This window comes from Microcoleus sp. BROC3 (genome assembly GCF_036702515.1).
In the GTDB taxonomy this organism is placed as follows: Bacteria; Cyanobacteriota; Cyanobacteriia; order Cyanobacteriales; family Microcoleaceae; genus Microcoleus.
Genome location: NZ_JAUBTQ010000038.1, coordinates 1 through 57,671 on the forward strand (window position 1 = coordinate 1; position 57,671 = coordinate 57,671).

Below are 57,671 nucleotides of genomic sequence, written 5' to 3' on the forward strand. Positions count from 1 at the left end.
AGTTAGGAGTTGGGATTCAATTAAATCTCAGCAAAACTTTTCATTATATCATAAAAATATTTTGCAAGAGATCTAATTAAATGTTAAACTATACCTGCGGAGTTTTTCAATCTAATTTGTAGAGTAAAAAAGAGTGTGACACGAGAGAATCGATAATAGCCATCGCGAGGCCGCACAATATGCTCAACAACACCATTACCATTCCCCAAACCTTCAGAGTAACTCACGAACAGTTCCAGCAAATTGCTGCCGTCAACCGTGACTTAAGGCTAGAGAGAACTGCTACAGGAGAATTAATCGTTATGACGCCCACTGGAAGCGAGACAGGCAATCGAAACCTAGATATTTCAGGACAACTCTGGCTGTGGAATCGCCAAACCAAGCTGGGAGTAGTATTTGACTCTTCTACTGGTTTTCAACTGCCCAACGGTGCCGATCGCTCCCCTGATGCTTCCTGGGTTAAATTAGAACGATGGCAAGCCCTCACACCCAAAGAACAAGAAGGTTTCGCTCCCATTTGTCCAGACTTTGTTGTAGAATTGCGATCTAAGTCTGACAACATGGAACCACTGCGAGAAAAAATGCGAGAATACATCGCAAATGGCGCGCGTTTGGGATGGTTAATCGATCGCAAAAATAAGAAATTCGAAATATACAGACAAAATCAGGATGTGGAAATATTAGATAATCCCAGCACTTTGTCAGGGGAAGATGTGTTACCAGGATTTGTCTTAGATTTAACAGATGTTTGGTAGTGACACCGAAAGATTCACCAACAGCAATATAATAAATTAGAGCAGTACATCAATCTCAAATCTCAAATCCCATGCCCCTAACGCTTTACAACAGCTTGACCCGTCGCGAATCACCTTTTGAACCCATCGAACCAGGAAAGGTGCGGATGTACTGCTGCGGCGTTACGGTATACGATTACTGCCATGTCGGCCACGCCCGCGCTTACATTGTTTGGGACATGGTGCGCCGCTATCTGATGTGGCGGGGATACGATGTGCGCTACGTGCAGAATTTTACAGATATTGACGACAAAATTCTCAACCGCGCCCGCGAAACCAATTCCACAATGGAAGCCGTGGCGGAACGCTTCATCGATGAATATTTCGTAGATATGGACAAGCTGAATATTCTCAGGGCCGATGAATATCCCCGCGCAACTCATACAATGGACGGCATTAAACGGCTGATTCACGAGTTAGAAAATAAAGGTTATGCTTATGCTTCCGGCGGCGACGTTTACTACAACGTGAGGCAGTTTGCCGATTACGGAAAACTTTCCGGCCGCAAGTTGGAAGAAATGCAGGCCGGGGCTAGCGGTAGATTGGAAACCGCAGAAATAGAAGCTCAAAAAAAGCAAGATTCCTCTGATTTTGCCCTGTGGAAAAGCGCTAAACCGGGAGAACCCGCTTGGGATTCATCTTGGGGAAAAGGTCGCCCCGGATGGCACATCGAATGTTCGGCTATGGTGCGCGATTGCTTGGGCGAAACTATTGACATTCACTGCGGCGGTTCCGATTTAACTTTCCCCCACCATGAGAATGAAATTGCTCAATCTGAAGCTGTGACGGGGAAGTCGCTTGCTAATTATTGGATGCACAATGCTTTTGTGACTGTCAACGGCAAAAAGATGTCGAAATCTTTGCACAATTTTATTACAATTCGCGATTTGTTGGATGGGAATTGGTCGGGTGATTTGGAATTTAACCCCCCCCAGCCCCCCCTTGGTAAGGGGGGGAGTAAGAATGAAGACTCCCTTGGTAGGGGGGGGAGTAACAATGAAAGCGAGAAGTCAAAAGCGGTGGAACCGATGGCGGTGAGGCTGTTTGTGTTGATGGCGCAGTACCGCAGTCAAATTGATTTTACCGAAGAGGCGATCGCTAGCGCTCGAAATGGCTGGAATACCATCAATGAAGGTTTGCTGTTTGGCCTCCGGTACGGTTCTCAACTGAGTTGGGACGTTGAGAAAACTGGACAGGATAGCAAAGCTGTGCAGGAATTTAAATCAGCGATGGATAATGATTTCAATACTCCCGGCGCTTTGACTGTTTTGTTTGAAGTCGCTAAGGAATTGGGCAAGGAAGGCAATGTTTTAGTGCATCAAGGCAAAACAGAAACTTCACCGGATTTGTTGCACCAAAAATGGGTAACTTTGGTGAATTTGGCAGGGGTTTTGGGTTTAGAAGTTCAGCCGGAAAGTGATAGCAATGATGCTGTTGACGGTTTGAGTGATGGGGAGATTGAGGCGATGATTCAGCAGCGGAAAGATGCCCGGAAAGCTAAGAATTTCGCTGAGGGCGATCGCATTCGCAACGAACTCAAGGAGCGGGGCATTACTCTGATCGATCAAAAAGATGGCACAACAATTTGGCATCGCAGTTGAAATTTAGAGTTTTTTAACCGCAGATGAACGCAGATAAAATTCCATCCGCGTTCATCTGCTGATATCTGCGGTTAAAAACTCCTATTGACAAACTCCGCAACAGCCTCGACAAATTCTGCGGTTGATTCGTAGGGCAAAATATTCCGCCCCGGCATTAATAAACCTTCCGCGTTGGGAAAATAAGCTAAATATTGCGCTAATCTTTCATCCGGTTTCTCTTCCTTACCCGCTTGACTGATGCTTGAGGCTTTTTCTCCCATCACAACGAGTGCGGGGCGATCGAACTTTTGAATCGTACCGCTATAATCCTGCCGCCAAAACCCCGCTAAAAACGAGAAAACCGCGTGACGGCTGTCAGGATTCGCCGCCCCAGCCTGCAAAGCATCCAACCATTCGCTGTCAACTTTAGCCGCATCGCCAAACAGTTGTTTCACAGAAAAAGAACGCAAAAACTCAGCGCGTCTGGCGTAGCGGTAAAAAGCGTTTCCCAAGGGAGAATTTAACAAATTCCAGACAATCCGTTGCTGTCTGTCTGTCGAATGTTTGTTCATTACCGCCCAAGCGGGAGGCCCCGCGAGGACTAACCCGCGAATTAAATTTGAGCCGCTTTCCTGCTGCATTTTTGCTAAAGCCAAGGCTACAGCTAGTAAAGCACCTTGCACGAGTACGATCGCAGGTTTTTTGACTACAGTTTCCAAGAAATATTGCAACTGTGCGGCCCAATCGTCAGGATAGCAGGCCACAGCCGGCATTTCGCAATCGCCGCACCCCAAAAGGTCGGGATTGTAAATCGGATTACTGTTCCCTGCTTGGTACCAACTCTCACAAAATCTATGCCAAAAGATTCTTGACAAACCAACTCCTATCGGATGAATTAATAACAAAGGGATGCTATCTTCGGTCGCAGTAGTTGGGTTATAAACTTCATAAGCACAGCGATAATTTTGCCATTCGTAAAACAGCGTTGGTGATTTTATAGACGACATGGTGGAAAAATTTTGGGTTGAATATTGCGGTTGCATATTATTTTTGTATGCCGATGTTACTTTTTATTATAATATGAGTAGGTGCGGGTTTTACCAGACATATATTTGGTAACTGATAAGATAAATAAACCCGCCCTGCGGGATGACATAAGCGCCAATACAAACCTTGATTACTTAATCATGTCAGAACAGCGGATTACCATTTCTTTACCTAACTTGCTGCTAATTGTAGCATCGTCCTTGCTGCTAGTGCTGCTTTGGCAATTGCGGAGCCTGCTAGTAATTCTGATGATATCAGTTGTGCTGGCAGCATCGATCGTCCCGATCGTTAATTGGGCCGAAACCATGCGGGTTCCCCGCTGGCTGGCGGTGATTATGGTTTATTTAACTCTCATCGGCGGATTTACCGGGACGGTAGTATTAATCGGCCCCACGGTCATCGAACAAATAGAGTTACTGCTGCGGCAGTTACCAGTTTATGTCGAAAGTTTGCGAACTGTGGCAACTAATGTATTGAGTCGGTTGAGCGACGATGCCCCAACCTTGGTGGGTCAGTTCGTGGACACTCAATCGCTGACTAATTGGCTGATTCGATCGAGCCAACAACTGGTTTTGCGATCGTACAGTTTAACTAGAGGCATTCTCGGCGGTTTCTTCAGTTTAGTTTTAGCATTATTTATTTCAGGTTACATGGTTGCCGACAGCGACACATTAATCAAAAGTTTGGTGCAGTTTTTCCCGAAACCTTGGGATGCAAGATTAGCCGCGCAAGCCACGCCAATCGGTCAAAGAATGGGGAGTTACATTCGCGGGCGAGTGTTAGTTTCGGGCATTTTAGGAATATTTATTACCACAGGTTTGAGCGTTTTGGGAATGCCGGAATTTGCTTTGGGCTTGGGTGCGATCGCCGGTGTTACCAACTTGATTCCCTTCATCGGGCCAGTTTTGGGAGCAGTACCAGCATTAATCGTAGCCTTTGCTAAAGGTGGCTGGCTATTTGTGTGGGTATTGCTGTTATTTGTAATCATCCAGAATTTGGAAACCTACGTGCTCGATCCTTTGCTGGTTGGTTCATCCGTTGGCGTGCATCCTTTATATCAATTGCTGTCTGTCTTGGGAGGCGTTCAAGTATTGGGAATTATCGGAGCAGTCATTGTGCCGCCTTGGTTTGCGGGAGTGGCAGCTTTGATTGAGAACTTGTATTTAAAACCCAAGCTGAGGGGCGAACATCGAGAGACAATAAATCAGGCTAAAAATAATTCTGACTTGCCGCCTGTTACACCTTCGGCGTGATAGCGGGGGAGAAGAAAATTCGGGAAGTGAAATATATAATTTATATCGTTTCTCTTGGCATCGGAATAATAATTTTAGGAGTGAAGTGCGAGCTTAATGCCTCGCGTTTAACACTTGCTCGCGGTGATGCTCGTACTGGGGTATAATTCCTTACTTACCGGGTTTGAGATTAAATTCACAACAAGAGTTTTAACATCCCAAAAGCCGTTTGACTCCAATTATTCGATCGCTACCATTGACACTTCAACACAGTATCTACAAGTGGGCCGACTGATGACTAAGGATTAATTGCCACTTCAATGCGGCGGTTGCGCTGCCGATTAGCATCAGAACTATTATCCACCGAAGGGCGACTTTCCCCATAGCCGATCGCCACCCAATGATACTTCTGACCGAGTACACCCGACAAATACTGCACCACCGCCTGAGCCCGCGCAAACGACACATTGCGATTGTCCGCCGCTTCCCCCGCGTCGTCAGTGTGGCCGGCAACCCGCACAGTTGCCCCCTCGTGATTGCCCAACTCCGCCACCAAATTGTCCAAAATCGCACTTGTTCCCGCGCGCAAAGAAATGCTGCCAGTATCAAACAAAACATCGCTGGGCAGAGTCACCATCAGCCCATCCCCCCCAAACACCGGATTATTCGCATTCTGTGGCGCAGTATTCACCGTTTCAGGGTTCAGACTCGGGCTGCTGCCCGCGATGGCTGGTAAAGCAGGAACAGGAGTTGCCGCCGTTTCCGGCCCTGCCAATTCCCGCGACATCAACTGCAAACGCTTTTCCAAAGTTTCCGTCGGGCGGCTGCTGCCCAACTGACTCTCCAAAGCAGCAGTGCGGCCGATCAGCGCGTTGAGCTCGCCCTGCAACTGTCTCAAATCCGACTGCAATTTCTCTCTCTGGGCAGGACTGACTTTTGACTGGGGAGTCGGTGTAGCGGTTGGTGTCGGGAGCGGCGGAATTTGCGTTGCTGGGGCGCGTTTCGGGCTGGAGGTCAAATTTTGAGTTACGCGCAGCAATCTCTCTGCCAGCGGCATCTCCGTCGCGCCTGACGGATAAATTTGAGCGATCGCCATCCCCAAAACCCACGCAAAACCGCTGCCTACCCCCAGCAGCAGCAGTCGAAAAATCAGCGACAGTACAAGCAAACCTTTTCCCCGCGACTTGGAGACGCGAGTCGGGGGGATTGAAGGTTTTCGGTTAAAAGATGGCGTCATGTTTCCTCCCTCTCGGTGTACATAGCAGATTAATTTCGATACTATCTTACCTATCCGATTTTAGATTTTAGATTTTAGATTTTAGATTTGTCCTGCCATCTAAAATCTAAAAAAGAAACCCGGTTTCTACAAATCAGGGGTTTGACTGCGAAGCATCGAGGCAGAAACCGGGTTTCTAATCTCCTGCGTGGAAGCCTGAATCTGTTGGATAATTCAGTAAAACTTTTGGAAAAAAAACCGATGACTGACCCTTTAAATAGCCCTTATCCCGTTCCTTGGGAATGGATTAGCGAGACTCACGCTAAAGTGAGCTCCACTGCCGGCACAGGCCTCCGCTACTATCGCAGCCCTTCCCTACTTTCAACTAACGGCCAATACGCGGCTTACAGTCGAATTGAGTTGCAAGTGCAGCCGGAATTCTCCCGGTGTCGGGTTAGCAGCGTCATGTTTGTGGAAAACCTCAAAACCGGGGAACTGCAAACAGTGGCGGCTGCTTCGCCGCTGGCCGAAAGCGGGATGTATGCTAGCGATGATACGGATATGTCCGGGACGATCGCGATTTTAGTGCCTGTTTCTTGGAATCAAGAGGGTTCCCGCGTTCTCGCCCGCGAATTTGAAGCGCTTTTCAACTCTTCCGATATGTCCGACTACGCTGTCATTTGGGACAAAAAGGATAATTACACTTATACCGTTGCTCCCGCTCGCAGTCTTTACACTCATGCTGTATTGTTGGGTTGGAGTCAAGTTTGTCCCGGACAAGTTTTGTTCCGCGCGGGCAATTTGGGCGATCGATCTTGGCCTCTTTGTGCAGTGGATATGAAAGGCCAAACGGTAGCTGTCACGGAAGACAAACCTCTAGTTTTCGGCAGTCAAGCCAGCACAGACTGGATCGAACCTAAAACTCGTTTTTAGATATTATGGCTACATTTTCTTTGAGCGGGTCAACAATTTTTTTAATCTCAGGTCAGTCTTTCGACCAATTGATTTTGACTTTGGGGCTGATTATTTTAGCTGTTGTTTTCGGTTTAACAGCATTTATTTTTATTCGCATTTTTTTCAATTGGTGGCAGGCGAAACTGCAAAAAAATAACCTTTTTTTTAGACGTTCATTCAAAAGAAAGACTGACTCTTCAACCGCTCATATTTCAGAACCGGAAAACGTTTTTTTAGAACCTGTCTTCGTAGAAAGTGACGCCAATTTAGCTAGTGCTATTTTTGGAGGCAAAAGCGATATTGCAGAATCGCTTGAGCCGGAGATTATCTGCGAAAATTCAGCAGCAGTTGCTTATCTCTACAAACCGATCGCTCTTTGGCACGGGCGCTTAATTTTGCCTTTAAACCAAGAGCGCCAGCCCTACGGTACAGTGTTTTTTGAAGTGATAAATGCGCCCAAAAAATATCAAAATTTCATTGGCAAAACAGCCTTTTTGAAATGGAGTACAAATCGCGCAGTACAGTTTTTTGTCCACGCAGTCAGTCAAGATATAAACTTCACCAAACAAACTCAAACAAGTCAAAAATCTGGCAACATCCATCCAGATAGATTGAACGGGTGGCGAAATGTCGGCCCTTTAGAAACTCTAGCAGGCAGCAGACTCGAAGACAGCGTGACTGTGATGCTGCGCAGGCCGGTGATTGCGATTAATTATAGCAGCAGCGATCGCCGCGAACTAACGATCGATCGCGAACCAGTACAAATTATCGGACGTTTGTGCGCCTTAGTATCAATTTTACAGCGAAAAGAACCCGATAGCGACAAATTTATTGTCCGGCATTTCAACAAAACATCTCAACAATTTGACGGCGCAGCCGAAATTATTCGGATTCCGCAAGTACAGCCAGACAAAAGTGGCGTAGCGAGGTCTACCAATCACCTGATCGAACAATCGCCCTTAAATCCAGACGGCTGGTACATTTACGGCGAAAGAGACGAAGACAGTATGTTTGTAGTGCAGGCTATCGAACCCCGCAAAATTGCTCAATTAATCCCAGATGAAACACATTTCGGTCTGAAAAAATCTCTGGCTTATTTAAGCAGCCAAAATTGGAAAAATACACCAGCCCAAAAAGGGCAAGCAAAAAGAGTATTGTTAGTGCCAAATGATGCTGCAGAAAACGCTTCTATATCTCCTTGGCAAGAAGGAGATATCGGGATAGTGATTCACAGTTTCGGCGGTATCGGCGGCAAAAAAGGCGAACGGCCAGCGCTGGGAATTGTCACCGGACATTTTGCTTTCGGAGTAGCAAAAGTAGTGCGCGATCGCTTTACCAGCGAACTGCGTTTTGACATAGAATACAAACAAGTTTACGCCCACAATCCCGACGGAATTGTCGCCGGTTCCAGCAAATGGCAAAGTTACATGGGAGACTTGCAGCGCGGCTGGTTGGGCGATCGCCCGGTTTGCGATATCATCTGTAAATTAGACTGCGTGTGTTGCGACTACGATTTTGACGGCATCACCTTGTCGCCTTTAACCGAATTAAACCAGCAACTAGATATCATGATGGCCCGCTACCGCAGCGGAGACGGCACCGGCGCAAGTTTAGTCACCCCAGCAACTTCTTGCGTGCAAGATTCAAGTCAGGCAATCTACGCTACAATTAAAAAAATCACTTCCGAAATAGAGTCAAATCCTCAGATTCAAGACTGGCTGAAAACAAATCCCACCGACGCACAAACTCAACGATTTAATCAGCTAGTAGCATTAGGAGAGAGTTTAGAAACAGTATTAATGCCCCTCGGCATTGTCCGTCCAGATTGGCGCAAAAATTCGAGATTAGCGGGGATTGATTCTGAACTGAAAAAAACCTTTTTTGGTGGTATAGCGAACCTGATAAAAGCTGCTATTAGTTACCGCACAATGTTGCCCAGGCGCACCCAAGATGAAATCGCCAAAATTTTCTTAAAACAGGGAGCATTTTTGTGGATAATTCGCACAAATCAAGTCGGAGGATTTGACCCAGACATTGAGCCGATCGCACCAACAGGACTTTGAGTAGATGATATCAAATCCGGTAGCATCGGAATTAACATTACCCGAAATCAGGACACGGCAGTGCCCTTGGACTACAAGGAATCGGGGTAGTCCAAGGGCACTGCCGTGTCCTCTATATTGTGTCTGAGTGCAACCGGAATCGATCGGCCCAGGCGGATCTAAATTTGACAGTCAAATTCGAGCAAATTCTTGTGGGGTGGGCGTCCCGCCCGCCCGAACAATACAATTTAGATGCGTAGCAGCTTGTGATTCGGCTATTCAAATCTCTAACTACACAAGCGAAGTCTGCCTCCGCAGACTAATTGGTCAGGTGCGCATTGCGCACCCTACTTTACCAAGGACTGACTTGAACAGTACCGTCTGGTGCCAAAACCACCCGAAAATCAGCCAGCGGTTCCGCAGGTGGCCTACTGCCAATCGGTTTGTAAAGCAACTCCGACAACGGCGTTTCGGATCTCTCGACTGCTGCCGAATTCTCCGACTTGTAACCGACAATCGCCCCGTCTTGGGCCACACTCACCCGATAAACCAACTCCGCACCAACCGGAGGCTGATTCTTGACAACTCCGTCTATTTGCTGGGAAAGTTTGCCCCTCAACACCTCAATTGCCGCTGGATCGGTAATTGCCACGGCTGCTGCCTCAGGGCTTGCCAAACCTTCAGCAACAGGACTGGGCGTGCTTTCCGGCAAAGTGTTCGACTGCGGTGTGGCGCTTGGTGAAGCCTCTGACTGCGGCGCGGGGCTCGGAGTCGGCGAAATCGATTCAGCGTTCGGAGTTTTATCCCCCGGCAACAAACCGTCACCTGCAGGCGTAGCATTGGGATCGGGCGAACCCGATCCGCCCGGATTCGGGGTTCCCAGATTCTGGCCGGCCCGATTGGGCTGCGGCACCGGATCTCTCGGGCGCTGGACTTCGGGTATCGGCACCAAGAAAAACGCCATCGCAGCCAAAGCCAAACTCGACACTCCCACGACAGCAGGCAAACTCCGCTTCGCCAAAGGTTCGGCCGACTTGATATAACGCTTGGAAATTGGGGTTAATTGCAGCGACAATTCCGGCAGCGTCTGCGTGTCGGCAAAAAACTGATCGATCGCCTCTACCAAGTCAAATAGCTGTACCGTCGTCAAATCTACTTTTGCCGACAGTTCTGTTTTTTGATCGATTTGGGTTGGGCTGCCTGTGGAGGCGGGTAGAACCGTCAACCGATGCAAATTCCCGTCAATTCTGTGCAACTGCACCATACCCAAATTCGGGCCGTAGCGATCGGGATAATGCACTCCGCTCATAAATTCTTGAGCGTAGCTGCTGACGGCCCTCACCAAGCTTTCAAAAAACTCCCGTCCCCCGCTTAGGGGCTCGCCGAGACCTGTAACATAGCATTCAGCGCTCATTAATATCGAAAGCACCGGCCGTATATCTAACTGGCTGGCTGCCGATCCATCGCTCAACCCTTCTAGAACCAGGGTGCAATTTGGCAGACTGTACTGACGCCTAATAGTCATCGTTATTCAACTTCTCCATCAAACAGGCTAACCCAGAAGCGCTGCATTCCGGCTGTGCCTGTACAAAATAGCAGTTTGCTCAACAAGTTCAAAGCTAGTTCGTTGAGCTTTTCGTCGGAATCGTAAGCTGCAACTAGCGATCGCTTGGGGTTCATGCGCGATCGAAAGTGAGCTCGAAAGCGTTCTAAATACTCGGCCAGTGGCAAGTGCTGGTTGAGGGGGATATTTCTCGATCGCAACTGCTGCGAATCTAGCAGCAACTGCCGAATTGTCGCGGTTAACTTGCGCGCCATATTGCAGGCGATCGCCACCAGCGCTTTTGCCTCCACCATGGTAAGGGAGCGGCGCTGGGTATAGCGTCTCAGCGGGTTAGTATTGCGCATCAGCCAAAGGGCAACCCGATTTTTGATTATTGATTCCAATTCCAGGTCCTTTGACACTGCCAGCATTTCTTCAGCACCTCCGAGATACAAGGCTTCGATCGCCAGCAACATCAAGTCAATTTGCAATCTAGCCCGGCGGGGACATCCCCCATCGGAGGGCGACAAGTCTGGCAAACTGTCTAAAATTAACGGGTTTGACTGGGTAAGCGAAGTTTCTGACGGCATTAATATCACGGCAACATCCATTCCAAACAAACTATACGGGCACGGGGGGTCTTGAGCAAGACAAATTCTCAACCAAGAACTTCTCTGGGATACTTTATTTTTATCATTAACTTTTAGGTATATTTTCAATTTAGCAGCAACCGACCGTCGCGGGCGAGTTCCGGCGGGAGTTCGCTCGGCCGCTCCCCCACCCCCGCCCCCGCTTTGTGATTCCTTGCTTCGTTAGGGGATAAGGGGAAAGTCGGAAAGCGACAAAGAATTACCCATTTCCCATTTCTTATTTCCTATTGGGATCGATCAATGTTCCTGCTTCTGGGGTTTCGCCGCTGCTTCTCTTTGAGCCGTAAAATCACTAGCCGCCGCCCCATCGGTAAGACTAATTTTTCCCTTGAGGCTTTCTTGTTCCACAATTCCTCGCAGTTTAACAGAACTGTTTTGACCGGTTGCTGTGGAGTCGCTGCAACCCGCTAAATTAGGAACCGCACCGGACAAACTCAATCCTTGAGTTTCCCACTTGCCAACTAGAGAAGGTGTCTCCTCGGCTGTTTTTTCCCTGCCCTCGCTGCTTCCCGATCGCAAATTACCGCTCAAATAAACACCCGATTGCTCGATTGTCAAGACCAAGGAATCAGATTTCAGACATTCGGGCAAACTTTTAGCATCGAAGCGATAATTTCCCCCAATTGCCGGAGCAGCCTTTAAATTTGTTTCGCCGTAAGCACTCACTATTTTAAACAGCAGCAAAACTGAGCCGATCGCAATTCCGTAAAATGCCAGCGATTTGAGGCTTAAATGATTCATAATCTTGGTAATTAATAATTGGGCATTGGAAATTTGGCATTGGGAATTGGGCATTGGGCATTGGTAGCAACTCACACATAACCAATAACCCATAACTAATAACAACTGCCAACAGTCAACAGTCAACTGACTACCTTTGAGGAAGTGCCGATGCCAAGTGCGATCGCACTTTAACGTAACACCGCGCAATCAGCAGCGAAGAATGACACTGCACAGCCAATTCATCAGTATACCGTCCCAAAGTTTGGCGCTCAATTCCCCACTCCCGACTCGTACCCGCAATAGTCAAATCAGCATTAGCAGAAGCCGCCACCACTGCTTGTATTGGCTCAGCAGCCTCCACAATCGGAGTTTCAATTCGCGATCGCACCTCAACCGACAACTGATCCATCACTCGCTGAAACTCATAACTCAGAGCATTTTCAGCTTCCCCGTCAACCGCCACCCGCAGCACAGTCAAACGGCGTTCCTCGCTATTAACTAACAGTCTCAGCGCCAATTCTAACCCCAAATCATCGTGAATGTTTGCCGCGTAAGGTACTAACAAGTTATTCAATCTTTCCCGGCCTCTGTCAACAAAAATTGCTACATCCACCTTAGCGTTGCTGAGAATTTGGCCGACACGTCCTCCCAAACGGTTGCTGCTAAAAGTAGGTCTGTGCCATCCTACTAAAATCAAATCCGCGCGATCGATCTCCGCAATTTGTGCCGTTTCCCGGGCGACATCATTAGTAATCCGAATGATGGGATGTACGAATTTGCGGGCCTCCGGCAGTTCCAAAGTATCAATCAATTCTGATAATTTCGAGCGACGCTCTTGAATAATGCGATCGGCTTCCGCAGGCGTACTTTCAAAAGCATAGTCATCATTTAATTCTATCAAACTCAGAGGATGAACCGCCGCCGACTGTAAATCATCACCACCCATACCAGCAGCCGGCTGCGCCAGCGCTACCGCTAGTCGCAGTAAACCTTTCTGCGTGCTGGGATTGGCAACAGGTACTAAAATTCGATAAGTGGGCAGCAATTTGTTAGCATTTTCTTCGCTGCTGTCAGCAATTTGTGAATCTTCTAATTCTGAATCCTCAGAGTTAACTTCTGAAATATCTAATTTAATTAACCGTTTTGGATAAGTCCACTCCAACAGCGGCGAAGTCATAAAAGTTGTCACTAACGCCATGATGACTAACATCGTAAATAGGAGCGGCGAAACTACGCCCAGCGAAAGACCGATATTGAGCACAATTAGTTCAGTCAAACCGCGAGTATTCATCAGCCATCCCAGCGCTGAAGCTTCGCGGTTGCTGATGCCACAAACTCTGGCCGCAACGTAAGTGCCGACATATTTCCCAATAATAGCCACTCCTAAAACTGCGGCACACAGCAGCCACAATTCTGGACTGTTGAGCAGGCCGATTTGAGTCCGCAAGCCGCTGTAAGCAAAAAATATTGGCAGCAGAAATATTAGTACAAAGTCTTCGGTTTTTTCTGCTAATTCTCTGGTTAATCCCGCATTTTTAGGCATGGCAGCACCCAGCAAAAATGCACCGAAAATTAAATGAATGCCGATCCATTCAGTAATTAAGGCAGAAGCTACAACTCCCATGTAAATTCCCGAAAGCACTAACTGTGTTAATCTACCCGTGCGGTTGTACTGCTTGGAAAGCCGCTGCAAGAACCAGCGGACTACAGTCAGCATGAAACCGATGTAAATTAAAGATGCAATAATTGTCGGCAAAGCACCGAGCATCGAATTAGTACGAGTAACTGCGATCGCCACCGCTAACAAACACCACGCCGTTACGTCATCTACCGCCGCGCAAGTCAGGGCCAGAGTCCCCAATTTTGTATTCTGCAAGTTGTGTTCTGTAATAATTCTTGCTAGCACCGGAAAGGCAGTAATTGACATCGCAGCGCCCAAAAATAGGGCAAAGGCTGTAAACGAAACGCTATTATTTGAAACTATGGGATACAGCAGTAGCGCTAGCAAGCTTCCTAGAGAAAACGGCACTAGAATGCTGACGTGGGAAGTTAAAATCGCTATATCTAAATTGCTTTTGAGATACTTTGGATTCAGTTCCAAACCAATCAAAAACATGAAAAATATTAGCCCCACCTCAGATAGCACGTTGAGGAAGGGAACGGCTTCGGCTGGAAAAAGTGCTGTTGCTAAATCTGGTGCAACTAAGCCAAACAGAGAAGGTCCCAGCATAATTCCTGCTACAATTTCTCCAATGACTTGAGGTTGTTTGATCGCTCGAAATCCTAAACCTACAAGTCTCGAAAGTGCGATGACAATTAGAACTTCAAGCAGGACGAGAATGGGTATGGGCATGGCGTTTTTAGTTTTGGGATTTTTGCGGATGGAGAGGGCAGGCTACTAAAGCTGACTGAATTGCCGATCGAAAAAAATCGATACTAGCTCGATCGAAGGTAGAAGGCACAAGAGGCCCACCAACAACGCCATTCTCTCACAAGCGAACCAAAGGCTTCGGCAACCTCCCACCGGCATTTTTCGTTTGTAAGAAGCGCTTGTGAGTAACTTTAACCGCAGCGTGCACACCCCGCACCCAACCCGCCCATTAAATCATCACCTCCGGGTGCCAAGCCAACCCTACCGATATCAGATTGTCAGAAAAAGTAGCGCGCTTTGTGATAAACTAGAAAAGTTGTTTAAATTCGCACATCCGGGTTTTCGGGTGTTTCTAGGGCGCAAACCTTCAGAAATACGACCGGGTGGAGGATTAACCCGAATTAGGAGTTAAAAATACAATGCCAGTAGTCAGTTTGGCTCAAATGTTAGAGTCAGGGGTTCACTTCGGACACCAAACCCGTCGTTGGAACCCGAAAATGTCTCCCTACATTTTTACAGAGCGCAACGGGGTTCACATCATCGACCTCGTGCAAACCGCTCAGCTTATGGAAGACGCCTACGAGTACATGAGAGTTGCCTCAGAAAAAGGCAAAAAGTTTTTGTTCGTGGGTACGAAGCGCCAAGCTGCCGGGATTGTAGCCCAAGAAGCTCAACGCTGCGGTGCTTATTACGTCAACCAGCGCTGGTTGGGGGGAATGCTCACCAACTGGACGACGATTAAGTCCCGCGTGGAGCGCCTCAAGGATTTGGAGCGCCGCGAGGAAATCGGCGCGCTCGATTTGCTGCCGAAAAAAGAAGCTTCTGTGCTGCGCCGAGAAATGGCAAAACTCCAGAAATATCTGGGCGGGATTAAATCTATGCGGAAGATTCCCGACGGAGTGGTGCTGGTAGACCAACGCCGCGAGTATAATGCGGTGTTGGAATGCCAAAAGTTGGGAATTCCGATCGTCTCTCTGTTGGATACCAACTGCGACCCGGATTTGGTTGACATTGCGATTCCGGCGAACGACGATGCTATTCGATCGATCAAGCTGATTGTCGGCAAGTTAGCTGATGCCATCTACGAAGGTCGTCACGGTCAGCAGGGCGGCGACTCTGATGAAGACTACGACTACGAGGGTGGTTACGAAGGCGCTGAATATGATGTCGAAATCGAAGAATTGGATGATCCCGATTATGTAGATCCCGACGACGCCGCTGACGCTGACGGCGAAGAAACCGAGAGCTAGTATTGCCCTCGAAATCTGACACCAGGAAATTAAAAATTAAAGATTGAAAATTAAAAATTATTATTTTTTGTTGGATATTTTTAATTTTTAATTGTACATGGCACGAGTCTAAGTCATTAGTAGAGTTCGGGCAAAAGCATTCATTGTGTCAGAGCCAGAATTAATTCTGGCGCTACACCTACAAAGTCGGTACTAATATCGACTGGGTATTTCTTCACTCTGGTCTAATCATTAACATTAAAATTAGTGACTAATGACTGATGACTAATGACTGATGACTAATGACTAATAAGTAATTTTGATTGGGAACTTAAAGAAGATGGCGGACATATCTGCAAAACTTGTTAAAGAACTGCGCGAAAAAACGGGCGCGGGCATGATGGACTGCAAAAAAGCCCTCGTTGAAAACGAAGGCAATATGGAAACATCCATTGAGTGGCTGCGGAAAAAAGGTCTGGCTTCGGCAGGTACCAAAGGTGGACGAGTTGCCTCAGAAGGTATAGTAGGCAGCTACATTCACACCGGCGGCCGCGTGGGAGTTTTGGTGGAAGTTAACTGCGAAACAGATTTTGTCGCCCGCCGCGAAGAATTCCAAACTTTGGTGCGGAATATTGCGATGCAAATTGCAGCTTGCCCGAATGTGGAATATGTGAAAGTTGAAGATATCCCCGCCGAAGTTGTCGAAAGAGAAAAGGCAATTGAAATGGGCAAAGATGACTTGGGCAACAAGCCGGAAAACATCAAAGAAAAGATTGTTCAAGGGCGGATTGAGAAGCGCATGAAAGAGTTATCTTTGATGGATCAGCCTTTTATTAAAGATCAGAATATCTCGGTGGAAGAGTTGGTGAAACAAACGATCGCCCAAATTGGAGAAAATGTCCAAGTGCGCCGCTTCGTGCGTTTTGTCTTGGGCGAAGGCATTGAAAAGGTAGAAGCTAACTTTGCCGATGAAGTGGCAGCCCAAATGGGTGCTAAATAATCCCAAATTAAGATTGAGAATTAAAAATTAAAAATGTGAAAACTTGATTTTTTGCATTTTTAATTTTTAATTTTTACAGGACTCCCGGACTGCGTACAAAACACCCGGTTTATAACCAGTATTAAATGGAAACTCAGACAATTTGTGGCAGAAATCTGGTTTTTTTGCCCGCCTCCTATTTTAATTTTATACGAGAGATATGGTGCGAGCAAGAGAGCGAATAGAGCAAGATTTGGCAGGACTCGAAGAGGCTTTAGCAGCCTTGAATTTGGAGTTTCGCAGTACCTACGATGGTTATTTAACTGCGTTGGGACAAGCGGTGCGGCAGCAGTTAATTTTGGCTTGCTATCACCTTTGCACTCAAGCAGTACCGGAGTCCTTTCTCAAGTTGTCCTTCGACGGACGGCAAAAAATGCAGCAGTCTGTAAGGGCTTTGGCTGCGGCGTCAGAGGAAAAATTGCGATCTCTAGTGACGAATGAATCCGACGAAGAAGAACAGGAAGAAGAAGAGGAAGAAGAGGAAGAAGAGGAAGAAGAGGAAGAAGAAGAAGAGGAAGAAGAGGAAGAAGAAGAAGAGGAAGAAGAGGAAGAAATAAAGGAAAAAAAAGAGGAAAAAAACGAAGTTTCCGCTATTAACTATCTATTTGCATTGGCAAATTACCAATTGCCAAGTGCCAATTCCCCCGAAAGTTTGGCGCGCTGGCAAAATAGTATTGAAAAGTCGATCGCCCATATACTCAAGCTGCTTTCTCGCGACACCAACCGCTTGCTGCAACAATCGGGAATGTTGCCCAGTCAATTGCCAGAACCTGTTCTAGAAGCTGCTTCTGGTGCTGAATCCTCCGGCGACAGCGTTGCGGGGCCGCCTAACTTATTAAACTTAATCATCGAAACCGATGCCTCACCAGCATCGCGAAAATTGGCCGAAACTTTAAGTAGTAAGGCGCTGCACATTACAGCGATTAAACTGCGGCTGTCGGAAATAGAGTTTGCCGATGCGGGAACCTCGGCTTGGCGTCAGCAAATTCGCAACCTCTCTGTAAAGTTGAACTCGCTGGGCCGCGATTATCAGAAAAAGCAGCGGGAACTTGCTGTGGTGGACGCTGAGTCGGCTTGGCGATCGAGTTGGTTTGAAGATTGATCGGAGGTTGAAGGAAGAAGGAAGAAGGAAGAGGGAAGAAGGAAGAGGGAAGAAGGAAGAGGGAAGAAGGAAGAAGGAAAAACGTACAACTTTTAAGCTATTGGAAACCGGGTTTCTTAAAGAAACCCGGTTTCTCGGTGTTATACTTTTTTGGTGGAAGCTTCTTAAAAGAAAAAGTTAAAATTTAAAAAGTTAAAATCTAAAATCTAAAATCTAAAATCTAAAATTGATATGACTATCGATCGACCCGAATGGCAGCGATTGCAAAAAGCTCTTTCCGTAGAAGCCGATCGCGGATTTAACGACCTCCAAGGCAGTCAATACCGCTTCAGCGAGTTTCTGGGCCTCAGCTTGAGACAGTTGGCAGGTGGTGTCGCCGCTCCTTCGCGCGATCGAGCCAGACAACTAGCCGCTGAATTTGACATCTACCCTCAGAAAGATATCGAACAGCGCCAACATTCGATCGCCATTACGGTCAGTTTTCTCAGGCAACTGGAGCAAGTTTGGGAACAAGAAACTCGCCACCAGCAAGAACAAGTAGCACAAGTCAGACCCGCAAACGCTCCCCAACCAACCGCCCCAGCACTTTCCGTTCCCCGAACAGCACCCCTGAGTACAGCACCCCCACCACCAAGCCTGACTCTCGACCAACAGTTAACCCGCGTCACCGGCATCGGCCCCGCCAACGGCAACCGCTTGGCAAAACTGGGTTTATACACTGTATATGACTTGCTTTACTACTATCCCCGCAACCACATCGACTATGCAAAGCAAGTACAAATTCGCGAGCTAGTAGCCGGGGAAACTGTCACTTTAATCGCTGAAGTAAAGCGCTGCAATTGCTTTTCTAGTCCGAAGAATAAGAAATTAACCATATTAGAAGTAATTTTAAAAGACCGCACCGGAGAGATAAAAATTAGTCGTTTTTTTGCAGGTCCTCGCTACAGCAATCGCGGTTGGCAAGAATTCAAAAAGCGCGAGTATTGTACTGGTGCGGTGCTGGCAGCTTCCGGGTTGGTGAAGCAGGGTAAATATGGAATTACTTTAGAAAATCCTGAGTTAGAAGTATTAGACGACTCCGGCGGTGCGATCGAATCAATGAAAGTCGGCCGCCTGATACCAGTTTATCCGCTGACGGAGGGGGTCGATGCTGGTTCGGTGAGGCGATCGATTTTGGCTGCAATGCCGGCGGCGAAAATGTTGCCGGAATCCCTACCGGAAGATTTGCGCGAGCGTTACGGTTTAATGGGTTTAGCCGATGCCGTGACTAATATTCACTTTCCGCTCGATCGAGATTGTTTGGCCGCCGCCCGCCGCCGCTTAGTTTTTGACGAATTTTTCTACCTGCAATTAGGACTTTTAAAGCGCCGCCAAACCCAAAGGAAAGCTCAAGCTAGTGCAGTCATCATTCCTAGTGGCAAATTGATCGAACATTTTTATGAAATCTTGCCTTTTGCTTTGACTAATGCTCAGGAAAGAGTAATTAACGACATCCTCAACGATTTAGCTTCGCCACAACCGATGAACAGATTGGTGCAAGGCGATGTCGGCGCTGGCAAAACTGTAGTAGCCGTCGTGGCAATGCTAGCAGCAATTCAATCCGGCTATCAAGCCGCTTTAATGGCACCGACAGAAGTTTTAGCAGAACAGCACTATCGCAAATTGGTAGGTTGGTTTAACTTGATGCACTTGTCTGTCGAACTGTTAACTGGTTCCACAAAAATAGCCAAGCGCCGGGAAATTCACAACCAGTTAGAAACCGGAGAATTGCCGGTTTTAGTGGGAACTCACGCGCTGATTCAAGATACAGTTAATTTCCATAAATTGGGTTTGGCAGTAATTGACGAACAGCACAGATTCGGCGTGCAACAGCGCGCTAAATTGCAGCAAAAAGGCGAAGCTCCCCACGTTTTGACGATGACGGCAACTCCCATTCCCCGGACGCTGGCGCTGACGCTGCACGGGGATTTAGATGTGAGTCAAATTGATGAACTTCCCCCCGGTAGGCAGGCGATTCAAACCACTGTACTGTCTGCCAAAGAACGCATTCAAGCTTACGATTTGATTCGGCGGGAAGTGGCGAGCGGGCGTCAAGTTTATGTGGTGCTACCGCTGGTGGAGGAGTCGGAAAAGTTGGACGTGCGATCGGCAATTGAGGAAAAAGAAAAACTTGAAAAAAGTGTCTTTCCTGAGTTTAAGGTGGGTTTGCTCCACGGTAGGATGAGCAGTGCTGACAAAGATGAGGCAATTACTAAGTTTCGAGACAAAGAAACTGATATTTTAGTATCTACTACTGTCGTCGAAGTGGGAGTAGACGTGCCGAATGCAACGGTAATGCTGATTGAAAATTCTGAGCGTTTCGGACTGTCGCAACTGCACCAGTTGCGGGGTCGAGTCGGTCGGGGGAGCAACCGTTCTTATTGTTTGTTAATGCCCGGTTCCAAAACTGCGGAAGCTATGCAGAGAATGAAGGTTTTAGAACAATCTCAAGATGGCTTTTTTATTGCGGAAATGGACATGAGATTGCGAGGCCCGGGTCAGGTTTTGGGAACTCGGCAGTCGGGTTTGCCGGATTTTGCTTTAGCCAGTTTGGTGGAGGATCAGGAGGTTTTGGAGTTGGCGAGGGCGGCGGCTCAAATGGTAATTGAGAATGATGAAAGTTTGAATCAATGGCCGGTGGTGCGGGATGAATTGGAGCGGAGATATCAGCGGATGATGAGCGGGTCGATTTTGACTTAGATATTCCTGGACGCAGCAACGGTGTTTTTAATAATATTTTGTAGGGTCGGGTTAAGCGAATATCTATCAAAGCCGGCAGTTTATTGCTGTACTCACGCGCCCTCTCCCGGTAGGCTGATTTATTTGCACCTACCTATTTAATGTCAGATTTAATGTCAGAAACCGGGTTTCTTGCCACAAAGTCACGTAAAATCTGAGGTTTTTTGTCAGGAAAACCCGCTTTATACCGTTTTGCTGACAATGGTGCAAAATATCAGGTTGAGCGAAGCGTCAAAAACACGAATTTGTTGGGTACGAGTGCCTCAAGCCAACCTACTTTCTGAACCCAACCTAACTTTCACAGAGGATTTTTCCCTTGGTCTAGGGTATTTTTATGAATTGTAAGGATTCCCGTACTGATTAAACCAAAAATCCTTCGCAGGAATGACGGGGAAGTGTCAAAATTAAGATAGTCCTGCCAGAAACAGGGAAAGAAAATCTAGCCTGTACTGGCCTTACCAGGCAACATTGATTCCTCGCTTGTCACGCTTGCAGGTGGTCGCCGACGGTTCGTCGCATTTAATCTCAACAGTAATTATGAAAGATCTCACTCGTTATCGAAATATCGGCATCTTCGCCCACGTAGATGCTGGCAAGACCACCACAACTGAAAGAATCCTGAAACTGACAGGTAAAATCCACAAAATAGGTGAAGTTCACGAAGGCGCGGCGACGACTGACTTCATGGAACAGGAGCAAGAGCGCGGGATTACGATTCAATCCGCTGCTACCACCTGCTTCTGGAACGAGCATCAGCTCAACATCATCGATACCCCGGGACACGTCGATTTTACGATCGAAGTTTACCGTTCTTTGAAGGTTCTCGATGGTGGCATCGGTGTGTTCTGCGGTTCGGGTGGAGTTGAACCGCAATCGGAAACCAACTGGCGCTACGCTAACGATTCCAAAGTCGCTCGCGTTATCTACATCAACAAGCTCGATCGCACCGGTGCAGATTTTTACCGCGTTGTCCAGCAAGTCGATAAAATCCTTGGCGCTAAACCGATGGTAATGGTATTGCCGATCGGCATAGAAGAAAAGTTTTGCGGCGTAGTCGATTTGCTGACCCGCAAAGCCTGGATCTGGGATGACTCCGGCGATCCGATGAACTATACAATTAAAGATGTCCCGGCTGATATGGTCGATGATGTCGAAACTTGGCGCGAAAAGTTGATCGAACTGGCCGTCGAGCAAGACGACACTGTGATGGAACAGTATCTCGAAGGCAACGAGCCGAGCCTCGACGACCTCAAGCGCTGCATTCGCAAAGGTACTCGCGATCGGGCATTTTTCCCCACCTACTGCGGCTCATCGTTTAAAAACAAAGGCGTGCAGTTGGTTCTCGATGCTGTAGTTGACTACCTGCCGAACCCGATGGAAGTCACACCGCAGCCAGAAGTCGATCTCGATGGGCATGAAACCGGCGAATTTGCCGTTGTCGATCCCAATAAGCCATTGCGGGCACTGGCGTTTAAGATCATGGACGATCGCTACGGTGCTTTAACCTTCACGCGCCTGTACTCCGGTACTCTGTCCAAGGGCGACACCATACTCAACACCGCCACCGGCAAAACCGAGCGCGTCAGCCGTTTGGTGGAGATGCACGCCAACTCTCGCGAAGAAATTGAATCGGCCCAAGCAGGGGACATTGTGGCGATCGTCGGCATGAAAAACGTCCGCACCGGACACACTATCTGCGATCCCAAAAATCCCGCAACCCTAGAGCCGATGGTATTCCCCGATCCCGTTATTTCGATTTCGGTCAAACCGAAACAAAAAGGCGGCGAAGAAAAAATGGGAGCAGCCCTCACCAAGATGGTGCAAGAAGACCCATCCTTCCACATGGTGACGGATCAAGAAAGCGGCGAAACGATTCTCAAGGGGATGGGCGAGTTACACCTCGACATCAAAGTAGACATTCTCAAGCGCACCCACGGCATCGAAGTAGAAGTCGGCGAACCACAGGTAGCCTACCGCGAGTCGATTACCAAGCGCCTCGAAGACGAATACACCCACAAAAAGCAATCAGGTGGTTCCGGTCAATTTGCCAAAATCGGCTATGTGATCGAGCCTGGTGAGGTGGGAAGTGGCTTCCAGTTTGAGTCCAAAGTGACCGGTGGTAGCGTACCGAGAGAATATTGGCCAGCGGTCGAAAAAGGCTTTGAAAGCTGCATCGACAAAGGCGTCTTGGCCGGATTCCCCTGCTTGGACTTGAAATTCACCCTACTAGAAGGCGGTTTCCACCCCGTTGACTCGTCAGCAATGGCCTTTGAAATTGCTGCCAAAGCGGCTTATCGGCAGTCTTTGCCGAAAGCCGGGCCTCAGTTGCTCGAACCGATTATGAATGTCGATGTATTCACTCCAGATGATTACATGGGCGACGTGATCGGCGACCTCAACCGCCGCCGGGGGATGATGAAATCTCAGGAGACAGGACAAACAGGAGCGCGGATCAAGGCAGATGTGCCGTTGAGCGAAATGTTTGGTTACATTAGCGATTTGCGTACTATGACCTCTGGGCGCGGCCAGTTTTCCATGTCCTTCTCGCACTATGCTCCTTGTCCGAATAACATCGCTGAAGAAGTGATCAAAGCGGCAAAAGAGCGTCAAGCTGCGAAGTAATGTATTGAGTGCGACGAATCGATTCGTCGCACTCAATCACCAAGGTTAAAAACTAGAAAAATTTAGTTTTTAACCTCGATCAATGGGAATAAGCCAAGGCGGATCTAAATTGTATTTTTCGGGCGGGCGAGACGCCCAACCCCAACTCCCCACAAGATTTCCATCGCACTTGACAGTAAAACTTAGATACGTCTGGGCTTATCCCAATTTTATTTTCACACTCCTAAAAAATGCTTTTTACTCTCCGAAAGAGATGCTCGCTTCAAAAGTCGCTCTAAAAGGGCGATCGCGCATCAATCAAGATAATGTTTGCTAATATACAATCAATAATTTACAACCCAGGCAGGTAGCCATGACAGCCACCCTGATCCCGAGTCAAAGTAGCGGAATTCTGCTGAAAAACATTAGCTGGAAAACATACGAATCCCTGCTGAATGAGTTAGCCCAACAGAGAGGAATTCGCCTGACTTACGATCGCGGAAATTTAGAAATTATGACTCCATCAGCACCCCACGAAAAGTACAAAAAAATATTGGGACGTTTTGTAGAAAGCGTGAGTGATGAATTGAATGTTGAAATTTGTAGTTTGGGTTCTCTAACTTGCAGGCGCGAGGATTTGGCTCGCGGTTTGGAACCGGATCAGTGCTACTATATCGAAAATGAGGATGTGGTTTGGGACAAAGAACAAATCGATCTCAATCAAGATCCGCCGCCAGATTTAGTTGTGGAAATTGACGTTACAAGTAGTTCGATCGATCGACTTTCTTTATATGCAAGTTTAGGCGTGCCGGAAGTTTGGCGCTACGACGGAAACCGTTTAATAATTTATCAGTTGGAAGCACAGGAATATGGAGAAAGAAATGTTTCTCCGACTTTTCCTTTTTTGTCGCAAGTTGATATGCTGCGCTTTTTGGAATTGAGGAGGACTACAAAAGAAAATGCTTTAATTCGCTTATTCCGGGAGTGGGTGAGAAGTCAAATTCAGTCAGGAGAGTGAAGCAGGGCGATTCCCTTCGGGATAGCTCCGCACGCGCGTACTTTGGAGATGATATCATATTGTGCAATACATGAGTTTGTAGCGAGGACTTCACTCCGAGCGAGTTTTAGGAAGACTTTAGTCCTCACTACGAACTTAATTATAATTCTTGACGCGGACAGGATATTATTCGCCAGCCAAATCAGCGCGAAACTTCTCCACAACTCGATTTAACTCCACCGAATGAGAGGCCTTAAATAAAATGCGATCGCCCGGTGTGACAAACTCCATTAAATGCCTTGCTAAATCTTCTCGGGAATTCTCCCTCGCAATATCTTCTACCTCCACAAAAGGCAAACCCGCCGCACCCGCAGCCATCGCCGCCGCTTCCTCAAAATCAGCAAAAACAAATAAAGCATCAAGATGCAAATCTCGCGCCGCCGTTCCCACTTGTCGGTGAAATTCGATCGCCCTGTCGCCCAATTCCTTCATGGTTCCCAACACCGCAATCCGGCGCTTTCCAGGAGTATCTGCTAACAGTCTCAGGGCGGCCAACATCGACTCCAAACCAGCATTGTAAGTCTCATCCAAAATCACAATATCCTGCGGCAAATCGTAGCGGCGCGCCCTTCCATCCGGTAACTGCACAGACAAACCTTGCTTTAAAACTTCCCAATCAATACCTAACACTTTTCCTACCGCCAAAGCCGCCAAATAATTTACAGCATTGTGCTGTCCCGGCAGCGGCAGCGGCAATTCCAGACCTTCTACAAACATTGTATTATGATTCAGCAATTCCCCGCACAAATCCCCGCTTTCTAAACCGTAAGTTAAAGTTTTTCCCGACCAAACTTTGGCCGCAGTTGCGATTAATCTGTCACAATCGTGATTGAGAATAGCAATGCTATCAGCAGGCATTTCGGCTAACAGTTCGCACTTAGCTTGGGCGATCGCCTCTTCCGAACCCAGTCGCCCGATATGTGCCGTTCCTACATTAGTAATTACCGCCACAGTAGGACGCGCAATTTGCGACAGCAGCGCAATTTCGCCACTCGCGCGCATTCCCATTTCAATTACAGCATAATTGTGTGCCGGTGAAAGCTCCAACAGAGTTTTTGGTACTCCAATTTCATTGTTGTAGTTATATTGAGTTTTAAGAACATTTCCACTCGTTGACAAAACCGCCGCAATTAACTCTTTAACAGTAGTTTTACCTACAGAACCAGTAATAGCAACTATAGGTATACTGAATTGGTCGCGCCACCAACGGGCGATCGACTGATAAGCTTTTAAAGTATCGTCAACGCGCAACAGCGGAAAATTAGGCAATTCCTCTTGCCAATCTCGATCGACAATCGCTGCTATCGCACCCAAATCTCGGGCTTTTGCCACAAATTGATGGCCGTCAAAATTGTCTCCCCGCAGCGCCAAAAATACTTCGCCTCCCTCAAGAGTGCGCGTATCTGTGGCAATACCTGTCCCTAAAGCGGTCAAAACGCCTTCAGACACAGCAGGCAAAGGTACAGTTAAAATTTCAGCAAGTTGGGCGATACTTACGCGACAAACCATAACCAGCACTCACATTTCAAATAATTATTTTCACAGCTAATCCTACCTCGCCAGACCTCACATTTAACTGATTGAGGGCTGCCGACGAGGATTGACCTTGACAATCCTAATATTAAATCGTCAGCCAACTAAGAAATCCTCCCGTACCCATCCCCAATCTTTACCAATACTTTACAAAGTCTAGGGTGATTTTAGGCCTTGCTAATTAGCAACAATTCATGTCATGCTGGTGTTGGTAAATAGTTTAACTAAGCAAAAAATATCGATCGGCTTAAGCTGCTCGCAGCTTCTACCCCTAAGCCTCATCCGGCGAAAAACTCGCTTGACTCAATTGTTGCCCTTGAACTGCCAATTCATTAAGCTAATAGCGTTGAAAGCTCCTGCCCCAGCCTCGGAGGGTTAATCCACAGTGAACGACTACAACAGACAAAGCCACGAAGAAGAAGAACAGCTACTTTACAACCACTGGATGGAGTTGGTACAAGTAGAGCCGCCGGCCGAACTCATCAGCCGTTTTCGCACTTTGTTTATCCAAGGTACCGGATATCCCGATCGATCCGTCGCCGACGCACTCGAAAAAATAGCAGCCTCAAAACACGCCGAACAAGAATTCAAGTACATCCTCAACCGCTGCTGCCACATCCTGATCAACCGCTGGCAAACATACCCCAGCAAGCAAGCAGCCATCCCTGAATTGATCGCTCTGTTTGAAGAAGCCCCGAAAATATTATTTGGATACAGTCGATCGCGGGCGACTCATTCCATCCCCAAATTAGTAAATCAATTTACCGAAAGCGAACAGTACCTCACCCTCCAACGCTTAGCCAAAGTCATCACTCACAGCAATGAAGACAGCAGCCACAGCAAAACCCCCGCTAGCCTTGCCCTGGGAAACTTAATTCCTCGCTATCCTTACCTCTACAAACACTGCCTCCTCAGTGACGACAGTACCTACGAACAGCAGAAAATCATTAAAAAAATCCAAGCTCAAAAGCAGCAGCAATTTGAAGTCAACCTCTCGCAATACGTCGCTCATCAAGTGAGGAAAGCCCAAATAGCACGTCGGGAAACATCAATTTCCTTTGGCAGAAATATACAGCCTATAAAAAACCCGACGCTGTTGAGCGACCCGGAACTGTTCTTTGCCCTCAAGCAATTTGTGGGAAAAGTAGAAGGAGCCGATACCTACAGACAGCTAGCGAGCCGGTTCAGGACGAACGCCAGCACAACTCAGTCCTACGGCTCCTTTAAAGACGACTTGTACGAATACCTGATTTCTTCTGTCACCGACGACCGCTACGGCAAACGTCTATTTAACGAAAAATTGTATAAGCAACTACAAAATACCCTTCCTCACAGCGAGGGTCAGAAGTTTAACGAATTTTTAATGATCAGAACTTGCAGCCAGTTATTGAACTTTCTAGTAGTAGAGAGTCCTGTGCGGCCCAACCACTTTGTTTTCATCGACCTGATCTCAAACCTCGGCCCCACCCAAACCACAGGTTTGCTGCTGAAGATCGTACTAATTTGCGGCAAAGTCAAGCCATACCTAGAAAAGCGGTTAGCAATTTTGTTCGGTCACTACGAATTCAGTACCCGAGAAGGCGTGGTTTGGTTAGTCAAAGCCCTGGAAAACCTGAATCTAGCTTTGAGTACCAATTTTGGCAAGGTAGACGTATCTTTCCTGCGGTGAGAGTCGGCACCACAACTTTCTGTGCTTCCACCTTGCCAAAACATCAAACCGAGGAACCGGCTTTCTGAATACCCTAAAAGTTTTACGTTTAATTTGAACTACCTAATTAACTCCTGAAACCTACTCAAAAGACGCTATTCTATGTTAAAGTACCAAGTGTGAATCAGATTCAGTTGCAGGCTTTGTTCATTGCTACAGAATTGTCTAAAAACTTGCCCTTCTGTATCGGCAGGGGACTCTCCGAAACTGAAATCTTCGCACTGTCTAAATTTTGGAGTTATTCCTCATGTCGATATACGTCGGTAACTTATCCTACCAAGTTACCCAAGAAGACATCACCACCGTCTTCGCCGAATACGGAACCGTTAAGCGAGTACATCTACCTACCGACAGAGAAACCAGTCGCCCCCGCGGCTTCGGTTTTGTAGAAATGTCCACAGATGCAGAAGAAGATGCAGCCATTAGTGCTCTCGACGGAGCAGAGTGGATGGGTCGCGACCTCAAAGTTAACAAAGCCAAGCCCCGCGAAGATGAAGGCGGCCGGGGTGGCGGCAACCGGGGCGGCGGCCCTGGAAAATTTGGTCGCGCAGGAGGAGGCGGAGGAGGACGTTATTAATTTCCTCGAATCAAGATTTGAGATTGGAGAGTTGAAATTGGCGATCGATCTCGCCTAGCTCCGAAGCACTTCCGGCCGTTCCGAACAACCTATGCTCTTCAAATTTCCATATCTACCGGATTAAATATACCAAAAAGCCAAGGGCCTAACCCTTGGCTTTTTGGTATGACGGTGGACGGTATGAGTCTGAAACCGGCTGGGCGAATCCGTTGCAGTACCGTTAGGTTCTAATCGTCAGGTTCAATGGTGCTGCTCAATCCGTGATTATTGAGTGTTTCAGCGTAAAACTCAGCGTGTTCGAGAGCGCAAACAATCACCAATCCCATCCCGTTAGTATGGGCTTCCATCATCACATTTACCGCCTGTGGCTGAGTCAGACTCGGTACCGTCGCCATCAAAGTCTGCACCACGTACTCCATAGGATTGAAATCATCATTGTGCAGCAGAACGCGGTAGCGCGGTGCAAGCTTGCGGACTGTGGAAGGCTTTTGAATAATTTCGACAGACACTAATCTATACCTCCTGACTTGTAAAATGTTAAAATTTGTCAACAATCTTGAGCCGGATTCCTCCGCTGTGCAAGAGTGTGTCACTTTCAGTTATTTTATTGAAATCTGAAAATTCACACAAGGCAGCCCCTTGGTCGATCGCGAGCTGTGAACCCCACGCCAAAGCCACAGAGGCCGTCCTGGCCTGTAGCAACAACCTTCCTAGCGCCATAATATTAGAAAGGCGAGCTCTGTTAAAAATAACAAACTACTACCTGTTGAGTCTCCAGAACTGACGGAACCTTATATGAAACGCAAACCTAAATCCTACAACGACGACAGATTCAACGGCGACCCATCCCGGGGAGATGAAGACTCCGGCTTGTTTGGCGCACCGTCGCGCCGCCAACCTCAGTCCGGCAAACCCTCTTTCCTGAATTCCGCCACCCTTGGGATTTTAACAGCCGTCTTTATTCTGGGAATTGGGATTGGCATTGCTTTTAGCTCCACCGCTACCATTAGCCCAGAGAACGTAGCATCGCGCGAATTTATCGATCGCAGCGCCCCGAACCCAGAACTTTGCGTGCAGTTTGGAGCAAGCGCTATGGTGACAGATATGCGGCTCTACGTCACCCTCAACCCCTTCAACGTCTACATCTCGCAGCCGAGTATGCGCCCCGGATGCGTCCTGCGAACCAATAACTGGGCAATTCTGGAACAAAGAAAACTCATCAGCCAAAACCAAGTGCGAGAGTGCAAAAATCGCATGAACACCTTTGGCTTCACCGGCCCCCTAGAAGCTCAACCCGAAATTAACTGTATCTACCAAAACGACGGCGCTAAAAACCTGTTCCTCAACCAACCGGGTTCGATAGCTCCAACGACTGAAGGTCAAAGTTTCTAAATCGCCGATATAGCGGTTTTAAGTTAGGTGAAATACAGATATGTGGTGGGACTTAGGCTTGGCCTAAGTCCCTACTTTATTTCATAAGCTGTCGGGCATCTTGCACTGTATTTTTCGGGCTGGCGGGAGGCCCAACCCTACTCCCCACAAGAATTTCATCAAACTTGACTGTAGCCTGCTAACCAGCATTCGATCGTCCCCGAGGAAGTGGTTCACCAAAAATAAGCATCCGCTGTTGGGGTGCAGCAGCCGCCGTTCTTGGAGGATCTAAGCGGGTTACAGCAGCAGCTTGTACCCCACGGCGTTCGTTAAGGGGAAAATTAACTAAAGGCAGTGTTATCGGCCGGATTTGGTCGTTTGGAGTTGGCTGCTGCCAAGAATTTGTAGCGGGATTCGGGGAAGTAGGAGGCTCAGCTCGATCGACCTCTGTTGCAGCAGTTGAGTTGGGATATCTCGGCGGCTGGTTTTGCGGTACTTCTATTACAGGCTGGGATTGAGTTTCCCGAGTTTCCATACTCGAAGTCGGTTCGATCGAGGGACGCAACACCCAGCGATTTTCTACTCCGATTCTTTGGAATTGAACTTTCCCTGCGCTGAAACCGACTCCGGGAGCCAAATTGACCATAATTCTCGCCGTTCCCGGTTGAAGTTGACTCACCTCCACAGAACGCACTGTGCCTTGCGGGTATAGCTGAGTTGCATCTACTGCGATCTCCGTATTGGGCAAATCCACAGCCATTTGACTGGGATTGAGTAGAGAATACTTGGGCGTTGTTCCCTCTGGGAGAGTAATTTCTAACTGATTCGTCGCCGGATCGAATTGCCAACTTGTGACTGTAGAAGCATTTGCTGGTTGCTGTGCTGCGGGCACTGCTGCAACTGCGGCGGCGACTGCTAGACTCAAACTCAGTGACTCGATCGCCAACAATCCGCGTGCTAGAGAATTAACAGTCAATTTTTGTAAGTCTTCCCAAAATCTTGGGAGTAATGTTTTGTATGGCATGGCGGCTGAGTGAAATTTGAGATTTGAAATAAATTATTGATGGGAAAATTGTGCCTTCGGATGACGCTGAAAGTTTAGCATTATGGCGATATGAAAAATTTAACTAAATGGAAATTATTGCGGTCGCGCTTCGTTATTAACAACAAGTGGTGTCAGGTTAGACAAGATGAAATAGAATTGCCAAGCGGACAAATTATCGACGACTTTTTTGTTCATATCCGACCCAATATCGCCCTAATATTTGCCACGACAGAGCAGCAAGAACTTGTATTTGTGCGCCAATACAGGCATGGGGCACGCGAGATTTTGCTGGAACTGCCGGCCGGAGGTTTCAATCCTGCTGAAGAAAGCGGGCAATCTGCTGCGGCCAGAGAACTTGCCGAAGAAACGGGATATGTTGCTGAAGAAATTGTGGAACTAGCAACCTTATATGATAACCCCGTAAAAGACACAAATTCTATTTACCTATACTTTGCTAAAAATGTCAAGCTGGCTAGCAAAATACAATTGGATATTACAGAAGATATTGAAGTAGTTTTAGTGCCGCTTGCCGAAGTTTTGTCAAAAATATCAAACCGAGAAATTTGTGTAGCAGGAAGCATCGCAGCTATTTTTTTAGGATTAGATTTTTTGAACAAACAGCCGTAAAGTGTGGTGTGCATAGAGCCATATACGCTCCGGTTAAAGTTCTACGATCTGTCCTGGACGCACGCTTCCAAAAAAAACGGTTTCTGGTTGTCACGATCGAGTGTTTACGACCAAATTACTGGAAGCAACCGGGTTTTTGCGTAATCGTAATATTAAATTTGTTAAGCTTTCGCGCATTTAAATTGTATATTCTCCGCGGGCGGGACGCCCGCCCCACAAGACTTTGAGTTTTTTTGACAGACAATTTAAATGCCGAACAGCTTAGCATCGGAATTATTCATATATCTCTTCTCGACCTCTGCGTGAAACAGCGTCAATCCCTTGTCATCTGCGGTTAATACATTCTATTATTTTAACCGCAGATACAGGGAGATAAACACAGATAAACGCAGATGAATTAGATCGAATCCGGTTGCACAGTCCGCAGTTTAATTTGGACTGGATTTGAAGCCAGACGATGCTACCGGATTTGATATCAGTCCTGATTCTATCCCAAGAAAAAACCACAATATCAGGTTGGTAGTGAGGAATTCAGAGAGAGTTTTCGGAGGACTGGAGTCCTCAATACCAACCCGATCCTGGTTATTTTACGGGACATAATATGAGTCCTCTCTTACCGAGCAAGAGTCATAAAATCCACAGCATTCAGAGAATTATTAGATCCAAAAACCTGAGCCAAAACCTCACCAGTCGTAGCAACTTGCAGGACTGTGCCGTTGGCGGTGGAGTTAATGCGCAAGGAGTCGAAACTCAAGCCGTCGGCGAGGACAAACTTGTCAGTTCCTACTTCAAAATTGAGCACTGTATCGATACCGCTGTTGCTATTTAACACAAAGCGATCGCTCCCAATACCTCCAATTAAAGTATCATCTCCCCCGTCGCCAAACAGCCAGTCATCTCCTGCACCCCCGTTGAGAATGTCAGCATCTTTTCCTCCATTGAGAGTGTCATTGCCATCGTCCCCGTTGAGAGTATCTTGCCCTTCATTGCCGTATAAAAGGTCATCGCCGGTGCCACCGTTGATGCAGTCTTGCTGGCCGCTAGCACCCACGGGGCCTAGATCGTTTTCCCCCCGATCGCCAAAAATGGTATCGTTGCCCTCATCGCCGCACAAAATATCGGTGCCGTCATCGCCGTAAATCAAGTCGTCGCCGGCATCTCCGTGCACGCAATCGTCATCCTTGCCGCCGCGAACAGTATCATTGCCAAAACCCCCACCGAGAGAGTCGGAACTCTCACCGCCGCCCTGGAAGTCGTTACCATCTCCGCCAAATAGCAAATCGCGGCCGTCAACATCCGACACTAACTGGTTTTGCAAGCCGCCGTAAAGCGAATCGTCTCCCTCGTCGCCGACTATCGTGTCGGAACCGAGTTCGCCCCAAATCATGTCGTTATCTTTGCCACCTACCGCTAAGTCGTTAGCTTTGCCGGCAAAAATGCTGTCGTTACCGCTACCTCCGCCGATGATGTCGCCGGTGTCGTTGCCGAAAATTAAGTCGCCTTGTTCGGTAGCAATTATGCTGCCAGCGGCATTGCCGTAGTCGCCGAGTATCGTGTCCGAACCTTGATTGCCGTAGAGAGTGTCTGGGTCAGTTTCGCCGAAAATGCGATCGCCCCCTTTGCCTCCAAACACCAAATCTCGGCCGTTGCTGCCCAGGAGGGTATCGTCTTGTTCTTGGCCGTTCATCAAGTCGTTGCCCTCGCCTCCAAACAGCAAATCGAAGCCCTCGGGGTCGCTGCCCTGGGAGTTGAGGACGCCGCCGAACAGAGAGTCGTCTCCGTTGTTGCCGTAGAGGGTGTCCGGGTTCTTGTCGCCCCAAATCAAGTCCTCTTCTTTGCCCCCTGTCGCGATGTCAGGGCCTTTGCCCGCGTAAACGGTGTCGCTGCCTTGATTGCCAGCAATCGCGTCGCCTGAAGATCCGCCGAAAATCAGGTCGCCGTTGTTACCGGTCAAGTCGATGCTGTTGCCGTTGTCACCGACGATCGTGTCGGGGCCGCGATCGCCGTACAATGTGTCGGAATTGCGATCGCCAAAAATGCGATCGTCTTCTTTGCCCCCGAACACCACATCGGTTTCTTTGCCCGCATAAACGATGTCGTTGCCCCTACCGGCAGCGATGAAGTCTCGCTGTTGGTCGCCGAAAGCGATATCACTGCCGCCTTCACCTAAAACTGTGTCGTCGCCGCCAAAGGAGACAAACAGTTCGTTAGCATCGTTCCCTGTTAAGGAATCGTTTCCGGGAGTGCCTAGAATCGCGTTTTGGATGTCGATGAGTTCTCCGGCGTTTGAGTCGAAGTTAAGTATTTGCGAAGGCTGGGGTTGGATAAATGCGATCGTCGGCAGCAGGGGCAAGGGGTCGCAACCGCAACCAGTATCCGGTTCGGCAACTCGACCGAAAATAGGCGTAGGTGTCGGTGCGGGTTCCGGCGTAGGTGTCGGTGCGGGTTCCGGCGTAGGTGTCGGCGCGGGTTCCGGCGTGGGTGTCGGTGCGGGTTCCGGCGTGGGTGTCGGCGCGGGTTCCGGCGTGGGTGTCGGCGCGGGTTCCGGCGTGGGTGTCGGCGCGGGTTCCGGTGTGGGTGTCGGCGCGGGTTCCGGTGTGGGTGTCGGCGCGGGTTCCGGTGTCGGCGCGGGGGCGGGTTCCGGTGTCGGCGCGGGGGCGGGTTCCGGTGTCGGCGCGGGTGTCGGCGCGGGTTCCGGTGTCGGTTCGTTAAGGGGAATGACAGAGACAGTGGCAACTGCCGCACTCGTGGCACCGAGGTTGTCTGTAGCGCTGTAGGTGAAGTTTGCCCCTGTGAAATTGCCGGACGCCTGGAAGAACAACTGAGTAATTTCCTCGGGTGTCAGGGTTTGACCTGCCGTGACCGGCACTCCCTGGCTGGGCTCGCCCAAGAACAGCGTGCTTTCATTGGCAGGCGGCAAGGTGTTTACGGTAAAGGAAACCACCGTTCCGTCGGGGTCGGTTCCTCCGAGTCCGGGGATGTTTGCGCTTGTTCCCGGCAACAAAGCGACGCTGGAGTTGTTGGCGACCGGTGGCTGGTCGGCGGGAGGTAATAGTGCTAGCAGAGAGGCTGTAGCGGGGGCTGGACTGATAGCGCCGCGGCTGTCTGTGGCGCTGTAGGTAAAGTTGGCGGCTGCGAATTCGCTGGTTGCTTGAAAGAATAACTGGCTGATTTGAGTTGTGTTCAGTCTTTGATTGGGCGTCACCCGGATTCCCTGGCTGGGGTCGCCCAAGAACAGGACGCCTTGATTTGCCGGCGGCAGGGTGTTGATGGTGAAGAATTCGATCGAGTCGTCGGGGTCTGTGGTCGTCAGTCCTGTGAGGTTTAAGGTGCTGTTTGGCGGTAGCGTCTTGCTGATATTTGTCGGTACCGGCGGGTCGTTGAACGCCAGCGACACCAGAGAAACTGTGGCAGCAGGACTGCTGTCACCGAGATTGTCCTTGCTGCTGTAGGTAAAGTTAGCCCCTGTAAAATTGTCTGCCGATTGGAAGAATAACTGCGTGATTTGCTCGGCTGTCAGGGTTTGATCGGGCGTGACGGCTACTCCCCCGGTTGCGGGGTCGCCCAAGAACAGGACGCCTTGATTTGCCGGTGGCAGGGTGTTGATGGTGAACGTAACCACTGTGCCGTCTGAGTCTCTGCCTCCGAGTCCGCTGATTTTGACCGCGCTGTTGGGCGTTAGCCCTGCGTTGCTGCTGTCGGCTGATGGAAATTGGTTGGGTGCGGGCTGAGCGCTGATGGCGGTGGTGACAGTGGCTCTGGGTTCGGAACCGTTGTTATTGCTGGGTTCTGGATCAAAAGTGGTCGATCGGCTCTGGGAAGTATTGCTAATGGTGCCCGTCGCCGGAACGACTACTGTTACCTCGCGGTTGGTGTTGCTGCCGCTAGTCAAGCTGGGAATTGCTGGGAAGGTGACAACCCCTGTCACTGGGTCGTAAGTGCCGTTATCGGATGCGCTGACTCCCGTTAAACCGGGAATGATGCTGTCTGTAATCACTACGTTTTCAGCAGCATTCGGCCCGTTGTTGGCGGTAGTTATAGTATAAGTCACAGAACTGCCGGCAGGAGCAGATGTGAGACCGGTCTTGGACGTAACCAGGTCGGCGCGGGCTGCACCGATCGAGGTAGTGACTCGACCCCCAGGCTGACCGGGCGCTGCGACTGTCGAGCCGTTGTTGTTCGTCAAGTCGGGGTCAGCAGTGGACGATCGGCTCGATACAATGTTGGTGATGCTCGTCAGGGTAGTCGGCGGTACAAAGCTGATGGTGCGGCTCTGGTTGGTGCCGCTGGCTAAATTCGCGATCGCTGGGAACTCGATCGCCCCTGTGGTTGGGTTGTAGGTTCCGCCGTCGGACACGGTGACTCCCGTTAAGCCGGGAATCAGGCTGTCGGTGATGACTACGTTGGCTGCGGGACTGGGGCCGTTGTTGGTAGTAGTAATTGTATAAGTGAGCGTCCCGCCCGCGTTGATGCTGGCCGGAGCCGTTTTTTGGGTGACAACATCGGCCACAGCACCGATCGAGGTAGTGACTCGACCCCCAGGCTGACCGGGCGCTGCGACTGTGGAGCCGTTGTTGTTCGTCAAGTCGGGGTCAGCAGTGGACGATCGGCTCGATACAATGTTGGTGATGCTCGTCAGAGTAGGCGGCGGTACAAACCTCAGGCTGCGGGTGACGCTGCTGCCGCTGGCTAAATTCGCGATCGCTGGGAACTCGATCGTCCCTGTGCTTGGGTTGTAGGTTCCGCCGTCGGACACGGTGACTCCAGTTAAGCCGGGAATCAAACTGTCGGTGATGACTACGTTGGCTGCGGGACTGGGGCCGTTGTTGGTAGTAGCAATTGTATAAGTGAGCGTCCCGCCGGCGTTGATGGCGGCCGGAGCCGTTTTTTGGGTAACAACATCGGCCCTGGGACTGACGGTGGTGGTGACGGTGGCGGTGGGGTTTGTACCGTTGTTGTTGGCCGGAGTGGAGTCGGGAGTGATCGAGCTACTTCTGGCCGTATTGCTGATGGAAGTTAGGGTGGGCGGTACTGTGAAGCCGATCGTCCGGGTGACTGTCTCCGCGTTGGCAATTGCCACGGGCGCGAAGGTGACAATGCCCGTCGCTGGGTCGTAAACGCCGCCGTTAGATGCCGTGACTCCGGTTAACCCGGGAACTATGCTGTCAGTGATGGTTACAGCTTCTGCAGGACTCGGGCCTAAGTTGACTGTGGCGATCGTGTAGCTGACCGAGCTACCGGGGGTAGCACTGGTAGAGCCGGTTTTGGTGGTTGCAAGATCCGCGTTGGGCCCGATACTTGTCGTAACGCTAGAGTTAGTGGGAGTGCCGTCTTTGTTGGTTGCCGAACCGTTGTTGTTAGTGGCGATCGGATCGAAAGTCGCCGCGCTACTCCGGGCCGTGTTGCTGATGGCGGTACGGGTGGCTGGGGCAATGAAACTGATAGTGCCGGCCGCAGTAGCCGCATTTGCCAGCGCTGTCAGTGCAGGGAAGGTGACAATGCCCGAAACTGGGTCGTAAGTGCCGTTATCGGATACGCTGACTCCTGTTAAACCCGGAACAATGCTGTCAGTGATAGTCACGTCGGCAGCGGGGTCTGGCCCCCTGTTAGTCGTAGTCAGCGTGTAGGTGACGCTTGACCCGGCCGAGGTAGTCAAAGGCCCGCTTTTGGTAGTTACTAAATCCGCGACTGTATCGACAACTGTGGTAGAGACTACACCAGGCCCCTCGACTTGCCCCGGCGGGAGTATACCGCTGTTGTTGCTGAGGTCGGGGTCGAAAGTCGAGCTAGTGCTGAATGCAACGTTGGCAAAACTGCTACCGCTGGTTAAACCGGGCGGCAGATTAATTGTCAGGGTGTAAGTGAGAGTCTCGCCGGCATTGAGAACGGGAATTAACGGCCAGGTGACGGCCTTCGTTTGGTTCACGTAAGTGCCGTTGTTGGAGGCACTCAGAACCGGCGGCAATCCGCCTGGAAGCAGCATTTCTAACGGTATTTCGTCTTGAATCAGGACATTTGTAGCGGGCGCTAGCCCCCTGTTTACTGTCGTAATCGTGTAGGTAATGCTGCCCCCGGGCTTGACGAACTGCGGGCCGGTCTTGATCGTGGCAATGTCGGCCGAGATACTGGGAGGATTGATAGTTTCTACTACCAGGTTTTGAATTTCGTGAGCGTTGTTGGCGCTTCCTGTCGAACTGCCAAAACCAAACTTGAAAATTGGCGGTATTGCGCCGTTGGTGTTTACCAAGTTGGGGATGTCGATCGCTGTAGTTTCGTAGATGCCGTCGAATTCTTTATCGAAGGCAACGGTGAGGCGAGAGGGATTATCTTCTAGATCGTTAGATGGATTCAGCGTAATTTGAACGGATCTTTTGGCTAAATCGCGATCGCTCGTGAACGTATTGCTGAAGTTAAAAGTGCTGCCGGGAGGGCCGATAAAGTTAATACTCGTAGGAATGTTATCGATGCCGAAGGGAACGATCGCATTTGTTAAAAACGGATAACCGTCTGCTTCATTGCCTCTAACCGTTACGGAATCAGGTCTGAAAGCACCAATAGAGGATCCGGGAATCGGAGGGGGCTCCGGGCCGGATCGCCCTTCTGTGGATGTTGAAAAATTGCCAAACTCGTCAAGTCCAATGCCTAAATAACCTCCTTCAATACCGGGTATACCCGTTCGTTGAGCGTAGCCCAAAGAACCGCCAAAACCCCCAGTCCTAGTTGGGCTGACAGTGCCGTCAATGAAAAAGAAACCCAGGCCGTCTGCCGGCTGAGGGTCAATAGATGAGTCTAAAGGAGCAGGAGATTGCTGGCTTGAACCGTAGGAATAAAAATCAAACTGGATTCTGAGACCGTCGGTTGAAGGAATGGGGTTGTTGTAGATGACGAAGGCTTCCCGAAGGTTTACTGCTGGAGTTAATCGCAGAACGCCATTGCCGGGCCTATCGCCGCCCAAAGCCGGAAGTACGCCGGATACTGTGCCTCCGGTAATGCCGGGGATAGGTTGATTCGCTGCTGGAGGCCCCCCGGGATTGAACAGCGCACCGTTTTTTCCCCCGTAAATCCAAGGTCCCCTAACTGTCGCGTTCTTGAAAGTCTCGTTAACTAAGATGCCGAGGACGTAACTGTATGCCTCCCGCACTTCTTTTTCAACGGCGATACTCGCGTTGATTTCCCCTGTGGCGAATTTTAATTCCCAGTCGCCGCCGAGTTCCGCACTCCCCGTCAAGCCGTCGTTCGCTGCAATATCTGCACCGGCAATCAAGCTCAGCCGCCGCACGAAGGCCGCGCCCCTTTCCCCTGCTGCGACGCTGCACCCGAATAACAAGATATCTCCTCTCTCGCTGAGGGCTTTTCCCCACTGCTGCAACAAAGGGCTGTAGGTTTCTAAGTTATCGCTGCAAAGTTCGATCGACCCTAGTTGCACCCCCGCTTCTCGACCGTGAGAAACGATCTGAATGCTGTCTAAATCGCTACAATTAGCCAGAATTCTAGTAATTTGCTCTACTCCATCCCGCGTCGATTCGAGTACAAATACCTCTGTACCCGCTGTTGCTCCCCTTGCCAAGCTATCGCAGTTCTCTACTCTCGAATCGACGAACAGTACATTTTTTACAGTCCGGCCATCCACCGATTCAGTCAACAGCAAAAATTCTCTGTGGGGTTGCCCAATACCCTCACCGCTACAGGGTTTTTGAGACAGGAAACACTCCTCTGTTTTTGCTGGTTTTATTGTTTTTTCCTGAGTATAAATTGCTGTTTTTCCGCTAATTTTTTCCGCAATATTTGCCGTGAATTTACCTACGTTTTTGTGGCAAAAAGTTGGAGCGTGGTAGATGCTTTGCATGGTAGAATGACCTCATTGATTCTATGTAAGATGCCCACTTCAAGATGATAATTATCACCTATTGAAAAGTTGAATTGCAGAGTTATATGTTCTGCTGCTTGACTGCCATTGAGAGCAACGGGCGGATTTTATTCATCACAAAGCGGTGCTATCTTGTTATTTGATAGCATTGCAAATATCGCCTACGCAAGCGCTGAGGATTGGAAGTTTGATTTCCAATAATCTATCTAGCGAATGATATTTTGTTTTCCGTTTTCTGTTAGAGAGCGTATCTGTTAAACGCAGATATTTATATCCCGCAGTAGACAATAACAGGACTTATCAAAAATAGGACTTACTAGCGAATCCAAAACCGGGTTTTTACGAAAATATTTCGTTCCCGCCCGCAGATTCGGTAAAAAACCCGGTTTCTTTGGTCGGAATGCGTAAGTCCTAAAAAATTTACTTGATGAAGTTTTCTGTCATCGTCTAATGCACTTTATTTGCAGAGAAATTTCAGCACTTATGGACGCACAAACCTGGTTTTATGGACGCAAAGACTTCGTGGCAGCCCTCGCTCCCGGTAAAAAACCCGGTTTGTTCGGTTTTGGTGTGCAAGCCCTGTTCGCATCGGGCAACCCGACATTAATTACGAAATGCTGGCCGTGACATAATTAGGCCGGCAGTGCCCAAGGCGTGTGATTAAATTAAAATATACATACCCTATATAGACGAGGCGTCTTAAAAATTCATGAGTTGCAGTCTAGAGACCACAATCCTGGTTTGAGACTGCTTTGCTGCGATGCAAAAACAGATGAGTCCCGCCCAAAACCAACTTCTCAAACTGTCAACTTAGAGTCTGCGAGCGGGTTTATATTTAAGAATTGCTCGTGACAATCGTTGGTGCAGAATTTTTCACGATCTTTTGGAGAAATCGGCTTGCAGATTTGCGCGTCTACTTCGACTACGCTCAGTACAAGAGCTACTTGCGATTTTTATTCGCTAATTTTCTCAATTGCAGGAGTTAGGCCCAGGAGACTAGAAACCAGATTTATTCCTAGATTTCTCGCGGCTCAACCAAAATTTATGGTCTAAACCTGGTTTCTGAGCGCAAGTCCTCAACTAGAAAAACACCGATCGCCATGCGCCAGTTATGGCAACTTTAACCGAGCAATACTGCTTGATTGGGTTTTAATTGCTGAGTTTTAGCGACGCTCATCCAGAACAAGCTCCAACCAAAATCCTTACACCTAAGTACATATTAACTCACGGATTATTACATCCGCAAATATGCGTACCTAGAAGCCCCCATATAAGCTATATCTTTTCACCGCTAACGTCAAGAGTTCTGGCTTGGTAGTACCGACAATCTTGACAGGGCCCAGAAGGATTGACAGCGCAGCGAATGTAATTAGAGCGGGCGTTGTACTCGCAAGTGATATCCCCGATCGGATAACCGAGGCCTTCTATGTAGGTGCGATCGGCAGTTGGTAGTTGAGTTCGCAGGGGTCTATTCGCTACCGCCAGCCTAGCCGCTGCAATTCTATCGCGGGCTTGGCTCTCGGCAGAGCGCATCACCCACAAAGACACCAGCGACGGAACTAAACCTATGGAAATAATTAGGAGAGCAGTTAGCACTTTGTCAGAGCTTATGTGGAGAATATTTGTTTTAATTTAGGCGATCGGCAACAGAAAATTATCTCCGAAACGACGGTTTTAAATCAGAAAAGTTCCCGAGCAAGTCTCAAACTAGGCCGCCCGTGTTTTAACCGTTAGTTGGCGGGTGAGGATGGCGATCGTTGTTGGTGCCGCTTTCTTCCTAAAGCGCATCGCCAGGGCCCAAGCAAGCCAGAGAAGCAGGTATGGTGTGATATTATGTCTGCTCAATTACCCGCACTAAAATAGGTTTGTAGTGACGAGGTAAGTTCTCATAAAACTCGCTCGGAGTTCCGCCGTCACTACAAACACGAGATCGGTTATTTTACCAGACTCGATATGAGAAACCGGGTCTAATTCAAAAACAACGAAGCCAGAAGATGCCGCAGCTATTGTTTGAGAAACCCGGTTTCTATCAAAAAGCAAAACGGTTAAACCTTAGCAACCTCCCCCGCTAAATCCATCAACGAATCTGCACCTTCCAACTTAGCAACATCCAACAAAGTCTTCAAAACCGAATCAGGATTCAAACTAATCGAATCAATTCCCAACTCAACCAAGAAGCGAGCAAACTCAGGATAATCGCTGGGCGCTTGACCGCAAATCCCTATCTTGCGATCGTACTTTTTCGCCGCTTTAATGGCAATTTCTACCATTCGCTTCACAGCTTCATTCCGTTCGTCAAAGATGTGCGCGACTAAAGCAGAATCCCGGTCTAACCCCAATGTTAGCTGAGTTAGATCGTTAGAGCCGATCGAGAATCCGTCAAAAACTTGCGCGAATTCGTCAGCAAATATCACATTGCTAGGCAACTCGCACATCACATACACTTGCAAGCCGTTTTCGCCCTTGACTAAACCGTGTTTTGCCATCTCGGCCAACACTTTTCGCCCTTCATCCGGGGTGCGGCAAAATGGAATCATCGGAATCACATTTGTCAAGCCCATTTCGTCGCGAACTCGCTTCAGGGCTTTGCATTCCAAAGCGTAAGCTTCGCGGTAATTCGGGTCGTAATAGCGAGATGCGCCGCGCCACCCGATCATCGGATTTTCTTCCTTGGGCTCAAATTGCCGCCCTCCCAAAAGATTAGCGTATTCGTTGCTCTTGAAATCGCTCATCCGCACGATGACTGGATTTGGATAAAATGCGGCGGCAATTGTGGCAATTCCGTGGGCTAGTTTGTCGGTGAAAAAATCGGGTTTGTGTTGGTAAAGTGCTGTCAGTTCTGCAATCTCTTCCTTGACTGATTCATCTACCAATTCGTCAAAGTGAATCAGTGCTAGCGGGTGTGCTTTAATGTGATTGGCAATGATGAATTCCAGCCGCGCCAAGCCTACGCCGTCGCACGGAATTGCTGATAAACCAAAGGCTTCTTCTGGATTCCCGACATTCATTAAAATTTGAGTCCGGGTGCGGGGTAAATTCTCGATCGCAGTTTCTTGAATTTCAAAAGGCAGCAAACCTGCATAAACTTTGCCTTCGTCTCCTTCCGAACAAGAAACCGTGATTTCTTGCCCGTTTTGCAAGATTTGGGTTGCCTCGCCGGTGCCGACAATGGCGGGAATTCCCATTTCTCGGGCGATAATCGCGGCGTGACAAGTGCGGCCGCCGGAATTGGTGACGATCGCGCTGGCTTTTTTCATAATCGGTTCCCAATCCGGGTCGGTTTTGTTGGTGACAAGAACTTCTCCTGATTGAAATTCAGCGATTCTGTGAACGTCTAAAATCACGCGGGCTTTGCCTTGTCCGATTGATTCGCCAACGGCGCGTCCTTTTGCTAAAACTGAACTGGTTCCTTGCAATTTGTAGTTGCGCAAAACTGTAGCCGACTTTTGAGATTGTACTGTTTCGGGTCGCGCTTGGACGATAAACAATTCGCCAGTATTGCCGTCTTTTGCCCACTCAATGTCCATCGGGGTATAAGTTCCGCGCACTTTAGAGTAGTGTTCTTCGATGAGGACTGCCCATTTTGCTAGTTGCAGAATTTCATCATCTTGTATGGCAAATTTATTTTTTTCTGCTGCTATGACGGAGACATTTTTGGTGTATTTAGAACCGCCGATATCGTACACCATTTTGAGTGTTTTGCTGCCGAGGCGTTTGTCTAAAATCGGGCGAAAACCTTGTTTTAATGTTGGTTTAAAAACGAAGTATTCGTCGGGGTTGACCGCGCCTTGGACGACGTTTTCGCCTAATCCGTAGGCGGCGGTGACTAATACGGCGTTTTTGAATCCGGTTTCGGTGTCGATGCTGAACATGACGCCGGAGGATGCTAAGTCCGATCGCACCATTTTTTGGACGCCGACTGATAGGGCGACTTCAAAGTGGTCGAATCCCCGCTGGTGGCGGTAGGAAATCGCGCGATCGGTGAATGTGGAAGCAAAGCATTTGTGACAGCATTCGAGCACGCCAGCGCAAGCTTGGACGTTGAGGTAGGTTTCTTGCTGTCCGGCGAAACTGGCGTCTGGTAAGTCTTCGGCGGTGGCGGAGGAACGCACTGCTACGTCTGTACTGTCGCCGTAGCGATCGCACAATTTCTCGTAAGCATCTGCGATCGCCGCTTGCAGTTCTCGCGGAAACGGCGTATCCAGAATTAGTGCCCGCGCTTGCTTGCCTTTTTGTCGCAGGTTCTGCAGATCTTCTACGTCTAAATCAGCAAAAATTTCGCGCAATTTAGCTTCTAAACCCGCCGACTCGATGAAGTAGCGGTAAGCGTGTGCTGTAGTTGCAAATCCGCTGGGAACTCTGACTCCTCGGGCGGTTAACTGTTGAATCATTTCGCCTAAAGAAGCATTTTTCCCGCCTACTAATGGGATGTCGGCGATGCCGACTTCATCAAACCACAATACTAAGGATTTTTCTTTGGGAATTAAAACTTGTTTTTCGGGAATTGCTAATTTTTCTAGCATGGCTTTTTTCCTCTCTACTTCAGAGCAGTTAGATACCTAGATAGTAAATAAATTACTGTCTGTTTTTAAATCTTGTTTTATTGCGAAAAATATCTAATGTTTTCCGAGGCTGTCTTTAGCAGACTTTTGATCCCCTCTATTTAAAGAGTATCACTTTTTGGGTAAATAGCAAGAGCTGTGGAAAAATTTTATTTGATTGCAAAAAGTAAAGAAATTGCACTAAGGAGTTTCTGTGAGCTATCATAAAAGAACTGGTAAAAATGTAAATATCGAAGACAGTTCCCACCGCTTTTTTGGCGCTGAGCGCGCAGTCGTGCGGGGATACGGCTCGGATGGTGTTGGTATCGCAATCGAAGGGCAACAAAGAATGGGTTGCGATCGGTTTTTCGGTAGACCCCGCCCAAAAACCGATACTTGCTTTCCGACAGGAGTCGTGAGCCGACCAAAATTTTAAACCCTAGTTGAAGCTGCCACATTCATCTGTGGAGTAAATCTCAAATCTACTCAGACGGGCGATCGCCAAAAAAAACACAACGCCCAGCAGCTTTGTTTTCTCAAGCAACGGATCTTCTCAAAACCGTAAAAGTTTTATTTCCGATCGGGTTAACCTACTTAGAGCAAAAACACAGTCGCAGAGAGTGCATTGTAGTTGTTAAATCCGAGATATTTAACTTTTTTCTGCTGTATGTTGGGGCATTCAATTATTTATATGCTATAATAGCTAACTCGACTGCCTTATGACAAATAGCAAGGTATATGATATCAGTTTTGAGCCCAACCGTAAAGCGAAACGGCTTTAAAGTTCTCCTGGTTGAAGACAATCAAGCCGAAGCCGATTTGATCGAAGAACTCTTATTAGAAAAAAATGTCAGTCGAGAAGAACCCCACAAACTGTCAGTACGCTGTACAGACCGTCTCAGCAAAGCGCAGCAACTTTTGAGCGACGAAGATTTTGATGTGATTTTACTAGACCTTTCGCTGCCCGACAGCCAAGACTTAAGTACAATTGTCAAAATGCAAGAATACAGCCTAAATACTCCGATCGTTGTACTGACGGGCCGCAACGATGAAGAACTCGCCTTGCAGTCAATCCAAGCAGGAGCTCAGGATTATCTAGTCAAGCGAAAAATCGACAGCGAAGTGTTAATGCGATCGCTCCGCTACGCAGTCGAGCGGCAGTACAATCAAGAAGCTTTGCGCACAAGCGAAGAAAAATATCGCTCGGTTGTCGAGAATTCCCTCGTCGGAATTGCCATTATTGCCCCTCCAATTTCCCCATCACAAGCCGAAAACTGCGAGTGGTTGGAAGTTAACGATGCTTTGTGCGATTTGCTGGGATACGAGCGCAAAGAACTTTTGCACGGAAAGTGGGAGCAGTGGGGTTTTCCTGATGACTTGCCTGCCAGTTTAGAACAGTTAAATAAAATTTTGGCAGGGGAGAGCGAAGGCTATGTTTTAGACCAAAGGTGGCGCAAAAAAGACGGAGAAATAGTTTACACTCGAGTTTCCCTGCGCTGTATTCGCGGCCGGGACGGCTCGATCGAGCGGATGATTAAAGTAATCTTGGATGTCAGCGATCGCTATCATTACGAACACAAATTAAAAACATCAGAAGAGTTTTTCAAGCACACGATTAATGCTACTCCCGACCCAATTTTTGTCAAAGACGAGCAGCATCGCTGGATCGTATTAAACGACGCTTTCTGCGAGTTAATGGGAAAACCGCGACAAGAACTGATCGGTAAGTCGGGATACGAATTTTTGTCACCAGCAAAAGCCCAAAGATTTTGGAAAAAAGACGAAGAGGTATTCAGAACTGGCATCGCTGAAGAAACGGAAGAAAAATTTACAGACAGTGCCGGAAAAAAACGCATCATTTCGATCAAGAAAAGTGTATTTAAAGCAACAGACAACAGTAAAATGTTAGTCGGGACAATTCGAGATGTCACCGAGTACAAACGGCAACAATTAGCTTTGAAAGAGAGCGAAGCTAAATTTCAAAAAATGGCAGCCAACGTGCCGGGAATGATTTATCAATTCCGCGTCGAGCCCGGGGGGAGAAAGTATTTTACTTACGTTTCTTCTGGCAGCAAAAACCTTTACCAGTTAGAAGCGAAAGATATAGAAAAAAGGAAAAATTTTGCTTATGAAACAATTCATCCAGATGACCTCACAGGCTTTGAAAAATCGATAAAAATTTCAGCAAGGACTCTGCAACCTTGGCAGCACCAGTGGCGGCAAATTATCCAGGGCAAAGTGAAGTGGCTGCAAGGTGCCTCGAAGCCAGAAAAGCAAGCCAACGGCGATATAGTTTGGGACGGTTTGGTGATCGATGTCACCGAATTAAAACACACCCAACAAGACCGCGATAGATTTTTTAATATCTCGCTGGATTTACTTTGCATTGCAGGTTTTGACGGCTATTTCAAACGCTTAAACCCGGCTTGGTCTACTGTATTAGGTTACAGCAGCGATGAAATGTTAGCCCAACCTTTTGTCGAATTCGTGCATCCAGAAGACAGAAAAACCTGTTTGAACCAATTAGAATCCCTCAAAAACGGCCGTTCAATTGTCAACGTAAAACTCCGCTATCTTTGCCGAGATGGCAATTATAAATGGCTGTCGTGGACGGCCTCGCCGTTTGCAGAAGAAGGTTTGATTTATGCAGTTGCTCGCGACGTTACATTGAACAAGCAAGCTGAAGCTGAATTGCGCAAGAGTGAAGCCACCAATCGCGCTCTTTTAAATGCGATACCAGACATGATATTTCGCTGTCTGGCAGACGGCACTTTTGTAGACTTCAAACCAGCTAAAGATTTCCAGAATATCCTACATCAAAAAAGTGTAATTGGCAAAAAAGCACAAGATATATTGCCGCCTGCTTTTGTGGAAAAAATCTTATCTGGCAATCAACAAGCGATCGACACGGCAGAAATTCAAGTTTTAGAATATCAAATGCCAGTTAATGGTGAACTTTACGATTTTGAAGCGAGAATTGTCTTCTGCACGGATGACGAAATTATCGCGATCGTCCGCGACATCACTCAACGCAAACGATCCGAGTCCGTACTCCAGAGGCAAGCAGCAGCAATGGCAGCCGCTTCCGAAGGTATCGCCATACTCGATGCCGGCGGAGACGTGATTTATTGCAACGCAGCCCGACTAAAAATCTACGGTTACGACTCTCTCGAAGAAATCTTAGGCAAAAGTTGGACAATCTTCTACGAAGGTGCAGAAGCGCAAAGATTTGAGCAAGAAGTTGTGCCAGCTTTAGTGCAGAAAGGTTGTTACAGCACCGAAGCAGTAGGATGCCGCCGCGACGGCTCGAAAGTCCCTATAGATCTCTCCCTGACAATGCTGCCAGACGGGGAAATCATTTGCATTGTTCGCGATATTTCCCAAAGAAAACAAACAGAAGCAGCACTGCGAGAAAGCCAGCGGTTAACTCAACAAATTGCTGGGGCAAGTCCTAATATGTTGTATGTTTACGACTTAATAGAACAAAAAAATATCTATGCAAATGCTTCTCTATACCACATTCTCGGCTATACAGTAGAGGAGATTCAGGCAATCGGGCCGTGGATGATTTCAACTTTAATCCACCCGGAAGATGCAATCAAAATACCTGATTATTTACAGCAAGTCGAAACGGGAACGGAAGGGGATATATTTGAAATTGAATACCGAATCAGGCACAAGGATGGTTCTTGGCGCTGGATTGTGAGCCGAGATACTGTATTTGCGAAAACAGCAGACGGGAAGTTAAAACAAATTCTCGGCACGGGAACTGATATTACAGAAAGCAAGCAAGCAGAAGATGAAATTAAGCTGTTGCTGGCAGCAACTCAAGCAATTAGTCAGTCAGCCGATTTTCACAGCGCCCTCCCAGATATCCTGCGGTTGCTGTGCAATGCGATCGGCTGGAATTTTGCGGAAGCTTGGATACCGACTGCTAACGGTACTTTTTTGGAACACAGCGAAACTTGGTACGCTACCCATCGCGATTTAGATAGGTTCGGCCGCGAAAGTAAAAAAATTAGATTCGCCGCCGGAGTGGGAGTACCGGGACGGATTTGGTCAAACCGAAATGTAGAATGGATTGAAGATATTTCTATAGCCAATAATTATCTTTTTGCTCGATCGCAAATGGCTGCCGCAGTGGGATTGAAAGGTTGTTTCGGAGTGCCAATTCGCGCTACATCAAAGGTGCTGGCAGTTTTAGTATTCTGCAAGCGCGACCGATCGATTATCGAACCGCGTATAGTAGAGTTGGTGAAGGCGGTAGCGACTCAGTTGGGTTCTCAGATTCAGCGCAAACAAGCAGAAGAAAAATTGCGCAAAAGCGAAGAACGCTGGCAGTTAGTTCTCAAAGGCAATCAAGACGGAATTTGGGATCTGAATCTTCAAACAAATGAAGCTTTTCGGTCGGCCCGCTGGCACGAAATTATCGGTTACGCAGAGGGCGAAATTGATAACAGGAACAGCGAATGGCTCGATCGCATCCATCCAGACGATCGCTTGCGAGTGCAAGCAGCAATTCAAAATTATCTCGACCGCGAAACCCCCAATTACGCCGCCGAGTACCGCTTGCGGTGCAAAGACGGCGACTACAAGTGGGTGCTCGCCCGCGCTCAAGCAGTGTGGGACGAAGCCGGAAACCCCCTGCGGATGGTGGGTTCGATGACGGATATCAGCGATCGCAAAGCAGCAGAATTAGCTTTGTGGCGGGTCACTCAAGCCGTCGAAAGTACCAGCGACGCGATCGCGATCGCCGACTTGAAAGGGCGGTCTATTTACCACAATCAAGCCTTCATTCAGCGTTACGGCTACACGGTGCAAGAACTCAACGAACTCGGCGATAGCACCCTGCTTTACGTCCGGCCTAAAAGTTACAAACAAATCTATAAAAACCTTCGTCAAGGTCGCTCTTGGTGCGGCGAAGTTGCGCTGCAAAATAAGCTTGGTGAAGCTGTTACCGCTCTGGTACGAGCAGACACTATTAAAGATATAAATGGCAATTCAATAGGGTTAATTGCAGTGATTACAGACATCACAAAACGCAAAGAATCAGAAGCTACTTTGCGCCAGCAATTAAAACGCGAACAGTTGGCAGTAGCCATGCTGGAACGTATTCGCTCTTCTCTACATTTAGAAGAAATTCTCACCAAAACAGTCGAAGAAGTGCGGCATTTTTTGCAAGTAGACCGCACAGTTATCTACCAATTCAATCCGGATTGGAGCGGGTTTATCGCTGTGGAGTCGGTGGACGCAAATACCAGACCAATTGTCGGAATGGAAATTTACGACCCGTGTTTTGGGGAAGCCTATGTTACTCTTTACCGAGACGGAAGAATTAGAGCCACAGAAGATGTTTACAATGCCGGCCTGGCCGACTGCCACTTGAGTTTGTTGACTCGGTTGGATGTGAAAGCGAATCTGGTAGTGCCGATTTTGCAAGGCGAAAACTTGTGGGGGCTGTTAATTGCCCATCACTGCACGGGCCCGCGTCCCTGGCAGCAATTGGAGGCAGAGTGCCTGAAACAATTGGGGGTGCAGTTGGCGATCGCCATTCAGCAATCGACGCTATTTGAACAAGCACAAACCGAAATTGCCGATCGAAAACTTGCAGAAGCCGCCCTGCAATTAGCCGCATTAGCCGCCGAATCCGCCAGCCGGGCTAAAAGCGACTTTCTCGCCAACATGAGCCACGAATTGCGGACGCCTTTGAACGGGATTTTAGGATACATTCAATTGCTCAAACTAGATAAGAATTTAACCGCAGATCAGCAGGACAGTCTCAACAACGTTTACCAGTGCGCCAACCACCTTCTGATGCTAATTAATGACGTTTTAGACCTTTCTAAAATCGAAGCTAGTAAAATGGAACTCTCACCGGCCAACCTGCATTTTCCCAGCTTTGTTAAAAGTATTGTTGATTTGTTCCAGATGCGATCGGCTCAAAAAGGAATTGCCTTTAATTACGAGCAGGTTTCCGGGCTGCCAGACGCCGTTTTTGCTGACGAAAAAAGGTTGCGCCAAGTTTTGATTAATTTGCTCAGCAATGCCGTTAAGTTTACTAACAGCGGCAGCGTGACATTTAAAGTCGATTATGTAGAAAATTTACCAGAAAATTATCCTGAAACCAACAGCGCCAATTCGAGTTTAACAGCGGAAGTTGCTACTCAAAGAATCTATTTGACCGCGAAGTTAGACGCGCAGCAAATGTCGATCCCGCCGCTGGAAACAAAAGAAGCGCGCGAGGTGATAACAGCAGCAAATACTGGCGATCGCGCCCCTACCGCTAAAATTCGCTTTCAAATCGAAGATACTGGCATTGGCATCGGGCAGAATAAATTAGAAGAAATATTTTTGCCTTTTCATCAAGTCGGCGATCATAACAATTTCGTCGAAGGTACCGGACTGGGACTTTCCATCAGCCAAAAATTAGTCACAATGATGGGCAGCCAAATTCGCGTCCAAAGTATCTGCGGCAAAGGCAGCTTATTTTGGTTCGATCTAGACTTGCCCGCAGTCGCCCAGTGTTCTGAACTCCCCTCGACGCAAGAAAAACGCCGGCTTGTCGGTTTTAGCGGCCGCCAGCGCAAAGTGCTAATCGTGGACGATCGCGAAGTAAATCGCGCCATGCTGCACAGGCTGCTTTCTCATTTGGGGTTTGAAATTGCACAGGCCACAGACGGCGCAGACTGCTTGCACAAAGCACAGGAATTTCTACCGGATCTAATTCTAATGGACTTGCTGATGCCCGTAATGGACGGTTGGGAAGCTACCAGGCGACTGCGACAGTTGCCGCAATTAAAAGATGCGGTTATCCTTGCTTTGTCCGCTCGCGTTTACGAGACTACCAGGCAAGAGAGCATACTTGCAGGTTGCGATAATTTTCTCACCAAGCCGATTCAAACTAACGAGCTGTTAGAATTATTGCGCCTGCATTTGAGACTAGAATGGATTTACGAAGACGGATCGGAAACCACAAAACTGAAAGCTCAAACTCCCAAAGCATCATCTGAGCTCGCTGCTGCTGACTCAACGATGGTGTCTCCTGCGTCAGAGTCACTCTTGGGCTTGTTAAGATTGGCTGCAATGGGCGATATTGAAGCTATTCTGGAGGAAACTACTAAACTCGAACATTCTGACTCGACATTAGTGCCTTTCGTTCATCACGTGCGCCAACTTGCTAAAGGATTTCAGCTCAAGCAAATTCGAGATTTTTTGAAGCAACTTTTGTCGTAAAATTGACGGTAGTTAACAGACAACTCAAAATCAGTTAAATCTCACATATTCCACCATTTTCAATAACGGGTTCTTCGACCAGTGAAGCGACAACTTAATTTCTTGTGGGGCGGTCACTCGCAGCCAGCCCCTAAAAGGGTTATTCCAAATAGAAGCATCTACGAAGCAACTTGGTTTTTAGAGATGCAGAAAATGCCTTGAATCAGATTGAAAGTCACAACTCAAAACTCAAAAAAGTGAATCTTTCCCTTGAATATGAACGATAAGAATTCCGAAAGAAGCATCATACTAATTGTGGATGACAACCAAACAAATCTCGACGTACTTTTCGAGTTGTTAAGGAATTACGGGTTTAAAGTATTAGTGGCTCTAGATGGCGAAAGTGCGATCGAGCAAATTGAATACATTCATCCAGACTTGATTCTTTTGGATATCATGATGCCGGGAATTGACGGTTTTGAAACTTGCCTGCGTTTGAAAGCAGACCCGTCAACCCAAGACATTCCCATCATATTCATGAGCGCCCTTTCCGAGACGCTTGATAAAGTAAAAGGCTTTCAGACAGGAGCCGTTGACTACATCACTAAGCCTTTCCAGCACGAAGAAGTGTTGAGCCGCATTCAAACTCATTTGACAATCCGCAGCTTACAAAAAAAACTCGAAGAAAAAAACCTCGAACTTGCCCACCTCAACCAAAACCTAGAAAGACTTGTCGAACAAAAAACAAAGCAATTGATCGACCAGGAAAAGACAGCCATCATCGGACGTTTAACCCAGGGAATGGTTCACAATCTCAAAAGTCCGCTGCAAGTGATCCAGACTAGCGTCGATTTGATTGAAACAAAAGCCACAAAAATTCAAGAAGACTCTCTCTTTAATTATACTAAGTATATTTTTCAAGCGGTCACAAAAATCAATCAGATCATGGATACTCTGATGATGAAAAGCAGAAAAGAGCAAAAGCAAGATTTGCACCCTGTGAATATCAACGATTTAGTGCAGCGAGAAATTCAGCTATTGGAAGGCAATATGTATTTTAAAAATAAGATTAGGAAAAAATACTTTTATGACGAAGAACTTCCCAGTATTCCATTAATTTATTCTTATATTTCTCAAGTATTTTATAATTTAATTAACAATGCAATGGATGCTATGTGGGAAAAGAAAAGCAGGGAACTAACTATCGTGACTCGCCAAGATGAATCGAACATATACATGGATATTGCAGATACGGGATGCGGTATATCACCTGAAGATTTGTCAAAACTTTTTGACCCTTTTTACACCTCAAAGCCGCCTAAAGGCGAGGAAAAAACCGAAGGCGAACCGACAGGAACTGGACTCGGACTTTATACCTGTATTGAACTTTTAAAACCTTTTAACGGTGAGATTGCTATTAGCAGCAAAGTCGGCAAAGGCAGCGTGTTTACAGTGGTACTGCCCAAACAGCAGAAAATTTGCTCGAATTAACTCAGTAAAATTGTGTCCGGTTAGACAACCGTAATTAAGTTCGTAATTAGGTTTGGAGTAAGAAATACAAATCTTGATTCATCCAGAAAGAGAGGACGAAAGTCCTCACTACAAACCGATTACTTAACAGTAATTATTCTAGGTTTCTAGTAAGGACTTTCGTCCGGATTCATCCTTACTCTTTTGCTTTTACCCTTGCTATTTCCCTGCCAAAGGTTGTAAATTAAAACAGAGTGGAGTTGCAATATCGGTAAGAGTATGATAATTTTGGGCCACTAGGTTTTGGCCCAGGCGGACAACTTGCAGCGAACAACTCAATTCTACAAATAAATCTGGGCGGTCTGCAAGTACCCAGCCCACCCTAAAGCCTGCGCTTTAAGTTCCCCAATAATGAGCTAGGTAACTCCATCCGCTGCTGATTTTTTTATTACTAAAAAATAGCAAAAGGATATCAGTAAAAAAAATGCCACTTTACGCAACAGCCAAACCGCGATAGTTATCAGTCATTCCAAATCTAAAATCTAAAATCTAAAATCTAAAATGGTATGACATCTGTTTTTGAGTCAACTTTAACGCCTGCTTGCTTGAAAGTTCTTTTAGTAGAGGACTGTGCAGAAGATGCAGAACTCATTCAAGAACTGCTGTCAGAGCGCCGACTAGGACAATCAATTGAGTTGACGAATGTAGTTTGCCTGCGGGAAGCGAGAGAAATTTTATGCGGCGAAATTTTTGATGTAATTTTATTAGACCTTTCACTTCCTGACAGCTCAAAATTTAATACTCTTTTCCGGCTGCAAGATTGCGGAATAAATATTCCGATCGTCATTCTGACAGCCGCCGAGGACGAAGAACTGGCCGTCGAGTTAATTGCGGCCGGTGCTCAAGATTATCTGGTGAAAAGACAAGTAGACAGCCGGCTGCTGTTGCGGACGCTCAGGTGCGCGATCGCCCGCCCTAAACAGCAAGCAGAAGGGCAAAAAAGTCAAGAAAAATACCAGCAGGTTGTTGACAATATCAAAGAAGTAGTTTTTGAAACAAATACTGCTGGCAATTGGACTTTTCTCAACCCGGCTTGGACGGAAATTACCGGATTTACCGTTGATGAAAGCTTAGGAACTTCTTGTTTGAGTTACATTCATTCTGAGGATCAATACCAATATTTAAATTCGTTTAGAGGTCGGAGAGAACATCAAGAAACATCCTGCTGCTATCAAATTCGATATCTTACCAAAAATGGCGAAATTCGCTGGGTGGAAGTGCAAGCATTTTTGATGTTGGCCTGGAACGGCGCGGTGCAGGGAACGACAGGAATTATCAACGATATTACAGATCAAATTTTAGCACTCTCAGAACTCGAAGCTAGTAAAAAGTTTTTGACTTCTACGCTCGATGCAGTTGCCGACCCAATTTTTGTCAAGGACGAACAGCACCGCTGGATACTGTTAAATGATGCTTTTTGCAAGCTGATCGGCAAGCAGCGCGAGGAACTGCTGGGCAAATCGGATTACGACTTTTTCCCAAAACAAGAAGCTGAAATTTTTTGGCAGAATGACCGACAAGTGTTTAGGACGGGGGAAGAAAACGAGAGCGAGGAAATATGTACGGACGCCAGCGGTGCAAAGCACATTCTATCTACAAAAAAAACCGTCTTTGAAAATACCGGCGGCCGTAAAATTCTCGTGGGTATAATTAGAGATATCACTCTGGATAGGCGCAAACAATTAGCCCTGAAAGAAAGCGAAGCTAGACTGCGGCAACTTGCTGCCAATTTGCCGGGAATTATTTATCAATTTCGGCTCTCAACCGACGGTAAAAAATCTTTTCCTTACATTTCTTCTGGCAGTCGCGATTTATATGAATGGGAACCAGAAAATATTCAGCAGAATCCCGAACTTATTTTTAGTTGTATTCATCCAGACGACCGCCGAAAAATAGAAGAATCCCTGGCTGTTTCTGCGGCAAATATGCAGCCCTGGCAGCAGGAATGGCGCGCGATTGTGCCGTCGGGAAAATTTAAGTGGATGCAAGGGGTTGCGAGACCGGAACGAGTTGATTGTCCTACTGAAATAGGGCCGGAAGGGGATATAGTTTGGGAAGGTATGGTGCTGGATATTACTAATTTAAAACAGACCGAAGCAGCTTTGCGGGAAAGCGAAGCAAGATTTCGATCGCTAGTTGAGAATATCCCGGGCGCTATCTGCCGCAGCTTGTACGATGCTGATTGGACGATGGTATTTATTAGCGATGAAATTGAGGCAATTAGCGGCTATGCTGCTGGGGATTTTATTTACAACAACCGCTTGAGTTTTGCGAGCATTGTCCACGAGGCAGACAAGGAAATGGTCGATCGACAAGTCAGCGCAGCGGTAGAGTCGAGACAGCCGTACAATCTAGAATACCGGATTGTTCGCGCTGACGGCGCGGTGCGGTGGATGTCCGAAAGAGGCAGGCCGACTTACAATCTAGAAGGGTTGGTTCTGTGGCTCGACGGAGCGATTTTTGATATTACCGATCGCAAACAAGCCGAACTGACTCTGTGCCTGGTAACTCAAGCTGTAAACAGCGCTAGCGACGCGATCGCGATCGCAGATTTGGACGGCTGTTCAATTTATCACAATCAAGCATTTATTCAGCGCTACGGCTATACAGTTGATGAACTAAATAATGCCGGCGGCCCAGCAGTAATGTACGCCAAATCTCAAGATTTGAGAAAGTTATTTAGGCTGCTGCGGAAAGGTTTATCCTGGAGCACTGAAATTGAACTCAAGGCTAAAAATGGCGAAATTCAAGAAACTCAATTGCGAGCTGACTGCATTAAAGATAGCGCCAGTCAACCAATAGGAATGATGGCGATAATTGCCGACCTCACAGAACTAAAACGCGCCGAATCGGCATTAAAACTCAGTCAAGAGCGTTTGCTGTTGGCGGTTTCAGGCAGCTCTTTGGGGCTGTGGGATTGGAATATAGCTACGGGCGAAACTTATTTTGACCCGCATTGGAAATCAATGCTAGGTTACGAAGAAACTGAAATTGAAAATCACATCCAAGGTTTGGAAAGTTTGCTGCATCCCGAAGACCGACCGAAGGTAATGGAATCTTTAAATTCCTATTGGGAAGGTAGCACCGATATCTATGAAGTTGAATTTCGGCTGCTCAACAAAGCGGGAAATTGGCAGTGGATTATGGCGATGGGCAAGGTAGTCGAGTACGACGAATGGGGTGGGCCGTTGCGGATGACAGGCACTCACAAAGATATCAGCGCCCGCGTTGCAGCAGAAGCCGAAAAAACTCAGTTGATCGCATCTCTGCAACTACTTGCCGAACAGTTGCAAGAAGCACAAAAAATTGCCCGCATCGGCAATTGGGAATTCGATATTGAGGCAGAATTTATTACTTGGTCTGAGGAAATGTTTCGAGTTTACGGTCGAAAATTGAATCGGCCGCCGACAATGGAAGAACTTTTTGAGCAAATTCATCCCGATGACAAAGAAAGATTTAGAGAAGTTGTGCAACAGGTAGTGACTGAAGGGACAGCTTACGATATCGACCACCGCATCTATTTTCCATCAGGAGAAATCAGGCACGTTAACGGTAAAGGACAAGCTGTTAAAAATGAGCTTGGTCAGGTAGTGCGGCTGTTTGGCACGGCAATGGACATTACCAATCGCAAAAAAGCAGAAATTGCTTTGCAAGAAAGCGAACATCGATTTCGAGCTGTCTTTGAACAAGCGGCGATCGGCATTGTTAAAGTGTGGCGCGACGGTCAATTTTTGAATGCAAATCAAGGCTTTTGCAATATTGTCGGATACTCACAATTGGAACTAAAAACGCGAAATATTGGGGATATTTCTCACCCGGAAGATGTCGCAGCAGATGTCGAGTCGCGCGACAGACTGTTAGCTGGGGAAATTTTGAATTATTCAATTGAGAAACGCTTTGTTCGCAAAGACGGTTCATTTGTTTGGACTAATATGACTGTATCTTTAGTGCGGGATGCGTTTGGGGAACCGAACTATGTAATTGCTGTGATTGAAGATATTAGCGCTCGCAAACTTGCCGAGGCTATCTTGCGCCAGCAATTAAAGCGAGAACGTCTGGTGGTAGGGATGCTGGAACGTATTCGCTCTTCTCTCAATTTAAAAGAAATCTTGACCAAAGCTGTTGCTGAAGTACGGCAATTTTTGCAAACAGACAGGACAATTATTTATCGATTTAATCCCGATTGGAGCGGTTTTGTAACTGTCGAGTCGGTGGGCCAAAATTGGCTGTCTGTTGGGGGAATAACTATTAATGATTCCTGGTTTGAAAACAGCTATGCTTCTGCTTGCGAACAGGGTCGCACTGTAGCTGTAGATGATATTTACAAAGCCGGTCTTTCCCAGTGCTACATTAATTTATTAAGTCAATTTCAGGTACGAGCTAATTTGGTAGTGCCGATTTTGCAAGGCGAGAAGTTGTGGGGGCTATTGATTGCCCACGAGTGCGCGGGCCGCCGTCGCTGGCTAGAAATTGAGGTCGAGTGTCTCAAACAAATTAGCGTGCAGTTGGCGATCGCGATCCAGCAATCGATGCTGTTTGAGCAAGCACAAATTGAAATTGCAGATCGCAAACAAGCCGAGTCAGCTTTGCAGGAATCGGAAGCCCGAGAACGTTCAAAAGCGCTAGAGTTAGAAGCAGCTATTAACAAACTCAGAACCACTCAAGCTCAGCTTGTTCAGAATGAAAAAATGGTGAGTTTGGGTCAGTTAGTTGCTGGTGTCGCTCACGAAATTAATAACCCCGTCAGCTTTATTCACGGCAATCTCAGTCCGGCTCGCAATTACACTTTAGATTTGCTGGAATTGATTAAAGTTTACCAGCATTACTGCCCTCATCCTCCGGCCCAAGTCTGGGATAAAATTAATGAAATAGACTTGGATTATATTGCTGAGGATTTCCCGAAATTGTTTAATTCGATGCAAGTAGGAACCGAGCGAATTGTCGAGATAGTGAAATCATTGCGCAACTTTTCCCGCTTGGACGAGTCCGCTGGCAAATCGGTCAACATTCACGAGGGAATTGATAGCACTTTGATGATTTTGCAAAATCGGTTAAAATCTCACAGCAGCCATCCGGGGATTAAGATAATTAAAGATTACCAACTATTACCGCAAATTGAATGTTTTCCCGGCGAGTTGAATCAGGTATTTATGAATATTTTGATTAATGCGATCGATGCTTTGGAAGAACGGGACAAGCAGCGTCCGATCGAGGAGTGCGACCGACATCCCAGCACGATAGTTATTCGCAGTTATCAGGCTGCTGCGGGCTTCGTAACGGTATCTATTGCGGACAACGGGCGGGGGATACCGGAGCCGGTGCTATCGAGGCTGTTTGACCCGTTTTTCACCACTAAACCTGTGGGCAAGGGGACGGGTTTGGGACTGTCGATTTCTCACTCGATTATAGTCGATCGACACGGCGGACGATTGAGCTGTATTTCGACACCCGGAGAGGGAGCGGAGTTTTTGATTGAAATTCCAGTGCGATCGAATTTAACTGGTACGAACTCAAATTTGGGGGGATAACACCGTTTTCGATTTTCGATTCGGAATGACTGATGATGATCATGGTTTGGAGTACGGGCCGGCAGTTCCATTATTTTTTTATGCTAGAGCAATCCTCGCATCATTTGTAAATTTCTTACTCCCTCCCCGAACCCGCGGGGAGGGTTGGGGTGGGGTAAAAAAATTACGACTCCT

The 57,671-nt window shown here is 47.7% G+C and carries 32 protein-coding genes; 20 read left to right on the forward strand and 12 right to left on the reverse strand.

Translation table 11 applies throughout. From position 1 onward, the window contains the following. Positions 1-179 precede the first annotated feature (179 nt). Both QUB30_RS22420 and cysS read left to right on the forward strand, forming a co-directional pair. A complete protein-coding gene (locus QUB30_RS22420; protein WP_333337678.1) occupies positions 180-755 on the forward strand; it encodes a Uma2 family endonuclease in 576 nt (191 codons plus the stop codon). 71 nt (positions 756-826) lie between these two features. After that, entirely contained in the window at positions 827-2,395 is a 1,569-nt protein-coding gene (gene cysS, locus QUB30_RS22425; RefSeq protein WP_333337680.1) for a cysteine--tRNA ligase, read from the forward strand. 71 nt (positions 2,396-2,466) lie between these two features. On the opposite strand, the gene QUB30_RS22430 is transcribed toward cysS, so the two are convergent. After that, complete coding sequence (locus QUB30_RS22430; RefSeq protein WP_445300531.1) at positions 2,467-3,417, reverse strand: alpha/beta fold hydrolase; 951 nt, start codon at positions 3,415-3,417, stop codon at positions 2,467-2,469. A gap of 144 nt (positions 3,418-3,561) precedes the next feature. On the opposite strand from QUB30_RS22430, the gene QUB30_RS22435 reads away from it, so the two are divergent. After that, entirely contained in the window at positions 3,562-4,674 is a 1,113-nt protein-coding gene (locus QUB30_RS22435) for an AI-2E family transporter (protein WP_333337685.1), read from the forward strand. 277 nt (positions 4,675-4,951) lie between these two features. Here the strand turns inward: QUB30_RS22435 and QUB30_RS22440 are convergent, their stop codons facing one another. Further along, complete coding sequence (locus QUB30_RS22440; RefSeq protein WP_333337688.1) at positions 4,952-5,890, reverse strand: OmpA family protein; 939 nt, start codon at positions 5,888-5,890, stop codon at positions 4,952-4,954. Between the two features lie 240 nt (positions 5,891-6,130). Between QUB30_RS22440 and QUB30_RS22445 the strand changes: the two genes are divergently transcribed. Together QUB30_RS22445 and QUB30_RS22450 are read left to right on the forward strand one after the other, a co-directional pair. Beyond that, the gene (locus QUB30_RS22445; RefSeq protein ID WP_333337691.1) at positions 6,131-6,802 is read left to right on the forward strand and encodes a hypothetical protein; all 672 of its coding nucleotides are present in this window, start codon (positions 6,131-6,133) and stop codon (positions 6,800-6,802) included. Between the two features lie 5 nt (positions 6,803-6,807). Further along, a complete protein-coding gene (locus tag QUB30_RS22450) occupies positions 6,808-8,886 on the forward strand; it encodes an abortive infection protein (protein WP_333337694.1) in 2,079 nt (692 codons plus the stop codon). A 331-nt stretch (positions 8,887-9,217) separates the two neighbouring features. Here QUB30_RS22450 and QUB30_RS22455 read toward each other — a convergent pair whose 3' ends face one another. The 4 genes from QUB30_RS22455 to QUB30_RS22470 all read right to left on the reverse strand — a co-directional run bounded on the left by QUB30_RS22455 (position 9,218) and on the right by QUB30_RS22470 (position 14,134). Then, positions 9,218-10,390, reverse strand: a complete 1,173-nt coding sequence (locus QUB30_RS22455; RefSeq protein WP_333337697.1) for a DUF4335 domain-containing protein — start codon at positions 10,388-10,390, stop codon at positions 9,218-9,220. A gap of 2 nt (positions 10,391-10,392) precedes the next feature. Next, a complete protein-coding gene (locus tag QUB30_RS22460; protein ID WP_333337700.1) occupies positions 10,393-11,019 on the reverse strand; it encodes a DUF3038 domain-containing protein in 627 nt (208 codons plus the stop codon). A 276-nt stretch (positions 11,020-11,295) separates the two neighbouring features. Further along, the gene (locus QUB30_RS22465) at positions 11,296-11,853 is read right to left on the reverse strand and encodes a hypothetical protein (protein ID WP_333337704.1); all 558 of its coding nucleotides are present in this window, start codon (positions 11,851-11,853) and stop codon (positions 11,296-11,298) included. A gap of 76 nt (positions 11,854-11,929) precedes the next feature. Further along, positions 11,930-14,134 (reverse strand): cation:proton antiporter domain-containing protein, encoded by a 2,205-nt coding sequence (locus QUB30_RS22470; protein WP_333337707.1) that lies wholly within the window; start codon positions 14,132-14,134, stop codon positions 11,930-11,932. 437 nt (positions 14,135-14,571) lie between these two features. On the opposite strand from QUB30_RS22470, the gene rpsB reads away from it, so the two are divergent. The 6 genes from rpsB to QUB30_RS22500 all read left to right on the forward strand — a co-directional run bounded on the left by rpsB (position 14,572) and on the right by QUB30_RS22500 (position 23,919). Further along, positions 14,572-15,402 (forward strand): 30S ribosomal protein S2, encoded by an 831-nt coding sequence (gene rpsB / locus QUB30_RS22475; protein WP_333337710.1) that lies wholly within the window; start codon positions 14,572-14,574, stop codon positions 15,400-15,402. Between the two features lie 319 nt (positions 15,403-15,721). After that, positions 15,722-16,381: a translation elongation factor Ts gene (tsf, locus tag QUB30_RS22480; protein WP_333337714.1), complete on the forward strand. Its 660-nt coding sequence runs from the start codon at positions 15,722-15,724 to the stop codon at positions 16,379-16,381. A 199-nt stretch (positions 16,382-16,580) separates the two neighbouring features. Then, a complete protein-coding gene (locus QUB30_RS22485) occupies positions 16,581-17,522 on the forward strand; it encodes a hypothetical protein (RefSeq protein ID WP_333337717.1) in 942 nt (313 codons plus the stop codon). A 231-nt stretch (positions 17,523-17,753) separates the two neighbouring features. Beyond that, entirely contained in the window at positions 17,754-20,261 is a 2,508-nt protein-coding gene (recG, locus tag QUB30_RS22490) for an ATP-dependent DNA helicase RecG (RefSeq protein ID WP_333337720.1), read from the forward strand. 576 nt (positions 20,262-20,837) lie between these two features. Further along, positions 20,838-22,922 (forward strand): elongation factor G, encoded by a 2,085-nt coding sequence (gene fusA, locus QUB30_RS22495; RefSeq protein ID WP_333337722.1) that lies wholly within the window; start codon positions 20,838-20,840, stop codon positions 22,920-22,922. 352 nt (positions 22,923-23,274) lie between these two features. Further along, entirely contained in the window at positions 23,275-23,919 is a 645-nt protein-coding gene (locus QUB30_RS22500; RefSeq protein ID WP_333337725.1) for a Uma2 family endonuclease, read from the forward strand. Positions 23,920-24,084: 165 nt separating this feature from the next. Here the strand turns inward: QUB30_RS22500 and QUB30_RS22505 are convergent, their stop codons facing one another. Beyond that, a complete protein-coding gene (locus QUB30_RS22505; protein WP_333337728.1) occupies positions 24,085-25,467 on the reverse strand; it encodes a UDP-N-acetylmuramoyl-tripeptide--D-alanyl-D-alanine ligase in 1,383 nt (460 codons plus the stop codon). 409 nt (positions 25,468-25,876) lie between these two features. Between QUB30_RS22505 and QUB30_RS22510 the strand changes: the two genes are divergently transcribed. Next, positions 25,877-27,160 (forward strand): hypothetical protein, encoded by a 1,284-nt coding sequence (locus tag QUB30_RS22510; RefSeq protein WP_333337730.1) that lies wholly within the window; start codon positions 25,877-25,879, stop codon positions 27,158-27,160. A gap of 286 nt (positions 27,161-27,446) precedes the next feature. Next, a complete protein-coding gene (locus QUB30_RS22515; protein WP_333072609.1) occupies positions 27,447-27,776 on the forward strand; it encodes an RNA-binding protein in 330 nt (109 codons plus the stop codon). Between the two features lie 227 nt (positions 27,777-28,003). Here QUB30_RS22515 and clpS read toward each other — a convergent pair whose 3' ends face one another. After that, the gene (gene clpS / locus QUB30_RS22520) at positions 28,004-28,285 is read right to left on the reverse strand and encodes an ATP-dependent Clp protease adapter ClpS (protein ID WP_190658451.1); all 282 of its coding nucleotides are present in this window, start codon (positions 28,283-28,285) and stop codon (positions 28,004-28,006) included. A gap of 286 nt (positions 28,286-28,571) precedes the next feature. On the opposite strand from clpS, the gene QUB30_RS22525 reads away from it, so the two are divergent. Then, positions 28,572-29,168: a DUF3172 domain-containing protein gene (locus QUB30_RS22525; protein ID WP_333337734.1), complete on the forward strand. Its 597-nt coding sequence runs from the start codon at positions 28,572-28,574 to the stop codon at positions 29,166-29,168. A gap of 178 nt (positions 29,169-29,346) precedes the next feature. Here QUB30_RS22525 and QUB30_RS22530 read toward each other — a convergent pair whose 3' ends face one another. Then, positions 29,347-30,171, reverse strand: a complete 825-nt coding sequence (locus QUB30_RS22530) for an AMIN domain-containing protein (RefSeq protein WP_333337736.1) — start codon at positions 30,169-30,171, stop codon at positions 29,347-29,349. Between the two features lie 90 nt (positions 30,172-30,261). Between QUB30_RS22530 and QUB30_RS22535 the strand changes: the two genes are divergently transcribed. Further along, positions 30,262-30,819 (forward strand): NUDIX hydrolase, encoded by a 558-nt coding sequence (locus QUB30_RS22535; RefSeq protein WP_333337740.1) that lies wholly within the window; start codon positions 30,262-30,264, stop codon positions 30,817-30,819. A 613-nt stretch (positions 30,820-31,432) separates the two neighbouring features. Here QUB30_RS22535 and QUB30_RS22540 read toward each other — a convergent pair. After that, a complete protein-coding gene (locus QUB30_RS22540; RefSeq protein WP_333337743.1) occupies positions 31,433-38,665 on the reverse strand; it encodes a DUF4347 domain-containing protein in 7,233 nt (2,410 codons plus the stop codon). Between the two features lie 504 nt (positions 38,666-39,169). Between QUB30_RS22540 and QUB30_RS22545 the strand changes: the two genes are divergently transcribed. Further along, on the forward strand, positions 39,170-39,313 hold the full coding sequence (locus QUB30_RS22545) for a hypothetical protein (protein WP_333337747.1): 144 nt from the start codon (positions 39,170-39,172) through the stop codon (positions 39,311-39,313). A gap of 648 nt (positions 39,314-39,961) precedes the next feature. Here QUB30_RS22545 and QUB30_RS22550 read toward each other — a convergent pair. Continuing rightward, complete coding sequence (locus tag QUB30_RS22550; RefSeq protein ID WP_333337751.1) at positions 39,962-40,282, reverse strand: DUF6464 family protein; 321 nt, start codon at positions 40,280-40,282, stop codon at positions 39,962-39,964. 449 nt (positions 40,283-40,731) lie between these two features. Beyond that, positions 40,732-43,209, reverse strand: coding sequence for a phosphoenolpyruvate synthase (gene ppsA / locus QUB30_RS22555; protein WP_333337754.1), 2,478 nt, complete (start codon positions 43,207-43,209; stop codon positions 40,732-40,734). 232 nt (positions 43,210-43,441) lie between these two features. Here ppsA and QUB30_RS22560 point away from each other — a divergent pair, with 232 nt between their 5' ends. The 4 genes from QUB30_RS22560 (at position 43,442) to QUB30_RS22575 (ending at position 57,497) form a co-directional block, all read left to right on the forward strand. Beyond that, positions 43,442-43,663 carry a hypothetical protein gene (locus QUB30_RS22560; RefSeq protein WP_333337757.1) on the forward strand — a complete coding sequence of 74 codons (222 nt, stop codon included), beginning with the start codon at positions 43,442-43,444 and terminating at the stop codon, positions 43,661-43,663. Positions 43,664-43,965: 302 nt separating this feature from the next. Beyond that, positions 43,966-50,460, forward strand: coding sequence for a PAS domain S-box protein (locus QUB30_RS22565; RefSeq protein WP_333337759.1), 6,495 nt, complete (start codon positions 43,966-43,968; stop codon positions 50,458-50,460). A 255-nt stretch (positions 50,461-50,715) separates the two neighbouring features. Further along, positions 50,716-51,930 (forward strand): response regulator, encoded by a 1,215-nt coding sequence (locus tag QUB30_RS22570; protein WP_333337762.1) that lies wholly within the window; start codon positions 50,716-50,718, stop codon positions 51,928-51,930. Between the two features lie 545 nt (positions 51,931-52,475). Further along, positions 52,476-57,497, forward strand: a complete 5,022-nt coding sequence (locus QUB30_RS22575; RefSeq protein WP_333337765.1) for a PAS domain S-box protein — start codon at positions 52,476-52,478, stop codon at positions 57,495-57,497. Positions 57,498-57,671 lie beyond the last annotated feature (174 nt).

Coding starts and splice junctions, on each gene's coding strand:
- QUB30_RS22420 (WP_333337678.1), top strand. CDS start 180: ATGCTCAACAACACCATTACCATTCCCCAAACCTTCAGAGTAACTCAC.
- cysS (WP_333337680.1), top strand. CDS start 827: ATGCCCCTAACGCTTTACAACAGCTTGACCCGTCGCGAATCACCTTTT.
- QUB30_RS22430 (WP_445300531.1), bottom strand. CDS start 3,417: ATGCAACCGCAATATTCAACCCAAAATTTTTCCACCATGTCGTCTATA.
- QUB30_RS22435 (WP_333337685.1), top strand. CDS start 3,562: ATGTCAGAACAGCGGATTACCATTTCTTTACCTAACTTGCTGCTAATT.
- QUB30_RS22440 (WP_333337688.1), bottom strand. CDS start 5,890: ATGACGCCATCTTTTAACCGAAAACCTTCAATCCCCCCGACTCGCGTC.
- QUB30_RS22445 (WP_333337691.1), top strand. CDS start 6,131: ATGACTGACCCTTTAAATAGCCCTTATCCCGTTCCTTGGGAATGGATT.
- QUB30_RS22450 (WP_333337694.1), top strand. CDS start 6,808: ATGGCTACATTTTCTTTGAGCGGGTCAACAATTTTTTTAATCTCAGGT.
- QUB30_RS22455 (WP_333337697.1), bottom strand. CDS start 10,390: ATGACTATTAGGCGTCAGTACAGTCTGCCAAATTGCACCCTGGTTCTA.
- QUB30_RS22460 (WP_333337700.1), bottom strand. CDS start 11,019: ATGGATGTTGCCGTGATATTAATGCCGTCAGAAACTTCGCTTACCCAG.
- QUB30_RS22465 (WP_333337704.1), bottom strand. CDS start 11,853: ATGCCCAATTCCCAATGCCAAATTTCCAATGCCCAATTATTAATTACC.
- QUB30_RS22470 (WP_333337707.1), bottom strand. CDS start 14,134: ATGCCCATACCCATTCTCGTCCTGCTTGAAGTTCTAATTGTCATCGCA.
- rpsB (WP_333337710.1), top strand. CDS start 14,572: ATGCCAGTAGTCAGTTTGGCTCAAATGTTAGAGTCAGGGGTTCACTTC.
- tsf (WP_333337714.1), top strand. CDS start 15,722: ATGGCGGACATATCTGCAAAACTTGTTAAAGAACTGCGCGAAAAAACG.
- QUB30_RS22485 (WP_333337717.1), top strand. CDS start 16,581: ATGGTGCGAGCAAGAGAGCGAATAGAGCAAGATTTGGCAGGACTCGAA.
- recG (WP_333337720.1), top strand. CDS start 17,754: ATGACTATCGATCGACCCGAATGGCAGCGATTGCAAAAAGCTCTTTCC.
- fusA (WP_333337722.1), top strand. CDS start 20,838: ATGAAAGATCTCACTCGTTATCGAAATATCGGCATCTTCGCCCACGTA.
- QUB30_RS22500 (WP_333337725.1), top strand. CDS start 23,275: ATGACAGCCACCCTGATCCCGAGTCAAAGTAGCGGAATTCTGCTGAAA.
- QUB30_RS22505 (WP_333337728.1), bottom strand. CDS start 25,467: ATGGTTTGTCGCGTAAGTATCGCCCAACTTGCTGAAATTTTAACTGTA.
- QUB30_RS22515 (WP_333072609.1), top strand. CDS start 27,447: ATGTCGATATACGTCGGTAACTTATCCTACCAAGTTACCCAAGAAGAC.
- QUB30_RS22525 (WP_333337734.1), top strand. CDS start 28,572: ATGAAACGCAAACCTAAATCCTACAACGACGACAGATTCAACGGCGAC.
- QUB30_RS22530 (WP_333337736.1), bottom strand. CDS start 30,171: ATGCCATACAAAACATTACTCCCAAGATTTTGGGAAGACTTACAAAAA.
- QUB30_RS22535 (WP_333337740.1), top strand. CDS start 30,262: ATGAAAAATTTAACTAAATGGAAATTATTGCGGTCGCGCTTCGTTATT.
- QUB30_RS22540 (WP_333337743.1), bottom strand. CDS start 38,665: ATGCAAAGCATCTACCACGCTCCAACTTTTTGCCACAAAAACGTAGGT.
- QUB30_RS22545 (WP_333337747.1), top strand. CDS start 39,170: ATGGACGCACAAACCTGGTTTTATGGACGCAAAGACTTCGTGGCAGCC.
- ppsA (WP_333337754.1), bottom strand. CDS start 43,209: ATGCTAGAAAAATTAGCAATTCCCGAAAAACAAGTTTTAATTCCCAAA.
- QUB30_RS22565 (WP_333337759.1), top strand. CDS start 43,966: ATGATATCAGTTTTGAGCCCAACCGTAAAGCGAAACGGCTTTAAAGTT.
- QUB30_RS22570 (WP_333337762.1), top strand. CDS start 50,716: ATGAACGATAAGAATTCCGAAAGAAGCATCATACTAATTGTGGATGAC.
- QUB30_RS22575 (WP_333337765.1), top strand. CDS start 52,476: ATGACATCTGTTTTTGAGTCAACTTTAACGCCTGCTTGCTTGAAAGTT.